Here is a 57671-nt window from a genome sequence, read left to right on the forward strand (position 1 = left end):
CGTAATGGTTTCTCCCTCTTCCACAGGAAGAGGGAGAAACCATTACGCGGTCAGCTTCACCGCTTCGCTGGAAAAGTCATCCGCTGGCTCGAACTTAAGGTCCAGGGTGGCCAGCAGCGCGCTCGCTTTGTCGTGGAACTCTTTCAGGGTGTATTCCAGGCGATCGATCACTTCCTGATCTTTGATGGTCGTGGCCTGCCAGTTGCCGTCTTTGTTAAACAGGCCAAACTGGTAGCTATACGTAAAACGTTTCTCCTCTGCTTCCATTTCCATCCACCAGCCCCAGAATTCACGTTTTTCGGGTGCAGGCTTCACGTTGACGCAAACAGCCAGGCAGTCGAAAAAAAAGCGATTCTCTTCACACTGCTCTTCTCGAATATACGGGCCGAGAGCCATAAATTTCTTAATCAGCCTACTTTTCGGGTGTCCACTCGGTAACGTCATTGCGATCTCCTTTTGTGAAGCCACTGTTTTACCAAACCAGCGAAATTTAGCAATCTATTAACACACTCTCTGGGCGATCCAGCGCGTGATCTCTTTCAAGGCTTTGTCAAAATTCTGATACACCGGGCTGAACGGCACCTCAAGCAATTTGCCATCCGCAGATGACGAAGTGATTAAGCGTGACTCTTCCTCCGGGCTGAACGGATCGTTTTTCCAGAAACCGGACAGCATCGGCGTCGGGCAGCGGCGTCCCAGCAACCCTTGCGTTTTTAACGAGTAGCGATTGAGCTCAACGCGCAGCGCTTCGTCTGAGGCATCATGCATGCCAAGGCGACTGGCAAGGACGTCCAGATACATCTCCGGCACGCTGCCCTGACGGGCAGGATCGCTGAGCAGGGCGTGAACCACCGGGCCCAGGCAGGCGACGGCCTTCAGACGTGAAGATTCAAGGTAAGCCAGACGCACCGCAACGTTGGCACCAAAACGGAAGCCGAACGCCGCGACGCGGGTGTGGTCAACCCACGGAACATTTTCCAGCGCTTTAAGCGCATGCTGGTGCAGCAGGCTCGAATCCTGCGTTAACTTCCACTTCGATGAGAATCCAATAGAAGGCATATCGAGCGTCAGCATCGCGATCCCTTTTGGTGCGAAGTAGCGCTCATACAGGCTGTAATAGTCGATTTGCAGGGAATCCAGCCCGCCGCACATTAGCACGGTCGGGAACGGGCCGTCGCCTTCAGGCATGTGCAGGAACCCGGTGACGGGCGCACCGCCCGGAACGGCGAACTCAAGCTCGCGCATCTGACCCGGCAGACGTTGAGCAGCTTCCTCATAGGCACGATTCGCCAGCGCCTGAGCCTGCTCGGCCAGCTCATCCCCTTTCAAATGCGGATAGGCGGCGATGGCGTAGAGGTTGGCCGCATGCAGCCAGTGCTTGCCGCTTCGCGTGGCATCCTCTTCCTGGCTGGCTTTTTGCTGCCAGAGCATCGCCTGTTTAGACCATTCGTAGATCCAGTTCCCGCCCCGGTAGCCCACCACCGTGTCGTAGAGCTCGCTGTCGGTACGCTCCGACTCGCTCATTACGATACGCGCCTGCACGTCGAGGATTTCACGGGGATCGATACCGCGCCAGATCCACATCAGGCGGTTAATCATGCGATACCAGTGGGGCACGTTTTTACCGTCTAACGCGGACTGGACGGCAGGCATGGTTCCCGGATTAAACCGACGGACCAGCGTCGACGTTTCAGGGTGTTTGAAACGGGGTTTGAAGAGAGTCTCGGTGAGATTCGCCTGCGTCATTGCGTTGCCTCCATGGATACGTCATATAGTGCCCATTGTAACGCGTGGCGGGATAAAAAGAACAACGCCCGGCATAGCCGGGCGTGTAAAGTTACGTACTGAAATTAACGGCCTGAAATAGGCGGTACGAAGACCACGCCCATATCCCACGGCTGTTCAATCCAGGTATCCTGCGGGATATCAATCACGTAATCGTCGACCAGCGGACGGCCAGCAGGCTTCGCAAAGATCGTCACGAAGTGCGCTTTTGGATACATTTCGCGAATAGCGACCGCAGTACCGCCGGTGTCCACCAGATCGTCGATAACGATGAAGCCTTCACCGTCGCCTTCAGCGCGTTTCAGCACTTTCAGCTCACGCTGGTTATCATGGTCATAGCTGGAGATGCAGACGGTATCGACATGACGAATACCCAGCTCACGTGCCAGCAGCGCCCCCGGTACCAGACCGCCACGGCTGACGGCAATAATGCCTTTCCACTGTTCGGAAGGCATCAGACGCGCAGCCAGTTTGCGTGCGTGAATCTGCAACATGTCCCAGGTGACGACGTATTTTTCGCTCATGTGAAGTGTCCCAGCCTGTTTTTATACGGCTTAAAAAGTGTTCGAGGGGGAAATAGGTTGCGCGAGATTATAGAGATCTGGCGCACTAAAAACCAGTGTTTAGCGCTCCCTGCCTGAGTTTTTACATGCTTTATGCTACCAGCCAGCAGAGAAAGTGGTATTCTCAGTTGCATCTCGCAAGCCTGTCTTGTGGTAACTATTAACCTGCTAACCCTGTGGCCTGCAACCCTGTTTGCAGCGCCTCGACAAGGAGACTTATCGTGTCTGAACTGTCTCAATTATCTCCGCAGCCGCTGTGGGATATTTTTGCCAAAATTTGCTCCATTCCACACCCTTCCTACCATGAAGAACAGCTTGCCGAACATATTATGGGTTGGGCGAAGGAAAAAGGTCTGCACGCAGAGCGCGACCAGGTTGGCAACATTCTGATCCGCAAACCAGCTACCGCAGGCATGGAAAACCGTAAACCGGTTGTACTGCAGGCGCACCTGGACATGGTGCCACAGAAAAACAACGACACCGTTCACGACTTCACTAAAGACCCAATACAGCCGTACATCGATGGCGACTGGGTAAAAGCGCGCGGCACCACCCTGGGCGCGGACAACGGCATCGGTATGGCCTCTGCGCTGGCGGTGCTGGCTGACGACAGCGTTGAACACGGTCCGCTGGAAGTGCTGCTGACCATGACCGAAGAAGCGGGCATGGACGGCGCGTTCGGTCTGCAGGCGAACTGGCTGCAGGCAGATATCCTGATCAACACCGACTCCGAAGAAGAAGGTGAGATCTACATGGGCTGCGCGGGCGGGATTGATTTCATCTCTACCCTGCCGCTGTCACGCGAAGCGATCCCTGCTGGCTTCCAGACCTTCAAGCTGACGCTGAAAGGGCTGAAAGGCGGCCACTCTGGCGGCGACATTCATCTGGGTCTCGGCAACGCCAACAAACTGCTGGCACGCTTCCTGGCGGGCCACGCGGCCGAGCTGGACCTGCGTCTGGTGGACTTCAACGGCGGCACCCTGCGCAACGCGATCCCACGCGAAGCCTTTGCCACCGTGGCGGTGTCAGCGGCGAAAGCGGACGAGCTGAAAAAACTCTCCAGCGTCTACCTGGATATCCTGAAAAACGAACTGTCGGCGAAAGAGAAGAACCTGACCGTGGTGCTGGAATCCGTGTCTACGGATAAAGCCGCCCTGACCGCGCAGTCTCGCGACAGCTTCGTTCAGCTGCTGAACGCGACGCCAAACGGCGTGATTCGCAATTCTGACGTGGCGAAAGGCGTGGTGGAAACCTCTCTGAACGTGGGCGTGGTGACCATGAGCGACGACAGCGCGGAAATTATCTGCCTGATCCGCTCTCTGATCGATAGCGGTAAAGAGTATGTAGTAAGCATGCTGGAATCCCTGGGTGCGCTGGCGGGCGCGAAAACCTCCGCCAAAGGCAGCTACCCTGGCTGGCAGCCGGATGCAAGCTCTCCGGTGATGGCGCTGGTGCGTGAAACTTATCAGCGTCTGTTCAACAGCACCCCGAACATCCAGGTGATCCACGCGGGTCTGGAATGTGGTCTGTTTAAGAAGCCGTATCCGGACATGGACATGGTTTCCATCGGGCCAACCATTACCGGTCCACACTCGCCGGATGAGCAGGTTCATATTGAAAGCGTCGGTCATTACTGGACGCTGTTGACGGAACTGCTGAAGGCGATCCCTGCGAAGTAATTTGTCGTCTGTTGCCCGGCGGCGCTACGCTTGCCGGGCCTACGATGAGTGTAATCTACAATCCCAAAACCAGCTGACGCTCCAGCTGCGGATCCAGCAGCGTGACGTGCAGTCCCACCAGCCTCACCCCTCGTCCGCCTCGTCGTTCTTCCCACGCCTTTTTCGCCGTTGCGATAAGATCTTCTTTGTTCAGGCGCGGCCAGACGTGCTCCTGCGTCGTCTGCTGAAAGTCGTTAAATTTCAGCTTGATGCCCTGTCGGGCAATCAGTAAATCAGGCTTTACTTTGATCAGGCGTCGCTCCAGCTCCGGATAGAGCTGTTCCGTAATAATGGTTTCGCATTCCGACCAGTCATGGATGTCTTCGCTCAGCGTGCGCTCAACCCCGACCGATTTACGAAGCCGTTCGTTGTTTACATCGCGGTCGTCAATGCCCTGACTGCGCTCCCACAGCACGCGGCCAAACTTCCCAAAGCGCTTGAGCAGCATAGCCAGGTCGCTTCGCTGCACGTCTTCGCAGGTGCGTAACCCCATACTTTCCAGCTTCGCGGCGGAGACTTTGCCTACGCCGGGGATTTTGCCAAGCGGCAGCGTTTTTAAAAACGCCGGGACCTCTTCAGGGGTGATGACGTACTGGCCGTTGGGTTTATTTAAATCGGAAGCAATTTTGGCGAGAAATTTTACCGGCGCGACGCCTGCCGACGCGGTGAGATTCAGCTCGTTGAAAATGGTCTGGCGGATCTCCTGCGCCATCAGGGTAGCGGAGCCGTGACAGTGCAGGCTGTCGGTGACGTCCAGATAGGCTTCGTCCAGCGAAAGCGGTTCAATCAGTGAGGTATAGCGGGAGAAGATTTCGCGTATATGGTTTGAGGCTTCTTTATAGGCGTCAAAGCGCCCTGGCAAAAGAGTAAGGTGCGGACACAGTTTCAGCGCCATCGCCGTCGGCATGGCGCTGCGCACGCCAAATTTGCGTGCAGGATAGTTGGCGGTGCTGATCACACCGCGCTGAACGCGGCTGCCGCCAATGGCGATGGGAATATCCCGCAGCGCCGGGTTGTCACGCATCTCCACTGCGGCAAAAAAGCAGTCCATATCGACATGGATTATTTTGCGCATCGGTCATACCACACATGTATTTATATACAGTATAACAAAAGGCAAAAAATGCGTCAGCTATTTTCCTTACTCACGGTTGTCATATAAACGTGTTACAAACATTCGTAATAAAACCTTTATATACATACACTTAGAAAATCAATGGAGCGTAATTATTCATGAAAAAAATTCTCTCGATTTCGTTACTGTTTCTGGCGAGTGCTGCATCTGCTAGCCCTGCGATCGTTGCCCACCGGGGCGGAACTGCGGATGCACCTGAAAATACCCTGCCAGCCATTAAGCTCGCCCTCGAAAACAAAACAGATATCGTCTGGATAACCGTGCAGCTCAGTCGGGATGGCGTACCGGTTCTCTATCGACCTGCCGATCTGAAAGCGTTAACCAATCTGCAGGGAAAGGTGTCACAGTATACCGCTGAAGAACTGGCAAAAGCGGATGCCAGCGTGAAGTGGAAAGATAAGGGCCTGCCGGAAAACCTGCTTAATTCCCCGATACCGACGCTGAAGTCGGTGCTGAGCGCCTGGCCAAATACGCGTTTTTTCATTGACATCAAATCGCCGGATGCCGATCCGGCGACCATGGGCAACGCGCTGCTTAACGTACTGAAAGAGACCAACAGCCTGAATCGCGTTCGCGTTTATTCAACCGAAGATCGCTATATGGAAGCATTGCCTGTCGAAATCCCCCGCTTTGTCACGCGCAGCGAAACCCGCACGCGTCTGGCCACGATTTCGTTGAGCCATGAATGTCTGCCTCCTTCACAAAAAATGGACGATTACTGGTATGGGCTTGAGTTAAACCGAAAAGTAGAAGTGGTCGAGAAATTCACCTTAGGCGAAGGTGTCTCTCCTGCAACATTAACGTGGGACAAAGAGGCCGTTGACTGCTTCCGCTCTCAGGGCAATGCCCATCTGATTTTTATCGGCGTGAACTCAGAAGAGGATTACCAGAAGGCGAAAACACTGGGTGCCGAAGGGGTTCTTGTAGACTCACCAGCCAAAGCCAAAAGCTGGGCAAAATAAATGATAAAGGCCGCACGAAGCGGCCTTTTCCTAGATGATCCTCTGCTGATCCCGAGCCATCCGTTTTTTACGGGCATCACAGGGCTCCGGGCAGTCGCACACCTTTTCCATTCCGATGGAAGAGATACCTCCACAGCTGCCCTGAATGCTTTTACGCTTGATGATCCAGCCTAAAGACATACCGAACACCACCAGCAAAAATACCGCAAAGGTTGCCAGAAAGGTCAACATAATCAGCCCCCGAAATCATCAAGGAGGATGTTTTCATCTTCCACGCCGAGATCTTTGAGCATCTTGATCACGGCGGCGTTCATCATTGGCGGACCACACATATAGAACTCGCAGTCTTCCGGTGCCGGGTGCTGTTTGAGGTAGTTTTCATACAGCACGTTGTGAATGAATCCCGTATAGCCCGTCCAGTTATCTTCCGGCTGCGGATCGGAGAGCGCCACGTGGAAGGTAAAGTTCGGATTCTCACGCGCCAGTTGTTCAAACTCATCGTCGTAGAACATTTCGCGCAGCGAGCGCGCACCGTACCAGAAGCTGATTTTACGCTTGCTGCCGAGACGCTTGAGCTGGTCAAAGATGTGCGAGCGCATAGGGGCCATACCCGCACCGCCGCCGATAAAGACCATTTCCGCGTCGGTATCTTTAGCAAAAAACTCGCCGAACGGACCGGAGATCGTCACCTTGTCGCCTGGCTTAAGGGACCAGATATACGACGACATCACGCCCGGCGGCGCGTCAGGCACGTTTGGCGGCGGCGTGGCGATACGCACGTTGAGCATGATAATGCCCTTCTCTTCCGGGTAGTTAGCCATGGAATAGGCGCGCAGCGCGGGCTCTTTTACCTCGGAAACAAAGCGGAAGAGATTAAATTTATCCCAGTCGGCCCGGTACTCATCGGGCACGTCGAAGTCCGCATACGCCACGGTGTGCGCCGGACAATCAATCTGGATATACCCGCCTGCACGGAACGGGACGCTCTCCCCTTCAGGGACACGCAGCTTAAGCTCTTTAATAAACGTGGCTTTGTTATCGTTCGAGATAACCTCGCACTCCCATTTTTTCACGCCGAAAATCTCTTCCGGCAGCTCAATCTTCATGTTCTGACGCACCGCGACCTGGCACGCCAGGCGGCACCCCTCTTTCGCTTCACGCTTCGTAATATGCGACAGTTCAGTAGGCAGAATATCACCGCCCCCCTCTTTCACCGTCACACGGCACTGCCCGCATGAGCCGCCTCCACCGCAGGCTGACGAGACAAAAATCCCGTTGCCCGAGAGCGTATTAAGCAACTTGTCCCCTGCCGGAGTGCGGATCTGGTTCTGCGGATCGTCATTGATATCAATGATCACATCCCCGGAATTAACCAGCTTTGCGCGCGCCGCCAGAATCAGCCCTGACAGCACCAGTACTATCAGCGTGAACATCACCACGCCAAGAATAATTTCCATCTGTTAGCCCTTATAGCTGCACACCGGAGAAGGACATAAAGCCCAACGCCATCAGGCCGGTGGTGATAAAGGTGATCCCTAAGCCACGCAGCCCCGCAGGCACGTTGGCATATTTCATTTTTTCACGGATCCCCGCCATGGTGACAATCGCCAGCATCCAGCCGATACCGGAACCGAAGCCGTACACCACCGATTCACTGAAGTTGTAATCGCGCTGAACCATAAACGAGACGCCACCGAAGATGGCGCAGTTCACCGCGATCAACGGCAGGAAGATCCCCAGCGCGTTGTACAGCGACGGGAAATACTTATCGAGGATCATCTCCAGGATTTGTACCAGCGCCGCAATCACCCCGATGAAGGTGATGAAGTTCAGGAAGCTAAGATCGACGCCTTCCACCAGCGCGCCGTCCCGCAGCACGAAGTTGAACACCAGGTTGTTAATCGGAACCGAAAGCCCCAGCACAACGGTGACCGCCACGCCCAGGCCAAATGCCGTCGAGACCTTTTTAGAGACAGCAAGGAACGTACACATGCCCAGGAAGAAGGCGAGCGCCATGTTTTCAACAAACACCGCGCGCACAAATAAACTCAGGTAATGAGCCATTGTCGGTTACTCCTTTTCCTGCTGCTCAGGCTTCAGCGTACGAATCAGCCAGATCAGCAAACCGATAATGAAAAATGCGCTTGGGGCCAGCAGGAACAGGCCGTTCGGCAGATACCAGCCGCCGTTCTGTACCGTATCCAGCACCTGAACGCCAAACAGCTTGCCGCTGCCAATCAGCTCGCGCAGGAAACCGACCGTCAGGAGGATCACGCCGTAGCCCAGGCCGTTGCCGATACCGTCCATAAAGCTCGCCAGCGGCGGCATTTTCATGGCGTAGGCTTCAGCGCGCCCCATCACGATGCAGTTGGTGATAATCAGGCCGACAAACACCGAAAGCTGCTTCGAGGTTTCGTAGGCGAAAGCGCGCAGCAGCTGATCGACCACGATCACCAGCGAGGCGATGATCGCCATCTGCACGATGATCCTCACGCTGTTGGGGATGTGGTGGCGGATCATCGAGATAAACATGCTGGAAAACGCCGTCACCAGCGTTACCGCCAGCGTCATCACCACCGCCGTTTCCAGCTTGGTCGTTACCGCCAGAGCCGAGCACACACCCAGCACCTGCAGGGTTATCGGGTTATTGGCTAAAAGTGGGCCAATCAGCACCTTTTTAACTTCTTTCAGTTCACCCGTATCAGCCATTGTTCAGCGCTCCTTCACGTACGTTCTTCAGGAAGGGACCAAAGCCCAGTTCACCCATCCAGAAATCAAAACTGTGCTGCACCCCGTTAGAGGTGAGTGTGGCGCCGGAAAGACCGTCAACGGCGAATTCATCCCCAGGACGCGCGCCTCCTTTCACCACCTTCAGCGCAGGTTGACCGTTATCATTGAGCACTTTTTTACCGATAAACTGCGCACGCCAGTTAGGATTTTCCACTTCGCCACCCAGCCCCGGCGTTTCGCCCTGATCGTAATAAGTAATACCTTTGACCGTGCGGCCATCGGTATCCAGTGCCACAAACGCATACATCATTGACCATAAGCCGTTGCCGTAGATGGGCAACACGATTTCCTGTATGCGCTTCTGCTCGTCACGAACGAGGTAAATCTCCGCCACATTGCTGCGGCGCTTAATGCCAGCCGGATCCTGCGAGGCGTCAAGCACGGTGCTCATCTGCGGATCCTTTAATGCCAGCGCCTGGTTATATTTCGCCGGGTCTTTATCCATCAGCTCGCCGGTTTTTAAATCCACCAGCCGTGCGGTAATGCGTTCAGCAAACACGGCAGCGACGTCGTCCTTCGTCATGCCTTCCTGCATCAGCCCGGCAACGGCCAGGATGTTACGCTGTTTATCCAGCGCGCGCTGTTCCTGCTGCAGCGGTTTCAACCCTACGGCGGAACCGGCAACCACGATGGAACAGACCAGACACAGTACCAAAACCACCAGCAGCGTTTTGCTGATGCTGTCGTTATTTTTAACCTCAGCCACGCGCCTTCCTCCGCTTAATGTTGGCGCGCACGACCAGGTAGTCGAACAGCGGCGCAAACAGGTTGGCAAACAGAATGGCCAACATCATCCCTTCCGGATAGGCCGGGTTGACCACGCGAATCAGTACACACATCACGCCAATGAGCGCGCCGTAACACCATTTCCCCCTGTCGGTAAAGGAGGCCGAGACGGGATCGGTGGCCATGAACATCATGCCAAACGCAAAGCCTCCCAGCACCAGGTGCCAGTACCACGGCATGGAGAACATCGGGTTCGTGTCTGAACCAATGAGGTTGAACAGCGTGGCGGTAAGCACCATGCCGAGCATAACGCCCGCGACGATGCGCCAGGAGGCCACGCGGCCAAAGAGGATGATGGCCCCGCCGATCAAAATCATCAGGGTAGATACTTCGCCAATGGAGCCCGGAATGTTGCCAAGAAACGCGTCGAACCAGGTTACGGGCTGGCCGGTAGCATTGTTGACCAGCGTTTCACCGCCGCCTGCCGCCCACTGTGAAAGTGGCGTCGCGCCGGAGAATCCGTCTGCTGCCGTCCACACCAGGTCGCCCGAAATCTGCGCCGGGTAAGCAAAGAACAGGAACGCACGCCCCGCCAGCGCCGGGTTGAGGAAGTTACGTCCGGTGCCGCCGAAAATCTCTTTGGCAATCACCACGCCAAAGCTGATCCCCATCGCCGCCTGCCAGAGCGGCAGAGTCGGCGGAACAATCAGCGCAAACAGAATGGAGGTAACAAAGAAGCCTTCGTTGATCTCGTGTTTGCGGATGATGGCGAACAGCACTTCCCAGAAGCCGCCCACGATAAAGACGGTCATGTAGATCGGCAGGAAGAAGACGGCCCCCAGCGTCATCATGCTGACCCAGCCTGCATCAGCCGCAAAGCTGACGCCCAGTGACTGCGCCAGACGATAGTGCCAGTCAGACTGGATCACCTGCGCCAGCTGCTGAGCGTCGTACATATGATGCAGCGCCGGAATGGTTTGCAGACCAACGTTGTACATGCCCCAGAACATGGCCGGGAAAACCGCAAACCACACCAGGATCATCATGCGTTTCAGGTCGATGGCATCGCGAACGTGCGCTGCACCTTTCGTCACCAGACCCGGAGTGTAGAAAATAGTCGTCGTCGCTTCATACAGCGGGTAGTACTTCTTCAGTTTACCCTCGGTAAAATGCGGCTCAATTTTTTCGAAGAGGTGTTTTAAGCCCATGGTTATCCTTCCTGCTCAATGCGGGTTAACACCTCGCGCAATACGGGTCCATATTCGTATTTACCCGGACACACATAGGTACAGAGCGCCAGATCTTCTTCATCCAGTTCCAGGCAACCGAGCGCCTGCGCGCCGTCGGTATCGCCTGCCAGAAGATCGCGCAGCAGCACGGTAGGCAGAATATCCAGCGGCATTACACGTTCGTAGTTGCCAATCGGAACCATCGCGCGCTCGCCGCCGTTTGTGCTGGTAGAGAAGTTAAAGAGCTTATGACGCAGAAAGTGGCCAAGCGTGGTGCGGGTGACGGAGTATTTTTCTGCGCCAGGCAGAACCCAGCCGAACAGCTCTTTCTCACGCCCTTCAAGAACGACGCTCACCTGAAGATGGAAACGTCCCAGGTACGCGTGCGCATTGACAGCGCGGCGGCCGCTGAGTACCGAACCGGAAATGAGGCGGTTTTCACCCTCTTTCTGTTCCCCTGCCAGCAGTTCATTAATGTCTGCTCCCAGAAGCGTCTTAACCAGACGCGGGTTTGCGGCCTGCGGCCCGCCGATAGCGATAATCCGTTCAGCGCAGAGTTCACCCGTAGTAAAGAGTTTACCGATGGCAATGACATCCTGATAATTAAGGTGCCAAACCTGTTTTTTAAGGCTTACCGGCTCAAGGAAGTGGATATGGGTCCCGACCAGACCCGCCGGATGCGGGCCGGAAAATTCATTAAACGTAACCTGCCCCTGCGGATGGCCGCCAAGCTTGCCGCCGCTGGCCTGGCAAACGTGCACTTTTCCGGGCGTCAGGCGAGTCAGAACGGTCAGCCCGGCATCAAAGGCTTTACGCTGCTCCAAAATAATGGGCTGCGGGTCTGCGCTGAGCGGGTTGGTGTCGATGGCCGTCACGAAAATGGCAGCCGGGGCGGTATCAGGAACGGGGGATTTGCTGAAAGGACGCGTACGCAGCGCCGTCCACAGGCCGGACGCGAGCAGCTGAGCCTGCACATCTTCGCGGCTAAGCGTCGCGAGGTCTGCCGCATCATAACGAGCAAACTCACGCTGTTCATCGCCTTCAATGCGAATTACCACCGACTGCAGCACGCGACGCTCGCCGCGGTTGATCGCTACCACGGTGCCGCTGGCGGGGGCCGTGAACATGACGCCAGGATTTTTTTTGTCTTCAAAGAGCGCCTGCCCTTTGATCACGCGATCGCCCTCCTGCACCAGCATTGAAGGACGCATTCCCAGATAATCGTCACCTAAAATTGCGACATGACGGACGCTTGCGCCACACGAGACGTGCTGCTCAGGCACGCCTGCAATCGGCAAATTAAGTCCTTTTTTTATTTTAAACATGTGGTTAGCAGGTTTCCATAAACAACAATCCAGTGGGCGCAAAGTGTAACATTTTCCCCTTCTCTCGGGCAGGGGATCCACCGTCGGGCGCGCCAAAATGCGAGCTATTACGCAAAGTTCCTGGAGCCAGCGCGTTTTTGATGGTTTATAAAGTAAAACTAATTTGTAAACTCACCGCCCGGCTCTTGCGAAAATCTATAGCGGTGCTAATGTGAGCGCACCTAACAGAATAATCTGATTTCGGGTCTCTTTTGCCGTCCTGGCAAGTTAGTCCAGGTTTTATCAAGGAATTTGTAGTATGCGTAAAATCGCATTGTTCATTGCGATGCTTCTGATTCCGTGCATGTCGTTTGCCGGGCTGCTCAGCAGCAACAGCTCCACCACGCCGATCAGCAAAGAATATAAACAGCAGTTAATGGGATCCCCGGTTTATATTCAAATCTTCAAGGAAGAGCGCACGCTCGATCTGTTTGTAAAAATGGGCGAAACATATCAGCTGCTTGATAGCTACAAAATTTGTAACTATTCCGGCGGGCTGGGCCCGAAACAGCGTCAGGGCGATTTCAAAAGCCCGGAAGGTTTTTACAACGTTCAGCGTAACCAGTTAAAGCCGGATAGCCGCTTCTATAAAGCCATCAACATCGGTTTCCCGAACGCCTATGACCGTGCTCACGGTTATGAAGGGAAATACCTGATGATCCACGGTGCCTGCGTGTCTGTCGGCTGCTACGCGATGACCGACTCCGGCATTGATGAGATTTTCCAGTTCGTAACCGGCGCACTGGTCTTTGGGCAGCCTAACGTTCAGGTCAGCATCTATCCGTTCCGCATGACCGATGCCAATATGGCGCGCCATAAGTACTCTTACTACGCCGATTTCTGGAAACAGCTGAAGCCGGGTTATGACTACTTTGAGCAGACCCACAAGCCGCCGGTAGTCTCTATCGTCGATGGCCGTTACGTGGTCAGCAAACCGCTGAGCCACGAAGTCGTCCACCCGCAGCTGGCCTCAAATTACACGGTCCCCGAGACAAAATAGCACCCACTCGCCTGGCATAATCTTTTGCCAGGTTTCGTTGCCCGTCAGCGGCTGCGTTGCAATAACGGTGACCACATCGTTCGGTGTGGTCTCTTTCTGAAAATCTATCTCCACATCCTGATCGAGCAGCGTAGCGACGCCAAACGGCGCACGGCGCGTGATCCAGAAGAGATTCGTCGAGCAGAACGCCATCACGTAGCGTCCGTCAGACAACAGCATGTTAAACACGCCTTTTTCACGCAATTCGGCTGCCAGCGTCGCGATGTATTTGAATACGGCGGCCATATTGCCGGGCGTGCGCGGATAACGTTCCGTCAGCTTATGCAGCAGCCAGCAGAAGGCCTTCTCGCTGTCCGTTTCGCCCACCGGGCGGAAGTTGCCCGTTTCCAGAGATTTATAGCCCGTAAGCTGCCCGTTGTGCGCGTAGGTCCAGTTACGGCCCCACAGCTCGCGGGTAAAGGGATGGGTATTTTCCAGCGCAACTTCGCCGCGGTTTGCCTGGCGAATATGCGCGATCACCGAACAGGATTTAATGGGATAGTCCTGCACCAGTTTGGCAATCGGTGAGTTAAAGCTGGGCTGTGGATCTTTGAACGTGCGACACCCTTTGCCTTCGTAGAAGGTGATGCCCCAGCCGTCTTTATGCGGCCCGGTTCCCCCACCGCGCTGAACCAGCCCGGTGAAGCTAAAGCAGATATCGGTTGGCACATTGGCGCTCATCCCGAGCAGTTCGCACATACATCACCTCCACAACAGCGGGGGGCAGCCCCCTCGTCTTTCAAGCTGCACTTTTGTTGGCTGCCTTCGCTCACCCCAGTCACTTACTTATGTAAGCTCCTGGGGATTCACTCAGTTGCCGCCGCAGTGCAACTCGAAATCCATTGGGGATATGCCCCCAGCGAAGTCTTACTTAACCATCTCTTTTTCGATCAGCTGGATCAGGATGTGGATCACTTTGATGTGAATTTCCTGAACGCGATCAGCATAGCCGAAGTGCGGAACGCGAATTTCGATATCCGCCGTACCGTCCATCTTACCGCCATCTTTCCCGGTCAGGGTGATGACCTTCATCCCTTTTTCGCGCGCGGCGGCGATCGCTTTGATCACGTTGGCGGAGTTACCGGAGGTAGAGATACCCAGCAGCACGTCGCCTTCACGGCCTACTGCCTCAACGTAGCGGGAAAAGATGTGGTCGTAACCGAAGTCGTTGCCTACGCAGGAGATGTGGCTCACGTCGGAAATCGCAATCGCCGGGTAGCCCGGACGGTTTTCGCGATAGCGTCCGGTCAGCTCTTCGGCGAAGTGCATGGCGTCACAGTGGGAACCGCCGTTACCGCAGGAGAGCACTTTGCCACCGGCCTTAAAACTGTCGGCCAGCAGGACCGCCGCGCGCTGAATAGCGTGAATATTGGCATCATCTTTCAGAAAGTTCGCCAGCGTTTCCGCCGCTTCGTTCAGTTCGTTACGAATAAGATCCTGGTACATGAGGATAATCCTTCAGTATTGATGAAATAACACAGTGGAGTGTACCGGATAGCGGGAAAAGCGAGAAGCTAAAGCCATGCGAATCGTCCGGCGTTTTGATTTTTTGTGCCGACGAAAACGCGAACAATGTGAACCAGGTTGTAATTATTTTGTAAACACATTGCTAAAGGAATTCACATCAACTACAACCATATCATCACAAGTGGTCAGACCTCCTACAAGCAAGGGAGCTTTTCTTTATGATGATTTTGAGCATTCTCGCAACCGTTGTACTGCTCGGTGTGTTGTTCTATCACCGCGTCAGTTTATTCCTGAGCAGCCTGATTCTTCTGGCCTGGACGGCTGCGCTTGGCGTCGCAGGTCTCTGGAATATCTGGATTTTGGTCCCTCTTGCCATCATTCTGCTGCCGTTTAACCTGGCCCCGATGCGTAAGTCGATGATCTCCGCGCCGGTATTTAAAGGCTTCCGCAAAGTGATGCCGCCGATGTCGCGCACCGAGAAAGAAGCGATTGATGCGGGCACCACCTGGTGGGAAGGCGACCTGTTCCAGGGTAACCCGGACTGGAAAAAGCTGCACAACTATCCGCAGCCGCGCCTGACCGCCGAAGAACAGGCCTTTATTGACGGCCCGGTGGAAGAAGCGTGCCGCATGGCGAACGACTTTGCTATCACCCACGAAATGGCCGACCTGCCGCCGGAGCTGTGGGCGTACCTGAAAGAGCATCGCTTCTTCGCGATGATCATTAAGAAAGAGTACGGCGGTCTTGAGTTCTCCGCTTACGCGCAGGCTCGCGTGCTGCAAAAGCTGGCGGGTGTTTCCGGGATCCTGGCGATTACCGTCGGCGTACCGAACTCCTTAGGCCCGGGCGAACTGCTGCAGCATTACGGTACGGAAGAGCAGAAAGATCACTATCTGCCGCGACTGGCGCGCGGTCAGGAAATCCCGTGCTTCGCGCTGACCAGCCCGGAAGCAGGCTCCGATGCAGGCGCAATCCCGGATACCGGCGTGGTCTGTATGGGCGAGTGGCAGGGCCAGCAGGTGCTGGGCATGCGCCTGACCTGGAACAAACGCTATATCACCCTGGCGCCTATCGCCACCGTGCTGGGCCTGGCCTTTAAGCTCTCCGACCCGGAAAAACTGCTGGGCGGTGAAGAGGATCTGGGCATTACCTGCGCGCTGATCCCAACCTCGACGCCGGGCGTTGAAATTGGCCGTCGTCACTTCCCGCTGAACGTGCCGTTCCAGAACGGCCCGACCCGCGGCCAGGATATCTTCGTGCCGATTGACTACATCATCGGCGGCCCGAAAATGGCCGGTCAGGGCTGGCGCATGCTGGTGGAATGTCTGTCGGTGGGTCGCGGTATTACCCTGCCGTCGAACTCAACCGGTGGCCTGAAGTCCGTCGCGATGGGAATTGGCGCTTATGCCCACATTCGCCGTCAGTTCAAAATCTCCATTGGCAAGATGGAAGGTATCGAAGAGCCGCTGGCGCGCATCGCGGGCAACGCCTACGTGATGGACGCCGCTGCATCCCTGATTACCTATGGCATCATGCTGGGCGAAAAACCGGCCGTGCTGTCCGCGATTGTGAAGTACCACTGTACCCACCGCGCGCAGCAGTCGATCATTGACGCGATGGATATCGCGGGCGGTAAAGGTATTATGCTCGGCGAAGGCAACTTCCTGGCGCGCGGCTATCAGGGCGCCCCGATTGCCATCACCGTGGAAGGGGCCAACATCCTGACCCGCAGCATGATGATCTTCGGCCAGGGTGCGATTCGCTGCCATCCGTACGTGCTGGAAGAGATGGCCGCTGCGCAGAATAACGACGTGGACGCCTTCGACAAACTGCTGTTCAAACATATCGGTCACGTGGGCAGCAACAAGGTGCGGAGCTTCTGGCTGGGCCTGACGCGCGGCCTGACCAGCGCGACGCCAACCGGCGATGCGACCAAACGTTACTACCAGCATCTGAACCGTCTGAGCGCCAACCTGGCTCTGCTGTCTGATGTTTCCATGGCGGTGCTGGGCGGTAGCCTGAAGCGTCGCGAGCGTATCTCCGCCCGTCTGGGCGACGTGCTGAGCCAGATCTTCCTGGCCTCTGCGGTGCTGAAACGCTACGACGACGAAGGCCGTCAGGAAGCGGATCTGCCGCTGGTGCACTGGGGCGTGCAGGATGCGATGTATCAGGCGGAACAGGCGATTGACGACCTGCTGGCGAACTTCCCGAACCGCTTCGTGGCTGGCGCTCTGCGCGTGGTGATCTTCCCGACCGGTCGTCATCATCTGGCGCCGTCCGACAAGCTGGACCACAAAGTGGCGAAGATCCTGCAGGTTCCGAGCGCCACCCGCTCCCGCATTGGCCGCGGTCAGTATCTGGCGCCAACGCCGCATAACCCGGTGGGCCTGCTGGAAGAGGCGCTGCTGGACGTGATGGCCGCCGACCCGATTCACCAGAAAATCTGCAAACAGCTGGGTAAAAACCTGCCGTTTACCCGTCTGGACGAACTGGCGAAACAGGCGCTGGCCGGTGGCATTATCAATAACGACGAAGCTGCGCTGCTGGTGAAAGCCGAAGAGAGCCGTCTGCGCAGTATTAACGTGGATGATTTCGAACCGGAAGAGCTGGCGACGCAGCCGGTAAAGCTGCCGGAGAAGCACCGCAAACCTGAAGCGGCATAACCCGCTTCGCTCTGACAAACCCCGCCCGGTGCGGGGTTTTTTATTGCCACATTTTCTCGTAATGACGTGCTACAGTGTCAAAAAGGGGTCGTTTGAGGAGTCTGTATCGTGCCTGGTTTGAAGATTTCGATTTTGCAGCAGCCTTTAGTGTGGATGGATGGCCCTGCCAACCTGCGCCACTTTGATCGTCAACTGGAAGAGATTACCGGGCGAGATGTGATTGTCCTGCCGGAGATGTTTACCACCGGCTTTGCGATGGAAGCGGCGAAACAGTCGATGCCCCAGGAAGAGGTGGTCGCCTGGATGCATGCCAAAGCGCAGCAAACCAACGCGCTGATCGCCGGGAGCGCCGCACTGCAGACGGAACGCGGCCCGGTGAACCGCTTCCTGCTGGTTGAGCCGGAAGGAAAGGTGCATTTTTACGATAAACGCCACCTGTTCCGCATGGCCGATGAACATCATCATTATGAAGCCGGTAACGAACGCGTGGTGTTCGAGTGGCGCGGCTGGCGCATCCTGCCGCTGGTCTGCTACGACCTGCGCTTCCCGGTATGGTCGCGCAACCGCAACGATTACGACCTGGCGCTGTACGTCGCCAACTGGCCCGCGCCGCGCTCGCTGCACTGGCAGGCGCTGCTGGTGGCTCGCGCGATTGAGAACCAGGCGTACGTGGTGGGCTGTAACCGCGTGGGGACGGACGGCAACGGCCACCACTATCGCGGCGACAGCCGGGTGGTGAACCCGCAGGGCGAGATTATTGCCACCGCCGAGCCGCATCAGGCGACGCGCATTGATGCGGAGCTGTCGTTGACGGCGCTGAAGGAGTATCGGGAGAAGTTTCCGGCCTGGCAGGATGCGGATCCGTTTAGCATTGGGTGAAAAAATGCCGGGTGGCGGCTACGCCTTACCCGGCCTACCAATGTTGCTCGCTTCTTTTAACTCACTAACGCCTGCCCGTCCTTGCGGCTTTCCGTCGCGGCCACGTAGTGCCCTTCCGGCATACGATAGATCACCTGCGCACCGCCGAAGTTGTAATCCTGGAGCGGATCTTCCACCACGATCTTATGCCCGCGCTCGCGCAGCGCGGCAATGGTGTTGCGATCGAACGTCGATTCAACAATCACTTCCCTGCCCTGCACCACGCGCCAGCGCGGCGCGTCGATGGCCGCCTGCGGGTTTTGCCCGTGCAGCATAATGCGCAGCGCCATCTGCATATGCCCCTGCGCCTGCATCGGGCCGCCCATCACGCCGAAGGACATCAGCGGCTGGCCGTTGCCGTCCATCGCAAAGCCCGGAATGATGGTGTGGAAAGGACGCTTGCTGCCCGCCAGCGCGTTCGGGTGTTTGGGATCGAGCACAAAGCCGCAGCCGCGGTTTTGCAGGCTGATTCCGGTATCCGGCACCACAATGCCTGAACCGAAGCCCATAAAGTTGGACTGGATAAACGAAACCATCATCCCGCTGGCGTCCGCGGTGCTGATGTAGACCGTGCCGCTCTGCGTCGGTGATCCGTACACAAAGTCAGAGGCGTTATCGCGATCGATAAGCGCCGCACGCGACTTCAGATAGTGGTCGCTCAGCAGCTCTTTTGCTGCGAACTCCATATGTTCTTCATCCGCCACGTAGCGGTCGAGATCCGCCAGCGCCAGCTTCATGGCTTCAATGGATAAGTGCAGAGACTGCACGGAGTCCGGATGATGTTTCTCAATGCCGCACTGCTCCAGAATACCGAGCGCAATCAGCGTGGCGATCCCCTGCCCGTTTGGCGGCAGCTCCTGTACCGAGCCGCCCGCGAAGTCGCGCGACAGCAGGTCAACCCAGTCCACGCGATGGTTTGCCAGATCTTCCGCTGACAGGTGCGCGCCATGCTCCTGGGCGAAGGCGGCGATTTTCTGCGCCAGCTCACCACGGTAAAAGGCTTCACCGTTGGTTTTGGCAATCAGCTCCAGCGAATGAGCCTGCGCTGGATTACGGAAGATCTCCCCCACGCGCGGGGCGCGGCCTTCCGGCGCGAAGCAGGCGCTAAAGCCCGGCTGATCTTTCAGCTTGTTATAGCCGCGCTGCCAGAGATGACCAATCAGCGGCGAGACCGGGAAGCCGTTGCGCGCGTAGTCAATCGCAGGCTGCGCCAGCGTGGTCAGCGGTAGCGTGCCGAAGCGTTCTGCCAGGGCCACCCAGCCCGACACCGCACCCGGCACCGTCACCGCGTCCCAGCCGATTTCCGGCACTGCGCTTTTACCGGCAAACAGATCCGCATGCCAGCTGGCCGGCGAGCGCCCGGACGCGTTCAGGCCGTGAAGTTTTTCACCGTCCCAGACGATGGCAAAGGCGTCGCTGCCGATGCCGTTGCCGGTCGGCTCAACAACGGTCAGCGCCATGGCGGTGGCAATGGCCGCATCGACGGCGTTGCCACCCAGCTGCAGCATTTTCATTCCCGCCTGCGCCGCCAGCGGCTGCGAAGTGGCAACGGCGTTGTGGCCCATCATCGGCGGGCGGCGTGAAGCGTAACCGGATGTAAAATCAAGCGCTTTGGTCATCATGACTCCTTAGTCGTGGCGCGGATCGAGCGCATCGCGCAGCCCGTCGCCAAGTAAATTAAAGCCCTGCACGGCAAGGAAAATCGCCACGCCGGGGAAAACGGACATCCACGGCGCCTGCTCAAGGAAACCTTTCGCGGTATTGAGCATGGACCCCCAGGACGGATTGGGCGGCTGCTGCCCCAGCCCTAAAAACGACAGGCTGGCTTCGGCAATAATCGCCGAGGCAATGGCCAGCGTGGCCTGAACCAGGATCGGCGACATCACGTTTGGCAGAACGTATTTAATGATGATCCAGAGATCCGGCAGGCCTATCGCCCGCGCGCCGTCGATGTACTCTTCGTTGCGAATGGCGATCACCTGCCCGCGCGTCAGGCGGGCGAAGATCGGCATCGCCGAAAGACCGATGGCGATCATCGCATTGGTCAGGCTCGGGCCTAAAAATGCCCCCAGCGCGATCGCCATGATCAGGAACGGACAGGCCAGCAGCGCCTCGATAAAGCGCGAGATGACGCCGTCCCACATCTTCTGGAAGTAGCCCGCCACCAGCCCCAGCGGCACGCCGATGACCACCGCGATAACCACCGACATACAGCCCGCCATCAGCGAGGTTCGCGCTCCCCAGATAATGCGGGACAAAATGTCGCGCCCCAGCTCGTCGGTGCCGAACCAGTACATCGCTGACGGCGCTTTGCGCACCGCAAGGAAGTTGGCTTTAACCGGATCAAACGGGGCGATCCACGGCGCCAGCAGCGCCACCAGCACAAAGAAACCCACCACAAGCGCGCCAATCACCGCGCTTTTATTGCCGAGGAATTTCTTCAGCACCCGGTTCTGCGCGCGCGGCAGCGCGGGGGCTACGGTTTGCGTCGTCAGTTCCGCCATCGTTAACCTCGCATTTTCGGGTTGATAAGGACGTAAAGCACGTCGGCCAGCAGGTTGAGCAGCAGGAAGCCGATCGCCACGATCAGCACCACGCCCTGCACCACCGCGTAGTCACGGTTGAACACCGAGTCGACGATCATCTTGCCAAAGCCCGGAATGGTGAACACCTGCTCGGTCAGCACCGCGCCGCCCAGCAGCTCGCCGAACAGCAGCGTGGTGAGGGTGATCACCGGCACCAGCGCGTTGCGAAACGCGTGCTTTAGAATGACCGCCTTCGGCAGCAGCCCCTTGGCGCGTGCGGTACGGATATAATCCGCTTTCAGCACCGCAATCATCGACGCGCGGGTATGGCGCATCAGCGTCGCCGCCAGCCCGGTTCCGAGCACGGACGCGGGCAGCAGCAGCGTGCGCAGGTTCTGAAGCGGATCTTCACTGAACGGCACGTAGCCGGACGCGGGCAGCCACTGCAGGTTCACCGAGAAGACCAGAATCAGCAGGATCCCCAGCCAGAAGTGGGGAATAGAGATCCCTGAGATCGCCACGAAGTTCGCCCCGTGATCGACCCAGCTGTTTTTGTTCACCGCCGCAAGGATCCCCATGCTGATGCCAAACACCAGCGCAATAATCATCGCCAGCAGCGACAGCTCCAGCGTAACCGGCAGCTTGCTGGCGATAAGCTCGGTCACCGGCTCGTGCGTGCGCAAGGAGACGCCCAAATCGCCCTGCAGCGCCCGCGTCAGCCAGTGGAAATACTGAACCGGGATTGGTGCATCCAGGTTCAGCTCCGCGCGCAGCTGGGCGATCACCGCCGGATCGCGTTCCTCACCGGCCATCGCAATCAGCGGGTCGCCGGGCAGCAGCTTTTGCAGCCCGAACACCATCATGCTCACCAGCAGTAGCGTCGGGACGGCCAGCAGCAGACGTTTGCAAATCAGTTCCAGCATGGGTTCTCCTCAGGACGTTTATTTCGCCAGCGTCAAACCCGCCAGACGCACGATGCCGTCCGGGTAAGGCTTAAAGCCCTGCACGCGCTTGTTCAGGCCAAAAATGCGCGGCTCGAAGTAGAGGTAGGCAATCGGCATATCGGTTTGCAGCTGCTTCACCACCTTGTCATACAGCGGCTGGCGGGCGGCCTGGTCGGTGCTCTGGCGCGCCTGCGTCAGCCACTCATCGACCTGCGCGTTGCTGTAACGGCCATCGTTAAGCGTGCCGTTGCTGTGGATAAAGCCGTAGATGCTGCCGTCCGGATCCGGGCGACCCGACCAGCCGGAGAAGCTCAGCTGATAATCACCGCTCTGCTGGCGATCCAGCAGCGTGGCAAATTCGGTCATCTGCAGGTTCAGCGTGAAGCCGGCCTCGGCGACCATCGCCTGCAATACCTGACCCACCTGCTGCGAGGTTGGGTTGTTCGGCACCAGCAGGTTGACGGTCAGCGGCGCGGTGACGCCTGCCGCTTTGAGCAGTGCTTTGGCTTTATCAACGTCGCGCGGCGGAACCGGCAGATTCACGTGATACGGGCTCACCGTCGAAAACGCCTGGTTGGCTGGCGTATACAGCCCTTCGAAGACCACCTGGTTTAACGCATCGCGGTCGATGGCCTGAGAAAACGCCTCGCGCACGCGGGCATCTTTGAACGGATCGTTCGCCGGGACCTTGCCGTTGTTAATATTGAAGGTGATCCCCTGATAGCCCAGGCCGGTGACCTTCGCCAGCGCCAGCTTGCTGTCGGCTTCGACGGTTTTGACGTCGCTGGCGGCGATGCCTTCGGTCAGATCCAGATCGCCCGCGCGCAGGTTCGCGAGGCGCACGGAGGCATCCGGGATCGGCAGATAGATAATTTTGTCGAAGTGGTAGGCGCCTTTGTTCCAGTAGTTGTCGAAGCGGGTCAGAACGATGCGGTCCTGCGACACGCGGCTGTCGAACTTGTACGGGCCGGAACAGACAGGATGGGCGGCAAAGTCAGGCTTTTTCGCGGCCTCGGGCGCCATCATCGCGCCCGCGCGGTCGGTAAGCTGCATCAGCAGCGCGGCGTCCGGCGTTTTAAGGTGCAGCGCTATCTGCATCGGGCCGGTGACCTCTACCGATTCCACGGAGGAGATCTCGCTTTTCCGCAGGGAGCCTTTGAGGGTCAGGGCGCGGTCCAGGTTGTATTTCGCGGCGGCGGCATCGAATTTCTCTCCGTCATGGAAGGTCACGCCTTCGCGCAGATCCATGGTCAGCGTTTTGCCGTCGGCGCTCCAGGCCCACGATTTCGCGAGACCTGGCACGACCTTCAGATGCTCGTCGACGTCCACCAGCCTGTCGCACAGGGAGGCAAACACGAAGCGGCCATAGTAGGTGCGCGCCAGGTGCGGGTCGAGCATGTCCGGGTCTGCTCCCAGGCCGATTCGCAGCACGCTTTCAGAATGGGCGGGCAGCGCCGCGCCAAGCAACATAACACTTCCCAGTACGGTCAAAAGAGAATTACGCATTGTCATTATCATGAGTTCCTTGAAGGAAGGGAGGAGTGAGTGGCCGCGTGTTCAAACAGCGCGCGGCGGCGCAGAAAGGCTGCGGATGGCGGTGCGATCTGGATAACGCTGCGATCGCGGTTAATTTCCTGCCAGCGGTGGCAGGCAACCTGACGCCCGCCGTCGAGCACCTGATTAATCGGCTCGACCTGGCGGCATTCGTCGGTGACGTACGGGCAGCGGGTGTGGAAGCGACAGCCCGACGGCGGGTTAGCCGGGTTCGGCAGATCCCCCTGCAGCAGCGGCGCGTCGCGCTCAACGCCCGGCTGCATCTGCGGCGCCGATGCGATCAGCGCCTGGGTGTAAGGGTGCAGCGGTGCGTCAAAGATCTCGTCGACGGTGGCAAGCTCAACGATTTGCCCAAGGTACATCACCGCCACGCGGTCGCTCATGTGGCGGATCACCGCCAGACCGTGGGCGACGATCACCATCGTCAGCCCCAGCTGGTGCTTCAGGCTCTCCAGCAGATTTACCACCTGCGCCTGCACCGACACATCCAGCGCGGAAACCGGCTCGTCGCCCAGCAGCAGCTTTGGCCCCGAAGCCAGCGCGCGCGCAATGCCGATACGCTGGCGCTGCCCGCCGGAAAACTCGTGCGGATAGCGCCCGGCCCAGGCGGCAGGCAGGCCAACGATCTTGAGCAGCTCCGCGACGCGGTACTGACGATCCGCTTTCTTCATGTTCTGGTGCAGCCACAGCGGCTCACCGACGATCTGCTCCACCGTCATGCGCGGATTCAGCGAGGCAAAAGGATCCTGAAAAATAATCTGCAGTTCGCGCCGGAGCTGATTAAGGCGCGCGCCAGTCGCGTGAGTGATCTCCTCGCCCTGATAAAACACGCGCCCTTCGCTGGCTGCCAGAAGGCGCAGCAGCAAGCGGCCCAGCGTGGATTTCCCGGAGCCAGATTCGCCTACGATAGCGAGCGTTTCCCCTGGCATAACGGAAAGGGAAACGCGATCAACAGCGGTGACAAAACGCGCCGGAGTAAACAGTTTTTTCGTGCCAGGGAACATCTTGCTGAGGTCGCGAGCTTCAAGAATGGGCGTGGTCATGCGGTCTCTCCCAGGGCGATGTGGTGTTCGAGCGGCACGCGGAAGCAGGCAACCTGATGGCCCGCGCCGAGCGTGGTGAGCTGCGGTTTTTCATCATGACAGCGCGACTGTGCAAACGGGCAGCGCGTCGCGAAACGGCAGCCTTGCGGCATGGATTCCGGCAGCGGGACCGTTCCGGGAATGGTGGAGAGCTGGCCTTTGCGTGCGCCCAGCGAAGGGATCGAGCCCATCAGGCCGATGGTGTACGGGTGCTGCGGATCAGCGAATATTGCCTCAACGCTTCCCTGCTCTACCACCTGCCCGGCATACATTACCGCCACCTGCTGCGCCACTTCAGCCACCACGCCCAAATCGTGAGTGATCATCAGCACCGCCGTGCCGGTTTCCTCTTTTAGGGTGTTCAGCAGGGTCAGGATTTGCGCCTGGATGGTGACGTCGAGCGCGGTGGTCGGCTCATCGGCAATCAGCAGTTTAGGGTGGTTGATCAGGGCCATGGCAATCATCACGCGCTGGCGCATGCCGCCGGAAAGCTGGTGCGGATACGCCTTGAGGCGCATCTCTGCCGCCGGGATCTGCACCTTCTCAAGGATCTGCAGCGCGACCTTCATCGCCTCCGGGCGCGTAACGTTCTGGTGACGCATGACCGCTTCACTGAGCTGATCGCCTAACGTGAAGGCCGGATTAAGCGAGGTCATCGGCTCCTGGAAAATCATCGCCAGCTCGCTCCCACGCAGATCGGCATACTCCCGCTGGGAGAGCTTGCGCAGGTCGTGGCGGCGAAACTGCATCTCGCCGCTGACAATCTGCGCGCTGGCGGGCAGTAAACCCATCAGCGCCAGTGAGGTGATACTTTTCCCGCAGCCGGACTCCCCCACCAGCGCCAGCGTTTCGCCCGCTTTGACCGTCAGGGAAATGCCGTCCAGGACGCTGACCGGCGAGCCGGAAAACTTAACGTTGAGATTATTCAGCCGGAGTACAGGCGTGGAGTCCTTAAACGGGATCGTCGTCATAGCGTGAAATCGTCCTCAAGGTGGATCGCCTGAATCAGGGCGTTTTGCAGGCTGAGCAGGTGTTCGCGCATGGCGGCCGCTGCTTCATTAGGCTGGCGATGGATAATCGCGGACATGATCTTGTGATGGTGGTCGTTGTAGCTGTCGACACGTTCGGGCGTGCGGGCTAATTCACGCAGATGCTGCCAGCCGGGTTCGCGCCGCACGGCGTCAATGGCGTCAAACAGGCCAAGCATCAGGCGATTACCCGCGGCCTCCGCAATGGCGCGGTGAAAGGCGCTATCCCAGAGTTCATTGAGATCGCGGTCATCCGGGCTGACCTTGTCGATGCGTTCAAGCATGCGCTGCATGAGCGCGAGGTTTTCCCTGGTGGCACGCAGTGCCGCAAGCCGGGCTAAGCCGGGTTCGATCTGTATACGAGCTTCCATCACTTCCAGCAGATTGGTCTGCTGAACCAATCCCTGAAGGGCCAGCGGTTCAACAGGGGCAGCCGGACCAATAAAGGTGCCTTTGCCCTGTTTACGCCAGATCCGCCCTTGTTCTTCCAGCACGTCCAGCGCGCGACGCACTTCGCGTCGTCCTACGCCGAGTGTTTCCGATAGCTCACGTTCCGTGGGCAGCGGAGTGCCTGGTGTTGACTCATGCTGGTTGATTAGCCCGCGCAGTTGCTCAAGCGCGGTGCTGGAATTGGCCAGAAACCGTGACGGTTTTTCCATATTGGTTCGCTCACTATCATCGTTATTTTCTTTTTATGAACGATAAGTTATTGATATGGCGTGCTACTTATCGTGCTAATGATTAAGCAATAAACGAACCAATTTTCTAATGGTTCAAAAGAGATTTAAAAAAGCGGTAGTAAATGAAGGGGTTACAGCAACGTATTGTTACAGATGCAAGCGGCATCCTGAGACGATAAAGGCCGGAAAAGAACATGAAACGCACAAAAACAGTGCAAATATTGCACTACAATAGTGCCATTGTTAATTTTTTGCACTATAAATGATAACAATAAGTTAACAAAAAGTAATAAATAAGGCGCGCTTACGCCTGAAAATGGCCCCCTTGCGAGGGCCGCGAAAGATTAAGGAACAGGCTGCCAAAGCGTCGCAGCCGCAGTCGGCGCCCAGTCGGACTGAGACGTATGCCCTTGCACGCAGCGATACTGTGTGCCGTTATACGTGACAATTTCTCCAGTCTTATAGCGCGTACCGACTTTCCACTCGCCTTCCGGCTCAGGCGTCACAGACCCCTCTTTCGTCGTGGCTTTAAGCGGTGTACTGGCGAGAGACTGATGACCTTTGGCATTTTCGGCGATCACCTGGTAGCTGTAGGTTGTTCCCGCGCGCAGGCCGCTGTCGAAGATCTGCGTTCCGCTTACGGTGAGTAACTCCGCCCCATCGCGTAGTACATGGTATTTCACCGCGTTGTCTACCGCATTCCATTTCACCGTCAGGCTGTTTTCCGTCGAAGAAACCAGGGCCAGGCCGCCTGGCGCGTCAGGACGTCCCTCTTCGACCTGTACGGTTTCTACCTTAACCACGTTGCTGCTTTCAGAGATATTGTTCGCTGCATCACGTGCTTTCACGCTGTAGTGGTACACCACACCGCCGGTCTCTACCGCATTATCGGTCCACTGGGTGTCCGTTGAAGACCCGACTTTGATGTCATTACGGTAGATGTCATATCCCACTACGCCACGGTCATCGGTGGAGGGCTGCCAGGCAAGGGTGATAGTCAAGCCATTGTTCAGCACCTTCAGTCCTGCTGGCGCAGTTGGCGCGACGGTGTCCTGCGGGCGTTCAGGCGACATCAGGTCCGCGCGCTCTTTCATTTCATTGAAATAGTCAACCTGCTGCGAGATGGACAGCTGCTGATCGTTTGAACCCAACGTCCAGATAAAGAACCCACCATAGCCGTTTTCCGCCTGCCAGCCCGCACGGTTTACGTTGTTCTGTCGGTTTTCAACAAAGCGACCTTCTGGCCCCCACTGGGAGTTGATGGTCTGACCGAGAACGATTTTGCTCTTATCACCCACTGCCCGGGCGTAGTTAGCCATCGCCACGTCATACTTAAAGCGTGGGCCGGCGTCATAGGCCATGACGTTGAAGAAATCGAAAACGTTTTTCCCCTGCGTCAGCAGCGGCAGAACTTCGCCATGGTGTGAAGAGCGAGCCGCCTCAACGAAGGAACAATTCTCGGTTACCGCGCTGTTGCGGCAGTTCTCCGGGTCAGCACCAACGTGATAGGTGGTCAGGCTCAGCAGCTTTTTGCTGCCGGACGCATTGAGCTTGCTACGAACCCGTTCAGCCAGATCCAGCAGGTTTGCGTTTTCCTCTGGCGTGACGCGATCGGGCTTTTCAAAGTCAAAATCGATGCCGTCAAGCTGAACGGTACCCGCCTTCTGGTAGTTCGCCATATTACATTTGCCTTGCCAGTCGGCGCTCAGGCATTCGCCAACCATCTCTTCCGGCTTCAGGTTCTTTTTATATACCGGGAAGTTGGTATTCAGCAGATTCACCAGATTCTGCGCCAGCGTTTCTCGCGTTTGCGCGTTATTCAGATAAGACCACATCGCGGAATACGTCTCGCCGCCGAGCGCCAGCATCATTTTTTTCTCCGGGTGCGCCAGCTTCAGCTGACTCCACACGACATAGGCTGGCGCATTAATGTACCAGGGATCATATTGTGGTACTGCAACAATATTATCGGAACTGGACAGCTTACCGCTTGCATCCCAGCCACCAAATGAAAGCAGGAACGTATCCGCTTTCACCTCTTTCATATCCTCAACGGACTCGACCGGAACGCCCCAGGAGGTCAGATAGGTGACCGCTCGCGGTGCCTGCGCCGCGAAAGCCGACTGCGCCATTAGTGCGCTACCAATTAACAGAGATAATGTAAGTTTTTTCATCAAAGTTCCTTATTGCTTTGTGATGATAGTCCTGTGGATTACCTCGCAAATTGTCTTTTTTTTTAGCGCCGAGATCGTTGGGGATAATAGAGTGGTGAATCAGGAAACCCTCCGCGTTAAATAAGAAATATCTCTCGCATTTATAATAAATACTTCAACGACAGCGCGGGATAATTCTCGCATCCTGTAAGACGCTTCTTTATTTAATTTTCCCATCTTCACCAATTAAAAAAGATGGCATACCTGTGTTCCCGCTCTTTTATCAGGGAAAATTCAGGAATTAATCACAACTATTATCCAACCAGGAACTCTCTCAATGAAATATGCAACAAACGTGATGCGAAAACAGGGTGGTTTCACCCTGCTTGAACTGCTGGTCGTGCTGATGATTATTGCGCTGCTGGCAGGATTTGTCGGGCCAAAAGTCTTCTCAAATGTCGACTCGGCTAAGGAGAAAACCGCCATGCGCCAGATGCGCTCGCTTGCTGAGGCACTCGGGCAATATCGCCTCGATACCGGCAGTTATCCAACTGAAACACAAGGTCTGAAAGCGCTGACTGAAAAGCCTTCCAACGCGCAAAACTGGAATGGCCCTTATCTTAGCCAGCATGTGCCGTTAGACCCGTGGGGCAATCCGTACCAGTGGCATAACCCCGCCCGGACAAAAGACGCCATTAATGAAGTCGAAATAACCTCCGGCGGTAAAGACGGTAAGCCTGTCACTTACGGGTTCTGAATATGTTGCGCCTGTCCATATATTCGCTGTTTATCTTCAGCGTATTTTCCTGCCGGGCCGATTGCTGGCAGCTGGCGGGAGAACGTTACGGCATTGAGCCAGAGCTATTACAGGCGATAGCGATAGTGGAATCCAACGGTAATACCCGGGCCATCAACAAAAATCGTGATGGCTCAATGGATGTCGGTCTGATGCAGATCAATAGCATTCACTTCGATGCGCTGCGTAAATTTCGTATTAGTCAAAAAGATCTGCTAACCGACCCTTGCCAAAGTGTCATGACCGGCGCCTGGATCCTGGCAGGTCAAATCCAGCGCTTTGGTTATACCTGGGACGCGGTGGGGGCGTATAACGCCGGAACGGCAAATACCCCCCAGCGCCGCGCGCTTCGTCAACAATACATAAAAAAAGTGGCTCCGCATTATGCCCGCCTTAAAAGGCAGAGCCATACACTGTCGCCAAAATGAAACCATATACCGTCACCATCCTCCAGGGGGGGAAACGCGTCAATCAGACCGTACTTGCCGCGTCGCCTGATGATGCCAGCGCCCGCATTATTGCCGGCGGCGGCATCGTTTTGCAGGTACAGGAACGCCCCGCCCGCAAGGAGAAACGCTTTCCACTGAATCTGTTCTTGCAGGAGCTTATCGCTCTGCTGGAAGCCGGGCTGGTCGTGGTCGAGGCCGTCGAAGCGCTGCGCGAAAGCAGCCGCGATGGTGGCACCTCGCTGGTTCTGGATACGCTGGTTAAAAAGCTCTACGAAGGAGCGCAACTCTCCCAGGCGATGATGGCGCTACCAGCACTGTTTCCGCCTCTGCTGATTAACACCGTTGCCTCTTCTGAGCAAACCGGACACTTACCCGAGGCGCTAAAGCGTTTTCAGTTTTACGAATCAAGAATGGAAATTCTGCGCAAGCGGATTAAATCAACCCTGCTCTATCCGACGATTGTCATTGCCGCCGGCGGGATAATTCTGTTCTTTCTGCTCGGCTTTATTATTCCGCGTTTTTCCGTGGTGTTTGACGGGATGAAGAACCCGTCCGCCAGCGCACAGCTTATCCTCTGGTGGGGACGCCTGACGCAAACCCATGGCTCGCTGCTGCTGGCCGGTTGCGCGGCAGCGGTCGCAGGCATCGTGATGGCGGTACGTAGCCCGCGCCTGCGCCAGCGCGCGCTCGGTTTGTTGCTGCGCATTCCCGCCTTACGCCAGCAGCATCAGCTTTCTGTGCTGGTGCGTTTTTACCGCACGCTGGGCCTGCTGTTACAGGGCGGCCTTCCCGCGCCAGATGCGTTAATGCTGAGCCGGGAGATCCTGCCCGCCACGCATCGTCAGCAGGTTGAACAGGTTATCCGCGACGTCGCCGCCGGCGAGTCGCTCTCCCGCATGCTGGAAGCGCAACGGATGACGACCCCTGTCGCCAGCCGCCTGCTGCAGGTCGGCGAACGCAGCGGCGAACTGCCTGCCATGTGCGAGCGGATCGCCGCTTTTTATGACGAATCGCTGGAACGCGCGATTGAAACCTTTAGCAAAATTTTTGAACCGATTCTGATGATGGTCGTTGGCGGCATCGTTGGACTCGTCGTGTTTTTACTGTACATGCCCATTTTTGAACTGGCAGGAGGATTGCAATAATGTCTCACTCACCGTCTGTAGAACCCCTTTTCGACCTGCCAGACGAGCAGCGCTGTCAGGCGCTGGCGGAACTGCTGGACAGTTTCCCCGGCGCGTTAGAAGAAGCCGCCGGTTCCCTGGGGCTCACGCCGCTCTCACCCACACAGCTCGCCGACAGCGAAGAGGATTTCGAAGCCGTACCGTTGACCGAATCGCTCAGCCAGCGGGCATTGCCGCTGCGCGTGAACGGTCAGCTCCACGTTGCGCTGGGCGATCCGTTTTCACTGGCGCTGCGCCAGTGGGCCTATAACGTGAATGCGCTCCCCGCGCTCGCCCCGCTCTCTCAGCTTAATGCCCGCCTTGATGAACTGGCAAAACAGCAGCGCACGCTCGACCAGCTGGAGCAGCAGCAGAGTGAAGAGAATAAAGAGGCCCGGTGGCTGGAGATCACCCCAGCAGCCATCGCCAGTGAACCCCACGCCGTCATTAAGCTGGTTAACGCCACGCTGTTTGATGCCCTGCAGAGCCGCGCCAGCGATATTCATCTTTGCGCCGTCGCGGATGGGTTGATGGTGAAGTACCGCATCGATGGCGTTCTGCACAGCATTCGCCACTGCGCCGGACTTCAGCAGGCGGAACAGGTGATCTCCCGTCTCAAGGTATTAAGCTGCATGGACATTTCCGAACGACGCACGCCTCAGGACGGGCGCTTTAAGGCGTTGATTCTCCAGCGTCCCGTCGATTTTCGCGTGTCCATCATGCCGGGCGTCTATGGCGAGGACGCCGTACTGCGCGTGCTGGATAAATCTCACGATCAAAACCTGCGCCTGGAGACGCTCGGCTTTGATGAGCACACGCTGGGCGCGATTCGCCAGTTAACCCATCTGCCCCACGGTATGGTGCTCGTCACCGGGCCAACGGGGAGCGGGAAATCCACCACTCTCTATTCAGCACTCAGCGAACTCAACAGCGGTGAATGCAAAATTATCACCATTGAAGATCCCGTGGAGTACCAGCTCAACAGCGTGCTGCAAATTCCGGTCAACGATAAAAAAGGGCTCACCTTCGCCCGCGGCCTGCGCGCCATTTTGCGTCACGACCCGGACATCATCCTGGTGGGTGAGATCCGCGACGGTGAAACCGCCGGCATTGCCGTGCAGGCGGCGCTCACCGGCCACGTGGTGCTCTCCTCGGTTCACGCCAATGACGTCTTTAGCGTACTGGAACGTTTTTTATATATGCAGGTGGAGCCCGCCAGCCTGATCACCGCCCTTAACGGCGTCGTGGCGCAACGGCTGGTGCGCCAGATTTGCCCGGACTGTATTGATGACACCACGCCCACAGATGACCTTCTCGCGGCGTGGCAATCCGGACCGCTGCAGCAGCTCACGCCCCGCTGGCGTCGAGGGCGAGGCTGCGATACCTGCCGCGACAGCGGTTTTCGCGGCAGGCTGGCGCTGGCGGAAGTGCTGCATTTCAGCGATGCGATGAAAGAGGCAATGCTGGCGCGATCGCCCCGGCGCAAGCTAAAGGAAGTGGCGCTGAATGACGGTTTTGTTCCGCTCTCGACCATCGCGCTGCGCGCCGTGGTCGAAGGCAAAACCACCTGGGAGGAGGTGAACCGTGTTATCACTCACTAACACCTGGCAGTGCGATATCTGGCCTCATGCCGTGCGGTTGCGCCGCAACAACGTGGTTCTCGCCACCCATGAACGCCGGCCAGATGAGTCTCTTGAAGCCGCGCTCGAAACGCTGCTGCGCCTGCGCCCTTCCGTCTTACCGTGGCGTGACGCGGTGGAGTTTCACCTCGATACCGACGATCTGACGTTTTTAATTCAGCCCTGGCATGACGGCGTGACCACACCGCAGGAACTGCTCCAGCTCGCCCGACAGCAGGCGGTTCTTCGCGCGAGTCCGCCCGTCGACTGGCAGGTGCGCTTCGAGACCCTTAACTGGCAGCAGTCAGCGCTGGCCGCGTGCCTGAAACAACCTTGCTGGCACCTGCTTGTCGCGCTGGCGCGTCGGGAGCGGCTGCGTTTTCGCGGTGTTGTCACGCCGTTTCAAAAGCTGTTTAGCCACTTCGCCGCCGCACTGCCGGAAAACGGCCTGTTTGTGGCGATGAGCCCCCACCATAGCCGGATTGCCAGCCGTCAGCACCACAGCTGGCGCGACGTCTGGACTCTCACCCTGCCACAGCAGGAGATGGACGCCCAGCTGCGGGTTATCGCCCGGCTAAGCGGAATGCAGGACTGTCCTGGCTACGTCATTCATACCGACGGTGAGCATCACCAGGAAGTCGCGCTACAGGAGAGTCCTCATGACGCCGCTGTTTACGCGTAGTTCCCCGTGGGCCGCACGCACACTGCTGTTAACCGGACTCCTCTGTTTACCGCTCACCGGTGCCGTGATGTATGGCCTGTTTGAGCACCAGCGCCTTGAGCTGGAGACGTCGCAGGTACAGCAGCAGCTCGCCCAACGGCAGCAGGTGCTGCGCAAGCTGCGTGAAGCGGAGCAGCGCCGGTTGCGCCAGGCTCAGCAACTGCAGGCCGTCCCGCCTGCCATCAAGCTGCTGGACAACATCGGCAGCGTACTGACGCCTGATATTGCGCTCCTGAGCATTGACGTCATTGCCAGTAAAGGCGATGCGCGGCTTACGGTGAATGCAGGCAATCTTGACGCCCTGCTCGCCTTTAGCGAGCGGCTACAGCAGTTGCCGGCGCATGTGGTGCTTGAGAACCATCGCCAGTCGGCGCAGGGCGATCCTGCCTGGCCGATTAACGCGGTACTCGACGTCAAGGTGACGACGGAGGCGCACCATGCGGCTTCAGAATAAACCTGCCGTGCTGCGCTGGCAGGCGGCGTTATTTGCCGGGCGCATCGGAACGGTTCCGCTCGTGCTCGCCGGTCTGCCCGCAGGACTGCTGCTGTTATGGCTTGGCGGCGTGCGGCCGCACACCATCCATTTGCAGGAGAACCTTGCCCGGATCCAGGCGCAGCTACAAACCGCGCTGCCGCTGGATAAACAGCAGCCGGAACTGCAAAGCCGCATCAGCCTCGGAGAATATCAGCAGGTCAGGCTCATTTTTGAGCAGTTCAGGAGCCGAGGGATGAAGGTCGACGCCAGCCGCTATCAGCTGGAAAACGACGACGGCAAAACCGCGCTACGGCTGGATATTCCGCTGCGCGGTGAATATCTGCCGCTGATGGACGCCCTGGAAACGCTAAGCCGCACTTTGCCGTTACGCATTGAGCAGCTAAGCCTGCGGCGCACCGGGCCATCGGAAAGCCAGCTCAGCGCCACCGTGCAGCTTCGCCTGTTGAAGGAGTCGCCATGAAACTGCCGCGCTATTTACAGCTGGCGCTGGTGCTGACCGCCGGTGCTGTTTTCTGGAGCCAGTTTGCCGATGACGAGATATCGCAAGCGCCGCTTGAGGCGCAGCCGGTCTCACGCCCGCGCCCCGCGCCAGCAAAGCCGGAGACGGCTCACGCAACGCGCATCGATCTCTTTTCAACGCCACATAGCAGGGCGCAAGACGCAGCAGAACAGCCGCCGGAAAACGATCGGCCTGAAGAGGCGACACCAACCGCACCGCCGCTACCGCTTCAGCTCCTCGGTGCCTGGTGGGAAAACCGTCAGAGGATCGTTGTGCTGACGGATGGCAAAGAGACCTGGCCGGTCTGCGAGCGCTGCAGGGCGGACGGCAGGATCTGGATCGGCAGTTCGCCGGTCAACAACTGGATTTTAAAAGCGGTGGCGAACGACCACCTCCTGTTTGAATGGCAGCCCACCCATAGCCAGCAGCGGCTGGAACTGGATGAGCTGCAATCGGAACCGACACATTAATCATGAAAAAAACAATTGCTCTCACTTTTTTGTTGTCATGCGCGCTACTGAGCGGCTGTGCACAACGTGCGGCGCCTCCGGTCCGGGGATCCGTGACCGCCTCGCCGCAGGTGCTGGTTAAGCGGCTTAAGGAGATAGACCAACAGCGCATCGCCAGCCCACAGGATATTGCGCTTCGCGCCGAGCAGGCTGACATCAGCAAAAAGCTGGTCAATGACTACCTGAAAAATGCCGATCTCGCGGTGCGTCAGAACAACTACACCCTGGCGACGCAAATGTGGCGCGATGCGCTTACCTATGAGCCCGGCAACCTGCGCGCCCTGCAGGGCTTACGCAAACTCGATGCCCGTAGAGCGCTGGACGCATTGTATAAGGAGGCGGTGGCTAACAGCACCCGCGACCCGGCACGCGCGCTGCACAAAATCCAGCAGGTACTGGAAGAAGATCCCAACTGGCCCCAGGCGCGCGCGCTGCGCGATCACCTGATGCGTGAGGTGTCGCGGATCAACCAGCCGGAGCAGCGTCTGAACCGGGAACTGCAAAAAACGATAGCGCTTAATTTTCGCGAGCACAGCCTGATGGCCATCTTTAACACCATCAGCCAGATGACCGGGGTCAATATCATTTTTGACAAAGATATTTCCTCCAGCACTACCGGCAGCCTGATAGCCAAACGCACCACTGCGGAAGATGCTATCAACGTGCTGCTGTTGTCGAATAACCTGCGGAAGAAGGTGCTGAACAGCAATACGTTGCTGATCTACCCCGCCACCGCGCAAAAAGAGAAGATCTATCGCGACGTGGTCGTCAAAACCATCTTCCTGGGCTACGCGAAAGCGAAAGATGTCAATGTCGCCCTGCGCAACATGGTCAAGCTGAAGGATGTGCACGTTGATGAGCGAACCAACTCTGTCACCCTGCGCGGGCCAAAAGAGAGCGTGGAAAAAGCGGAGCGCCTGTTAGTGACGCTCGACCGGCCTGAAGCGGAGGTCACGCTGGCCGTTGAGGTGCTGGAAGTAAATACCAACGATCTTGAAGCGCTTGGCGTGAAGCTGCCGCAAACCATCAGTGCGGGTTTTGCGAAAAGTAAAGAAGGTGATTTAAAGGGAAGCGGGATCCCGCTGGGCGACCTGAGCGCCAAAAATATCATGGTCGATATCGACAATATGACCATTGACATGAAAAAGGTGTTAAGCAACGCCAGAGTGCTGGCCAACCCGCGGATCCGGGTAAAAAACAATAAAAAAGCGCTGGTTGATATTGGTCAAACGATCCCGGTACTGACCACAACCGTCAATGACGGGATTTCGCAACAGAAAGTGGATTATCAGGACGTCGGCCTGAAGCTGGAAGTCACCCCGGAAGTCAGTATGGATGACAATATCTCAATGGAGGTGAAGTTCACGCTCAGTGCCCTGGGCGCCGAAGAACCCGGTGAGAACGGAGCAAAGTATTACCGCACCACGAAACGCGAAGCCAATACCACGCTCAGCAGTATGAACGGCGAGACCCAGATGCTGGCAGGGCTGATCAAGCAGGATGAAACCACGACCCAAAAAGGAACGCCGTTATTAAGTGACATCCCGGGGCTGGGCCGCCTGTTTAGCAGCAATTCCGACAACAAAGAGCGCACGGAGGTGGTGCTGTTAATTACGCCGACCATTGAGCGCAACCTCGATTTACCGGGAAGCCACGTCAGTACCATTGAGATGGGCAGCGACGATTTAACGGGCGACAGCATTCAACTGCGCGACCTGCAGCACGACGAGCCGGGGAGCGGGTTTACCGCACCGGCGCTAGCGCCGCCGGCCCATTTCCCTGACCGGGCGGCCACGCTGCCGCCACCGATCCTCGATGAGTCAGAGACGGAAAACGGAGCATCGTAATGCAGCGCCAGCGCGGTTTTACCTTGATTGAAATGATCGTCACGCTGACGCTACTCGCCACGCTTGCCGCTGCCGCTGCGCCGCTGATGCGTAACTACCATCAGCGGCAGCAGGAGACGCAGCTACGTGAGTCGCTGCGCACGCTACGCGATGCCATTGACCGTTATCACCAGGCAAGCGTGGACGGCATCATTGAGAAAAAAACCAGCGAATCGGGATATCCGCCGACACTAAAAAGCCTGGTGGAAGGCGTCCGGGATAAGACATCGCCCACTGGCGCGATGATCTACTTCCTGCGCCATATACCGCGCGATCCGATGTGCGATTGCGAGGGAAAAAATGATGAAGAGACCTGGCGGTTACGCGCATCCACGCAGCCACCCGGCGATTTCAGCGGCGGCGGGAAAGACGTGTTTGATGTCAGTAGTACCAGTACGGCCAGCGGTCTGAATGGAGTGCCCTATGCGCAATGGTGAAAAAGGTTTTACGCTCATCGAGCTGCTGGTGGTGATGGCGATCATCGCGACATTGATGACCCTGGTCGCTCCACGTTTTTTCCAGCACGCGGACAGAGCCAAAGAGGTGGTGCGCGAGCATAATCTGCATGCGCTGCGCAGCGCGATCGATCACTACCGCCGCGATCGCCTGGCGGGGCCATACAGCCTGGAGGATCTGATCGAGGCCGGTTATCTGCGCCAGATGCCGCTGGATCCCATCACCAACCGCCGCGATATCTGGGAGGCGAAGAAGGATGACGAAGGGCAAATTATTGACGTCGAGACGCCACCTAAACCCGGGCAGGATCATCGCGATGCGTTCGATTAAACAACAGGGAGGTTTTACCTATCTGCTGCTGCTGATTGCGCTCTCCACGCTGGCGTTGTCGCTGCTGAAAAGCCGCGATGAGGTGCAGATGCGTTATCAGGCGCAACAGGAGGCTGAGCTTTTATTTCGCGGCGATCAAATCCGCGCGGCGATACAGGCCTACCGCGGCAACGGTGATGGCTGTTTTCCCGTGCGTTTCGAACAGCTGCTTATTGATAAACGCGGGCGAAAACCGCTTTATCACCTGCGCCAGCACTACGCCGACCCGCTAACCGGGAGTAAAAACTGGGGGATGATCCTCGATCCTCAGGGGCGCTGGATTGGCGTGCGCAGTCTCGGAAAAGGTACGCCACGGAAAAAAGTCGGCTTTCGTCACGATCCAAAACAGTTTGCCAAAGCGAAAACGTATTACGACTGGAAATTTCAGGTAGAGAGCGATCCGCAGGCCCCGCTGCCTGCGGCTTGTGGTCGCTAATGGAATATTAAGGTATTAGCCGCAATATCATAAAAATATGTCTTTTTCTTACCAGCGGGGCCATGGCGGGCATGTTATTGATCGCCACTCTGGAAGTGCAGAAATACACAAACTGGAGAGTGCGTATATGCAAAAAAAAAGACTGGCTTATTTTTTCATCTCGCTGGCTGCTGTGTCTCAAAACATAAGCCCTGTATTTGCTGGTGAGCTGGCAATTAAGGCAAAAAATCACGTAACGGCTATTCCACTGGAGGAAGTTGATCATTATCTGAATCAAAATAAAACGCAGGAGACGATTGTTATAGAAGATGCGGCGCTGCTTGATGTTCATATCTCGTATGCTAACCTGCCCGCCGAGGCGATAGTGGAAATTGCGGGTAAAAATAACAACGAAGTTTACCGCTATGCGGCTGAGAAAATCCTGAGCGGCTCGGATGATCACCATGTCAGTTTCGATGCATTATCCATCTTTGGTGATAGCGTAACGGTACGCTTGTTATCTGCCGATGGCTCTGCACTTCCCTCTTCCCGACAGGCCGAAATTGCCTTCCAGGTCAGGGGCGAGGCAAAGCTTCAGGATGTGTCATTGTTTAATATCATCCCGGGTGACAAAAACCCGCCCCCGCACTCCTGCTTTAAAGAGTCACCTTTTATCTATAACTATACAAAACCCGTCGCGGTGATCCGCGATACCTATGACCGGGAAAAACCGCATTACAATACCGGATGGCGCATCGGCGAAAAAGGGGTTGATGGCGATCTGCTGGTATTAAGCAGTTTCCCTTTAAAAGAAGATAAAAAGGTAAGAACCACAGAGGTCTGGTTTGTTCAGGAGGTTGAGGTTAATCCGAACGATTGCACCAGTTATCAGATAAAGAAAACGGCCAAAGTGAAAGCCTTTGGCAAGTCATCCAGCAGAGACGGTAAATATCGCTTATTGTCGTTAGATTTTGCGGGCGATAAAGCGCAAGAAGATTTCGTCAAATCACTGGGTTATTTAGGGATTGATCCAAGAGATGAGACGAAGGCTAACGACATTGCCACTCAAAAAACCGAATTTTATCTGCCGCAGGCGCAGTTTAAAAAAGATAATGCGCGTTTGTATGCTGCAGTGAATAAGTCAGATGGCACCCACTGTGCTATTGAGCTATATGACCGCGAAGCGGGTCAATTCCGGCATCGTTGTAGCACATACAACAACGATATGAGTAATAAAAACAACCCCATGAAGCCGGGCGTAGGTGCGCCGCTGATCGATAACGACACGCAGCGCGTTCTGGCGCTCAGTACCAGCGGTGAGCTGGTGAATGGTTATAATCAGGCAATGCCGATTGCCCGGATCTGGCCGAAAATTAAAGAATTCTTTCCTGATGGCGCGATCCCCGATACGTCTTTTATCGTTAACGATCGGGTGGCTGCCGCCCAGAAATCATTGAAAGGCTATGCGAGCGTTAATGTGGCACAGGTCATTCCAGAGCCGGGCTCCACGCCCGATGTTTCCCAGTTTGCCTGCAAATGGTGGCTGCCTGCAGGGGTTAAAGCATCCGAACCCAATCCTGACAGCAGTACAATGTTACTTTATGAAAAAACAGGTACCGTTGCCGACCCGCTTATTGCCTGGTGTGATATCAAAGGTGGAGAGCAAAAATATCGGCCACAATGGGTGATGACCGCTATTCCCTAAAACTCTGGCGCGTCAGGCAACATGCTCCTTGAGATGTTGCCTGACGGCTTGTTAGCTTTTCGCTAATGTATTGCCGATTTTTACTGCGCGATGGGAATGGTCCCTTTGATAACCACTAATGTGATTGTCGCCTTTGCGTCCCCTGCTTTCAGCGGGATTTTATATTCATCCGGCTGGGTAAAGAGCGCCATGTATTTGTCATCTGGCATATCTATGATGACGTCATCGTCTGCGGCGGTGGCTTCGATCCGTTGCAGCAGCTCTGCTTTGGTCAGAGGTTTGTTCCATCCGGCAACAATACGATCGTTTTTAATGTGAATCTCATTACTCTCAAGGACGCAGAGCGCATTTTGCTCACCGCCCTGAAGGCGATAAAGTCGGTTTTCCGTTAAGGTGTCAAGAAACGGGCAGACGACCTCTTTTTGCGAACCCGACTCTGCCAGCGTGTAGCTAAACTTCACTTTCAGGTTATCCCCATGGCGAACGCCCTGTTTTTTCCAGTCGCCACTGTCCCCGGTGAACATGCGGATCCCGTTGGGGATGATCGCGCCGGCGGCAGCAAAAAAATCATTCCCGTTAACGGAAAAATAGGGCCGAAGCGTTAAAGATGAATCATTAATAATGGTGATCACCGGAGAGTTAATGGAACGGTAACTCTTTTTCTTATAACGACAGTTTTTCCCGTTTGCCTGTAAGTTGACGCCGTTGTCTTTACTGACAATCATGGCATAGTTGCAGTTAAGGCCGTTTTCAATAGATTCGTTCAGCACCGCACCATTATCGACAATGATATTCATCACGCCGTTATCTTCGTTACCAAACCAGACATGAGGAATAAAATCGCTATCGTAACCCTCTTCATAAATAGCATTCTGAACCCTGATTTTCAGATGGTCAGGGTTTTCAATATTAATCATACGCGCATAATCACTGGCACATACTGATGCCGTTGAAAAAGCGCTAAGTATGGCTAATGCTACGACGGTCTTTGTCATGAAAATGTCCTCTTTGAGAAAAATAAAAACAACAAGTTTACGCAACAGTGACCATATCTTAAAGCGTCAGGCCGTAAAACATACCGCCAGATAAAATCATCGTTTATTTATTTTTAACTCATAGATACAGAGTAGATTCTTATTAATCAGAAGACCAGCTCCGTCTTATTTTATTCTGAGGAATGAATATAATGCCTTGCCACTATTCAGGCTGGAATAGTAGGCTTAATAGCCATCTCATATATTTTACCCTGATGAGCGAGACATAAGATGGAACCATCAATTAAACAGACTCATGAAAAAATTCGGGTTTGCGTGCGAACAAACTCTTTTTTATTCGAAAAAGGGCTTGAAGAAATAGCGCGATTTTATTTTATCGCCAGAGATAAAATACTGTGCATTATCGATGCTGACACGTTTGGCACGAAGACGCATCTGGTGAAGTATCTGGAGTTCATCAGAAGAATTAAACCCGACATGCTTGTTTTGATCACGGGTCATCACACCCGAAGCGAGCAGCACGCATGGTATGTAAAAGCAAATGAATCCCTGTCGGGCTGGTGCGAAACCATTGATGCCATGAACTTTATGCGACCCAATCTCGACAGCGTTATCGATTTTTACAGAAGGCAACATGACTGAAAATCTTTTGCAAACGGAGGACTAGACGTGAAGTTAAGTTTTTGTATCAGGACGAATGTTTTGGCGAAAATGGCCGATGTCACCGAGGCTGAATTAGTGTATGCGCTCATGACGACGGGTGAGCTGTTCGGGGTGAAAATACCGGCACCGTTACCGGGCAGGCATAATGCCAAAACGCGTAGCTTTGATTACAAAGAAGCACTGGATTTTGCTGAAGAAGTGAAAATCGCCCGAGACAGTAAAAGGCAGATCTGAAAACGTAATAAGTCCATCCCTTAATCAAGTGATATCTCAATCCATTCCTTATATTTACAGCAGCACTGCCCGGATGACTTAGCGTTTTCCTTCAACATTGATAGCGCAATACATATGACTTCAGCGTACAAGCAATCATTAATACTCCGGGCATACTCAAGTTTTTTACCAAGATAATAACTAAGCGAAACATGATCAATATTAATCCCCTGCAAGGATAATTGCGTGGCGGCATCGCCAATGAGTATTGATGCTTGCTTTTCAGGATAGACATTATTCATGAATTTTAGCCCTGCACTTTGTAAAATATTCGACAGGTAGAGTTCAGGGGGCTTATGCCCCCTTGTTTACAAAAACACCTCAGAATGAATTAACGTGTTTACCAATCACAGCTACTTAAGCCCGTATTTTTAAACGTTTTTGATTCCGTCTTTCCTCTGATACCGTCCTTATTAACTGGCGTCACATAAAGCGTGACTTCCCCCCAATAGCCTAAAGTAACGCTTTTTATGTTGGAAACGACGGTGCTTCCCCACTTCCACTGAAATATCGTGTTGCCTTCAGATGCACCGCCATTAGCGTTGTAGGTGTAGGTTGCCGTTATTCTGTTACAGGCTCCGGTACTGCCACTGTAACCCAGGTTTGTAACGAAAGGCGCAGGCTTAGATCTTATGGTAACAGCACCACTAAAGGCCTCAGTGCCAGATAACGGCTGCCCTGAACCTTTAGGCGTCACGGCCACCCGCACGTCATAACCCGCATAGCTGTCCGGCAGCGTGAACGTTTTTGCCGTGCCGCCTGCGACATTCCTCCACGTCTGGCCATCCTTCCACTGCCACTGGAAGCTGGAGACGTCCGTACCGGCCCCGTTTGCCGTGAAGGTATATTCCGCCCTCAGGGTCTGCCCCACCTCCGGCGTGCCGGAGATCCTTAGCCCCGTCACAGACGGCATACCATACACCGCTACCGCCGGGCTGTTCTGTACCGTACCGGTCAGCGACGGCTGGCTGCTGCCCTTCGGCGTTACCATTACCCGCACGTTGTAACCCGCATAGCTGTCCGGCAGCGTAAACGTGCTTGCCGTGCCGCCTGCGGCATTCTTCCATGTTGCACCATCCTGCCATTGCCACTGGAAGCTGGAGGCGTCCGTACCGGCCCCGTTTGCCGTGAAGGTGTATTCCGCCCTCAGGGTCTGCCCCACCTTCGGCGTGCCGGAGATCCTCAGGCCCGTTACCGACGGCGCGTCATAGGCTGCCATCGTCGGACTATCCTGTACCACACCGGTCAGCGACGGCTGGCTGCTGCCTTTCGGCGTTACCACCACCCGCACGCTGTAGCCCGCATAGCTGTCCGGCAGCGTAAACGTTCTTGCCGTGCCGCCTGCAGCATTCTTCCATGTTGCACCATCCTGCCATTGCCACTGGAAGCTGGAGGCGTCCGTCCCGGACCCGTTTGCCGTGAAGGTGTATTCCGCACTCAGGGTCTGCCCCACCTTCGGCGTGCCGGAGATATGCAGATTGGTTATTGACGGCGCACCATAGGCATCCACCGCCGGGCTGTGCTGTGTATCGCCCTGCAGCTGAGGCTGGCTGCTGCCCTCCGGAATTACCGTCACTTTAATGCTGTAACCCGCATCCTCGGCCCGGAGGGTGTATTCCCGACCCGTGGCCCCCTCGATCGGCATCCAACTGGTTCTCTCATATCTCCCCCAGATAAAGGTGGATTTATCCGTACCGCTTCCATTTGACGTGAAGGTGTATTCTGCCCTCAGCGTCTGCCCTACCTTCGGCGTGCCGGAGATGTGCAGATTGGTTACCGACGGCGCCCCATAAGCGTCTACTGACGGGCTGCTCTGTACCGCTCCGGCCAGTGCTGGCTGGCTGCTGCCCGTCGGCGTCACCACCGCCTTAATGCTGTAACCCGCGTCTCCCGCCTGAAGAGTGTATTCCCGGCCGTTGGCCCCCTCGATCGGCATCCAGCTGGTTTTCTCATATCTCGCCCAGATATAGGTTGAAGCATCCGCACCGCTTCCGTTCGCCTTGAAGGTGTATTCCGCCCTCAGGGTCTGCCCTACCTTCGGCGTGCCGGAAATCTTCAGGCCCGACACCGCCGGCGCACCATATACCTCGACCGCTGAACTTTCCTGCGCCACTCCGGCCAGAGCCGGGTGACTGCTGCCCTTCGGCGTCACCACCACCCGCACGCTGTAGCCCGCATAGCTGTCCGACAACGTGAACGTGCGTGCCGTATTGCCAGCGGCGGCTGCATTCTTCCAGGTCTCACCGTCCTTCCACTGCCACTGGTAGGTGGACGCATCCGCACCGCTCCCGTTTGCCGTTAAGGTGTATTCCGCATTCAGGGTCTGCCCCACCCTCGGCGTGCCGGAGATGTGAAGATTGGTTACCGACGGCGCCCCATAAGCGTCTACCGACGGGCTGCTCTGTACCGCTCCGGCCAGTGCTGGCTGGCTGCTGCCCGTCGGCGTCACCACCGCCTTAATGCTGTAACCCGCGTCTCCCGCCTGAAGGGTGTATTCCCGGCCGTTGGCCCCCTCGATCGGCATCCAGCTGGTTTTCTCATATCTCGCCCAGATATAGGTTGAGGCATCGGCACCGCTTCCGTTCGCCGTGAAGGTATATTCCGCCCTCAGGGTCTGCCCCACCTCCGGCGTGCCGGAAATGTGCAGATCTGTCACCGATGGCGCACCGTAAACATCTAATGCCGGGCTGTGCTGCACCGCCCCGACCAGCGACGGCTGACTGCTGCCCTCCGGTACTATCGTTACTTTAATGCTGTAACCCGCGTCTCCCGCCTGGAGGGTGTATTCCCGGCCGTTGGCCCCCTCGATCGGCATCCAGCTGGTTTTCTCATACCTCGCCCAGATATAGGTTGAAGCATCCGCACCGGTTCCGTTCGCCTTGAAGGTGTATTCCGCCCTCAGGGTCTGTCCCACCTCCGGCGTGCCGGATGTACGCACGTCCTCCACCGCTGGCGTGCCGTAAGCCGTCACCGCCTGGCTCTCCTGAAGCGTTCCGGTCAGCGACGGGTGACTGCTGCCCTTCGGCGTTACCACCACCCGCACGCTGTAGCCCGCATAGCTGTCCGGCAGCGTGAACGTTCTTGCCGTATTGCCAGCGGCTGCCGCATTCTTCCATGTCTCTCCGTCCTTCCACTGCCACTGGTAGGTGGACGTATCCGCACCGCTCCCGTTTGCCGAGAAGGTGTATTCCGCACTCAGGGTCTGCCCCACCTTCGGCGTGCCGGAGATATGCAGGTCTGTCACCAACGGCGCGCCGTAAATCTCCACGCCGGATTCGCCTTTTTTGCCATTGACCGTGGCGCTCACCGTGATGGTTCCACCGGTATTTTTCGTGGTGACGGTCATTATCCCCACGCCTCCGGTTCCGGTGATGGTGCTGGTCTCCCCCTGGGCCACCAGCTCCGGTTTGTCGATATCCCAGACAATCGCCTCGCCCACTACCGCACGGCCAAAGCGGTCCTTCACCGTGGCGGTGTAGGTAATGGTGTTCAGCCCGTTAGCTTCCACGCTGGCCGCACTGGCAGTGACCGTCACGGCTGACGCTTTCCCGGTGACCGGCTCCGTTTTTGACGACGCCTTATAGCCCTCATTTTTGGCCGCGTTGGTAGCGGTTACCGCGACAAACAGCGTTGCCCCTGTGTCCTGCTCTGTCAGGTGATAACTGTCCGACGTGGCGCCGTCGATCGCGCCACCGTCACGGTGCCACTGGTAGCTCAGCTTCACCTCACCGCCGCCGTTCTGTTCCACGTCCACCTTCTCAACGCTTACCGTGTCACCCACCTTCAGTCCGGCGGTTTGGTTCAGCGTGATGCTTTTGATCGTCGGAATCCCCTGCAGCGCCACGCCGGACTCGCCCTTCTTGCCGTTGACCGTGGCGCTCACCGTGATGTTTCCGCCGGTATTTTTCGCGGTGACGATCATCGTTCCCGTGCCTTCTGTACCGGTGACGGCGCTGGCCTCTCCCCGGCTCACCAGCTCCGGCTTGTCGATGTCCCAGACAATCGCCTCGCCCACCACCGCACGGCCGAAGCGATCCTTCGCCGTGGCGGTATAGGTAATGGTGTTGAGCCCGTTCGCATCCACGCTGTCCGCGCTGGCGGTTACCGTAACATCTGACGCCTTCCCGACCACCGGCTCCGTTTTCAACGACGCCTTATCGCCTTCATTTTTAGCATCGTTGGTCGCGGTCACCACCACAAAGAGAGTCGCCCCCGTATCCTGCTCCGTCAGGTGATAACTGTCTGACGTGGCGGCATCGATCGCGCCACCGTCACGGTGCCACTGGTAGCTCAGCGTCACCTCGCCGCCGCCGTTCTGCTCCACGTCCACCTTTTCCACGCTTACCGTATCGCCCACCTTCAGCCCGGCGGTTTTGTTCAGCGTGATGCTGCGGATAATCGGGTAACCATTGAGCGTCAGTTGCGTCGCTTGTTTTTTGCCGCCAATATCGACCTCTATTTGCGCATTGCCTCCCGCGGATGCGGTCGTAAACGTGGCCGTCGCTTTGCCTTCTGCATCGGTTTTTTCGATCGCGTTGCTCAGCGCGCCAAACTGCTGCGTGATTAACGACCACGTTACGGGTGCGTCCGGTACGCTATTGTTGTGCTCATCCAGCGCGATGGCGGTCAGCGTCGAAGTGCTGCTCCCATTGGCATTCAGCGTATCAGGGGTACCTTTAAGCTCAACATGATTCACCTTCCCGACAGTCACATTGACGATCTTCTGCTCATCACCGGCGGAGACTTTCACCTGAGATGGCGCTTTTTCAGGTACTACGACGGTTGCACTGACAATACCGTGCTCATCGCTGTCTCCGGTAGGCGCTTCCCGGAACTGACTCCCTTCTATCCGCCAGGTGATGGCCTGCTTACGGCTGATAACCGCGTTATCAAACCGGTCATACAGCTGCGCGCTAACGGCTTTATCCTCACTGCCTGCGACCACGTTTTCCGGGACGTCCAGCACCACTTTTGCCACCGGCCCTGGCTCAAGGCTTACGGGCGCTGACGGGCTACTCACGGTATCTACCGTGGCGTTTACCACCCACTTCTCTGCTGCTTTTTGCGGCGCGATAAGTGCGATGGATGCCCTTCCCTCGCTATCCGTTTTGCCGCTCAGGGTTTCACCGTTACTGCTCCACGTGACGTTCTTCTCAACTGTCAGAGGCTTACCATCCTGATCGGTAACTTCAATAGTGAACGTCTTTTCCGTGGCAACTTCTGCGCGCTCGGGAGAGGCCACGAAGCGGATGGCAAGCGGGTGGGCAAAATCGACCACCAGCGCCATCTTCTCCTGCTGAACATTGTTATCACTGGCGGTGCTCTGGGTCTGGATCCCGCCTGGCGGGATCAGCGAGGCCGTGATTTCATCTTCACCATCCGCCATGATGTTTTCTATTTTTACCAGCGCCTGACCGTGCTCATCGGTACGTACGCTGTTTTGCGACAACGAGCCAAGCGAGTTCCTGCTCTGCCAGTACACCATCTGATCGGTCAGAGGGGAGCCCTGACCGTCTTTCACCTCGGCTAACACCAGCAACGCACCGTGACTCTCTTCGAAGAACTTCACGCTGCCGTCACGGCGGATCTCACCGGGTGAAAGCAGATGATCGATACGCAGGGTGGTTATCGTTGCGCTCCCGGTAATTTTTGCCGTTCCGCTCTCCCCTGGTATCCCTTTTTTGTTGAACGGTGTGACTTCAAAGACCACGCTTCGGGCCATATCACGCGTTTGCACCTCATACGTAGCACTCCCTTCCTTGAGCAGTTCGCCTGAATCTGCGTCATACCAACGCATCCGGGTTTGCTCGGGATCTTCATCCTCCCCTTCATTGCTTTTATAGAGATAACTCCCCTCCAGGATCTGGCCCGGGGACATGTCCCCCTTAATGGCAACGCCCTCGACGGAAGGGGCAAAATCGCCCGGCGTCACGGTCAGGTGATAGCTGGCGGAACTTAATACGTGCTCCGGATCGACAGGTGACGTTTCCGTCGCTGTGATGGTGACATCGCCCCGATGCGTTGGGTTCACCAGACCGCTGCCCGGCTCCACGGTCGCGATCGCCGTGCTGGAGGAGGTGTAGCGAATGACGCCCCCCTGCCCACCTTTCACCGCGTGCAGCAAAGGCACGCCAGCCTGCGTGGTTTTTTCCGTCGGGCTGAAATAGAGACGTCTGTCTTTTTCTTCCTGCTTATAGGCGAGAACGATGTTGTTATTACGGGTAACGAACTCCGTGCGGGACTGCATGAGTGAGGGCAAAGCCGCCGCATTTTCACTTGCCAGCATCTCGGAAAGTTTTCGGCCAAACTCCCAGTGGAAATTCAGCCCCACAGAGAAGTTATCCCGCTGCCCGCTAATCATGCTCTGCTCCGCGCTGACCCCTACCAGCGGCACAGGTTGCCACTTAAGCCCGAGGTTAAGCCCGTGAGGATTGTGGCTGGCCTCGCTGCGGCTGCCGTTAACGTCCACTTTATCGCCATACCACTGGAACCAGCCCAATTTAAGCGCGACGTGCTGTGAAAGGGCCGTCACCAGATTGAGATCCCAGCCGCGGGCGGCACGTTCATACAGTTCATAGCGGTCGGGATCGTCATTAAACATGCTGTCGTCAGAATGACGCCAGCCGCTCAGGGGCAGGTAGTAGTTCGCGGACGCACGAATCCCATCGCTCCACAGCTCGGCGCCTGCCCCCATTCTGTTATGGTGGCGCGTGACATCCTGATCGAAGAAGAGGTTTCCACCCGCCATCAGATGCGGGTTAAAGGTATGCCGCCAGCCCAGGCCAACGTTAAGGATATCGCGCTCGTTCCAGCGGTGTGCGCTCATCTGAGTGAACAGAATGTCGTGTTGCCAGATTTTAACCGGCCACAGATAGTCCAGCCCGAAATCACGGCTATCGCTCCCGCCAATACCGACATCTGCCGTAACGCGAGCTTTCCCGCCGATATTGTTTAACCACGCTTCCACTTCCTGGGTTAACGCGGCATTCACCTCGCTATTTGCCGCACCGCGCAGGGCATCACCCGCGCCGTTTTGTTGGGCGCGTCCCCACATGCCGGCCATTTTATCCCGCAGGGGCTGATTGCTTTCGCTTTCAATGGTTGCGTGAGTTTCAGTTTGCGCCCGCGCGACGGGGGGAACAGTGAGCAAAAAGATGGAAAATAAATAATGTAAAAGGATTATCCACACGGATAATTTTTGACGTAAAGAACAGTACGAAACACTGGGCATTGTGACGCATCCCTTATTAATTAAACTCCCTGGTTAGCGATATTAAGATCCAGATAATTCCCAAACTCCATACAGCACTCAGGAGATGTTCATGAGATTTTCCGCCCCTCATTAAATTCAATACTTAGGCATTGATGTTTAACAACTCTTTCAGCCTGCTTCATAAATTTCTCAGCCCAATTTCAGCCGTATATTTTCCGGAGCAGGTAATTCTTAACATGGAACAGACACCTCGCAATTTTATTGCTGACCTTCTTCTTATGCAGGTTTTCCCCTAATGGCAGGATGATCCCAGCAATACTCTGGATGTCATTTAATAAGGAAGATCGTTGACATGAATAAAACTGGACTGGCCCTGCTTATTTGTGCACTTTTGAGTGCCCCCGCTTTTGCGCAAAATTCCGTCGCGCACGAGCAAGCCTGGGAAGGCACTTCGTATCTCTCCGTTATCGTGAAATTAAAACCCGGTACAACGCTTAATAAGTCTTCACCCTTTTCATTACGCGACAGTACCCTCGCCGTGAGTCCGTTATTTACGGCAAATCATTTGCGCAGCAGTGAATTAAGCGAGATGGATGCGCTTAATGAACGCTACGGCTTTAACCGTTATTTACGTATAGCCCTGCCAGCCGATAAGCAACATGACGCGGCATATATCAATGACGTAATTAATGAACTGGCGGCGCGACAAGATATTGAGCTGGCTTACCCGGAATCTATGCCGGTATCGCTGGAAAAGGGGGTCACTGTTCCCGACCTGCCGCCCTATTCCGGGCTGAGCTATGCCCTGAACAGTACCAGCCAGGCCACCGTCCCGGATTTTCGTGGATTGCAGGATTACACCAAATCGCCAGATGAAAAACGGCCCGGCTACTATATGGGTGGCGTTAATCGCGACAGCGTAAATCAGTATTCAGGGCACGATGGTAGCGGCATTTCGCTGGTCTCAATGGAAAACAACGCATGGAATACCAGCCATGTGAATTTGCCGCCGATCGATTTCCATGAAGGTGATAAGCGCTATACGCCAGGCGAAGATCACGACACCAGCTCCGTCGGGATTATGGCGGCGAAAGATATCAATGCGGGCATCAAAGGTCTGACGTGGAACGCCCGTATGGGATACGTCAAATGGCAGGCCAATAATCTCTACAATATGATCCCCAGACTCCAGGCAGGAGATGTGGTGCAAATTGGTATGCAGACCGGCGGAGGAGATGTGACAGGTTGCACCTCCTCTTGCTATGTCCCCCAGGAAAACGCTCCAGCCTATTATGACGTGATAAAAGCGCTGACGGATAAGGGCGTGCACGTGATTCAGGCGGCAGGCAATGGCAATATCAACCTCGATCACGCAGGATTTAATGGAAAATTTGACGTTAAAAAGCGGGATTCCGGCGCAATCATTGCTGGCGCGTTTTGTGCAAACAATGGCAAAAAAGCCTCTTTCAGCACCTATGGCTCACGTGTGACCAGCGCCAGCTGGGGCTGCTGGGATGTGGTTACTACGGGTTACGGCGGTTTGCATAGCATAAAAAATGCGGAATACACCTCAAGTTTCTCCGGCACGTCCTCCGCGAACCCGATTATCGCAGGCGTGGTCGCCAGCCTGTCGGCCATTGCAAAAGCGCACAATATCACCGTCACGCCTCAACAGATGCGCTCCATTCTCCAGGAAACCGGAACACCTTTAGCTGCGGGGGATTCAGCGAAAGTAGGTACTCACCCCAATATGGCAAAAGCGGTAGCCAGGATTCTGGAACTCAAAGAGGAAGAACAGGAGGAAGTAAAGGCAGTGCCGGGAGAAAGCTTTACCGTTACCGGCACGACCGATTCTTCCCGTGCGTATCAGTTAGACGGGAGCGCAAGCAAGAATGCCGTCTCCTGGAAATGGACTATCGACAAAAACAGTACTGGCACATTCTGGCTACAGGAGAAACATGCCGGAGGCTGGGTACGTGAAGTTTCAGGGCCTACCGCCCGGGCACTCATTCCCGCCAATACAGACGGAGAAGCAACCTACTGGTTAACCGTCACGGGCAAAGACGGAAGCGTGAGCGCTGAGAAGATCACCGTAACGGTGAAAAAACCACAGTTACCTGATATTCCTGATGACAGCTCAGAAGCGTATAACCCGCGGATCGCCTACCCGGTGAAATGTACCCGCGTATCGCATAACGGCAAAATCTGGCTGAATCAGTGGTATGTCAACGCAGGACAAGAAGAGCCAGGAAGCGGCGGTGAGTGGGGGGCATGGCGAACGTCGGATGCAGCTAATAATAGCTGCCCTTAAAAAGCCTTTTGGTTAACATAATAGTAAAGCCTGGATATAAGCCAGGCTTTATTTTATTAATTCAACACTCAGGACAACCGTAAAAACGTCATTTCGTAAACTCCGTACTCGCTCAGATTTTATTAATATGCGTCAAGGACTGAAATTGGCAGTACTATTTCATACTCTGTCGCGCTCCGCCCTCTTTACAGCACGAACGGTCGCTCTTCTCTGCCGAAACTCCCCGACTCTTAATTGCTCAGAGAAGTCTCTTATTCAAGCCGGTTGTCTCCTCCCGTTACTATTTGTCCCTGTTATCACACGGTAATAACGCCTTTTTACCTGCGCCGCAGGTGAGATTAACTTTTCGTTATTGTTCAGTAATAAATAAGGGAACTTATGAAATTAACAGGATCTGCTTTTGTCCTTGCCGCTTTACTGGCAGGGGCGGGCGTCAGCGTTTCAGCTAACGCCGCCACGACCTCGCCATCGGCAAACTGCGAACAGGGTCACCAGAACTGCATGAAAGAACTAGGCACGCTGGAACGCGCCGTCAACGGTGAGAAAGTGAAGGTCGTTGAAGGGCAAACGATTCGTGCACGCTTCTTTAACGACGGAACCGAACTGCCAAATCTGGAAACGCGCGTCACCATTCTTGCTGGCGAAGAGGCCCACTGGTCCTACGCCCTCGCCCAGGCTATCAATCAGCAGCACCCCGAACTGCGTGCCGGTTTCAGGCACAGCAACGGCGAGATTACACCTGATGAGTCAGAGCCAAATAAGGTGTATGCCAAACAGAACAACCCTCTCAGTCACGTAGAAGTGTCCTTCAATTAATTCAGGGAAGATTATTTTGAAACTACTCAAGATGAATAATATTACGTCGGCGTTAGCCGTGGCATTGATTGGTATGTATTCCACGGGCGCACTGGCGCATGGCTATGTTTTTGAACCAAAATCCCGTTCGGTGATTCATTTCCCGCCGATGAACGATAAAGGTGAGCATAGTAACGTCTGGCCTGCTGACGCCGTGGAAGCGCCGAAGCTCCCGGCTGGCAACGATATGAGCCCAACCCCGATCGCCAACGAACAGCTGTTCCAGTTCCCGCCGGATGGAAAACTGGCAAGCGGTGGTTCAACGGCAACTCCCGCCTTCAGCAAGCTTGATGACGAAAAGCAGAATACCTACAACAACCCGATGTCTGCGGGTCCGCACCAGTTTAAATGGCATTTACCGGCTAAGCACCGCACCACCTATTTTACCTACTACATCACTAAGCCGGACTGGCAGTCTGTTCCGGGTGCGGATTCGCGCCTGACCAGGGCGATGTTTGAAGATAAGCCATTCTGCCATAAGGTTTATACCTATGCGCCAGGCAACCCGTCGGCCGATATTTCGCTCCCGACAGGCTTCGAAACCCACACCTGCGACGTACCGGAGCGTGAAGGTAAGCAGAAAATTTATGCCGTCTGGCGCGTGCGCGATACCGATAACGCATTTTATCAGATGATTGACGTCGATTTTGGCGGTGAAGTCATTACCAAACCGGTGGCCAACGTCACGCCATCCAGTCATAACCTGTCAACCAGCACGCTGTCGCTGGACGGTAGCGCCTCAACGGGGAAAGAGCTGAAGTACAGCTGGGCCGTCACCAGCAATGCCGATAAGGTCATTCTGGAAAACAGTACCAGTGCTAAAGCCAGCATTCGCCTGAAGGCTAAACCTGAGAGCGATTTTACCGTCAACGTGAAGCTGACCGTCACCAATGATAAAAACGTGAGTGATTCAAAAACCGTCACCCTGAATGCCAAAGCTGAAGCGGATAGCACGGCACCGGAGGCGAAGGCAGGCAGTGACTTCACCGTTTACAGCAACAGTGAATCACGTGGTTATGACCTTAACGGTTCCGCAAGCGTCAATGCTGAAAAATACCAATGGACTATCGTTTCAGGGCAGGACATTGGTGCGTTGCAGGTTGCTAACGGTGGCGAATGGGTTTCAACCGTCCACGCGGCAAAAGCCCGTGCGCTGATTAAACCCGGCAAAATCGGTAAAGTGACCTATCGCCTGACGGTGACGGCCAAAAATGGCAAAACCAGCACCGACGATATCACCGTGACCGTGAAGGAAGCGCAGCAGGCTTCAGATGTGCAGATCAATACGGGCAACAACCAGGACACCATTGTTGGCAGTGACGTTATTGCTGCCGCCGTCGTGTCCAAAAATAATGACTCGTTAAAAGGGGCAAAAATTGAATGGTCCGCACTGAATCACGCCGATAAGATTCAGATCTCGTCACCAAATAACTTCAGCACCAACCTCATGGGTAAACATCCGTATACCGACAATGTGGACGTGACGCTGCAGGTGAAAGTGACGGCGCCTGACACCGGTAAAGTCTCCACGGCAACGAAGGTGATCAAGCTGCGCCCGGCGCAAACCGATGTAAAAGCCTGGGATCACAGCAAGACTTACAAGACACCTTGTGAAAAAGTGAGCTATGAGGGCAACATCTGGCTGAACAGCTGGGAAACCCGAGGCGTTAAGCCTGGTTCCGATGGCGAGTGGGGCGTCTGGAAGAAAGAAGGTGCTGCCAACATGCCTAAAGAGTGCAAATAATACTGTAAGTTAACTCTGGCCGGGTCTTCACTGACCCGCGCCTCACATTATCATTCCCTGCCTACACTTTCGTTATCATTTTTGCGCCGGAAATCGCCCCTTCGTTCCGGCGCTTTTTTATCGGTATAAGATCACCCACCCTATCGCGGCAATAATCGGATACGGTCCGAAGGGAAACGGTTGACCGGGCTTGATCCGCAACAGAATCAGCGCCGTGATCAGCGCCAGCAGGGTCGAGGCAACAAAAACATCCAGCAGCGCCAGCGGGCCAAGCCACGCCCCGATCGCCGCCAGCAGTTTCATATCCCCCATCCCCATCCCTTCATGGCCGCGCAATAAACGGAACAGCAAAGAGAGCGTCCAGGGCACGCCAAATCCCAGCAGAGCGGCGATTAATGCCTGCGTTGGCTCCACCCGGCTATAGCCGCTGACTGCAAACGCTAGCGACATCACTAGCAGCGGGAGCGTCAGACGGTCGGGCAGGAGCATGGTGCGCAGGTCAATAAACAGCAGCGGCAGCAAAAACGTCACCGCCAGCAGGTCGAACAGGCTCTGCGGCGTGATGCCCTGCTGCCAGATAATCACTCCGTACAGCAGCGCCATAAGCCCTTCAACCAGCGGATAGCGCCACGATATCGCCTGACCACAGCTGGCGCAGCGCCCGCGCAGCAGCAGCCAGCCCATCAGAGGAACATTGTGGCGAAATTTAATGGGGTGTTTACAGCGTGGGCAGTGGGAAGCAGGCCACGATAAAGAGAGTGCTTCACCGTGGAGAATCAAGGGGAGCCGATAAATGATGACATTGCAAAAACTGCCGATAATGGCGCCCAGAAAAACGCTAAAAACGAGTATTACACTCTCAACCATGGTTCCACACTCTGAGGGACATGCATTCTCCGATAATAGCAGAGACTACTCGTTATATTTAGGCAGCCTGTTTGCACGTAAAGTACAAAAGTCTCCGCGCAAGTTCGCCCATTCAATATTCAGATGCGCTTTTGCATATTGTGCCGCTTCTTTCCACAATAATGCCGCGATATGCCACTCCTTTCCCTGTTCATGTTCTGCCGCTCGTGAAGAAAGTGAAAACCACAGGGTAGCAGGATCGCGTTTGTCGCTTTGCCAGTCCATCGTTAAGCCCTTTAGAAAAAATCCCAGCGTATCAATAGCGACGATAAAATAATTGAGCTTAAAATGATAAATACCTGAATAACGCTGAATGCCTCAGTGGGAGAACAACGCTGATTACCAATATTATCCGCTGGCTGGCCTTTTCGGGTCTCTATATCCTGCTGGCATTGCTGAGCTTTCATACGCGGGATAGCTGGAGCCTCTCCACCACGCTCTGGCTCCCGGCGCCGCTGCTTTTCGCCGCGTTATGGCTGACGGCCCCGCGAGAGTGGCCGCTGTGGCTGGCTACCGCGGGCTTGCTGCATGTGTTTGCTGGCGTCTGGATAGGCCGCCCGCTCACGCTGGCGTGCCTGTTCGCCCTCTTCGACGTCGCGATATTTCCACTGTGCGTCGCCGTCTTTCGTCTGAATGCGCAACTGCCTGCGCTGCGTTTTGCGCGCAGGCCGATTATTGGTGAACTGATCTACCCCCTGCAGTTAATCTTCAGCATTTTTTGCGGCAGCCTGCTGCTTAATCTGGCGCTGTTACTCTCAGGGTATCCGATTGCGCCTCTGCATTTTTTTTCCTGGGTGCTGGCGGCATTAACCGGCATTCTCGCCATTCTGCCGCTGCTGCGTGAGAGCAAAATGCTGTCGCACCCGCGGTTTAACGGGCGGGAAGCTCTGCTTCTTGCCGCGAATACCCTGGTGCTGATGACGGGGTACTTTTTCCTGCCACCGCTCTGGCAGGGGCTAAACCTGCTGCTGGTGCAAACGACGGTGGTTTTACTGAGCGTGTTTGCGCTCTCCGGACGCGGCGTTGGCGCTCTGCTGCTTATTCAATACCTGATTGTGGTGCTGGCGACCCAGCAGCGGGAAGGGATTTTTTACACGCTAACGCCCGATCTCATCCCCGCAATCTGGCAGGCGCAGTGGTACCTGGTATTTTCGGCGATTTTTGCCAACTGTTTATATCAGTACCGCCGCTGGATCCAACAGCAACAGGCGCTCGCGGCCAGCACCAGTGCCATCATTATTCGCCTGTCGCAGACGGGTTCTTGCGTCGTGTTTCGCCTCTCGATGCCAGAGGAGGAGATCCACTGGCAAGGCAGTACGGAAGCGCTGTTCCCTGATGAGGAAAAGACGCTGAGCACCCTGATGCTACTGGACGCACACTGCGATACGCCGTTCCTGCCCGGTTTTCGCGCCTGGTACTCACAGCAACGTGAAAGCAGCTTTGCCCGGGAAGTTGTTCTGCAAACGCTGCACGGAAGGCAGATGCGCGGGATGGTGATGTTTCACAGGATTGGCAACACCGCGCATCTGATGGGAGGAGTGAGCCTCTTTCTCACAGCATCCGCTGCAGAATCTCCCGCTGCCCGCTAAAGGCGTATTTCAACACCGCCGCGACATGCCCAAGCAGAATCACACCCAGCAGAATGCAGCTATAGCGATGCACCTGGAAGAAAAACGCATTCACTTCGGCGATGGCAATCGGGCGGGAAACCGGCACCAGACCAAACAGGTTGTAGTCTTTTTGCAGCATCAGAAAACCGCTAACCAGCACCACCATAATGGTCAGATAAAACAGCTCATGAATAAATACCACCAGCTGTTTTTTACGTCCGGCTACCGTTGCCGGATAGGGCACCGAAGGGCGGAAGAAACGCCAGACGAAGCGCACCATCATGACAGGCGTGGCGATGGTACCCAGCGACATATTCAGCACGGAGAAGAAGGTAAACCAGCGGGTTCCTTCCAGCGCGTGCAGAATATAGCCCATGCACATCGCGTAGATAATGACGGCTGCGACCACCCAGTGCAGAAGGCGAGAAAACCGATCGTAACGTTTGGCAATAACCAGAGAAGTTTGCATAGTCGTTGTCCTGTAAAACAAACAGCACGGCTCCCTGCGAAGCCATGCTGTTTAAGAAATAGGTTATTCAGCTACCCACAAGTTGCGGGCCCGATCCGGCGACCAATGGCTGGCACCTGTATGGCCAATCTGACAGCGATAAACGTTGCCCTCATAGAGCACTTTATCCCCTACGGCATAGAGTTTACCCGGCGTGAATGGGGTAACGTCGCCGCCCTGGCCGCCCTCTTCGCCTCCGCCATCGTCATTATCGGGCACGGTAACATTGACCGGCTGGCTCGGCGTAGCGAAGTTGTTGGCTGCATCATAGGCGATGACCGTATAGCGATAGCTCATGCCAGGCTGGGTTTGGGTGTCAGTAAAGTTGAGTTCATGGGTATCACCGATCTTTTCCAGACCGCGCCAGATGGCATACCCCGCCACGCCAGCATTATCCTTAGCTGGCAGCCAGCTGAGCGAAACATCCTGCCCCTTCAGCGTGGCCTGCACGCCCTGCACCTGTGTTGGCGCCTGAGTATCTGTTTCGTCGCCCCCATCCGGTAGACTGCCGTCAAGGATGCTCTGGTAGCGGTTCAGAAATTCATAGCCGTAATGTTGACCATTTTTAGTGTTGCCATTGTCCCAGTTCACTGACCAGGTCATGAGCCCTTTTACCGCTTCATTTTTCTCTTCCAGTCGCGAAAGTGCGTTAAAGACACTCTGCGCGTCTCGCACATAGCCGGTTCCTGCCGCATCCGGGTTGGCCGGAAGACCAATCACCAGCTTGTTCGCCGGGATCTTCACATAACCGCGCGTCCCGTTTGCCAGGCTGTCGGTGAGATAGTAAAGGAAAAGCTCTTTTTGACGGTCGCTATAGCCCTTCCCCCATTCCTGCGGCAGCCACCATTCACCGACTTCGTCCTTCTCCTCCTGCGTCATCATATTCACGCCGTCGCCCGCCTGGTTGTAATACTGTGGAGCGATAAAGTCATACACGCCCTCAAGATTTTGCAGGTAGGCTTTGTAGTTCACCCCGCGATCGGCCTGGAGATAGGGGAACTCTGGCGCCATGCTGATGATGAAGTGTTTGCCCTGCTGCTGATAATGGTCGCGCACCATTTTCAGCGCCGCCGGGATCACCGTACTGTTGTCAGCCGCGGTAATGGCCGTCTGCTCCAGGTCGATATCAAGACCATCAAAACCATAGCGATCGGTCAGGCGAATAATCTCCGCCGCAAGCGCTTC

Annotated in this window: 52 protein-coding genes (1 of these 52 running past the window's edge); 24 read left to right on the top strand and 28 right to left on the bottom strand. The window is 56.0% G+C overall.

The window, feature by feature from the left end; genetic code table 11:
* Positions 1–42 precede the first annotated feature (42 nt).
* The 3 genes from crl to gpt form a co-directional block, all read right to left on the bottom strand.
* Positions 43–444, bottom strand: coding sequence for a sigma factor-binding protein Crl (crl, locus tag IM314_RS19085; protein WP_008500249.1), 402 nt, complete (start codon positions 442–444; stop codon positions 43–45).
* A gap of 57 nt (positions 445–501) precedes the next feature.
* Positions 502–1746: an esterase FrsA gene (frsA, locus tag IM314_RS19090; RefSeq protein WP_028012084.1), complete on the bottom strand. Its 1245-nt coding sequence runs from the start codon at positions 1744–1746 to the stop codon at positions 502–504.
* 104 nt (positions 1747–1850) lie between these two features.
* The gene (gpt, locus tag IM314_RS19095; RefSeq protein ID WP_003863205.1) at positions 1851–2309 is read right to left on the bottom strand and encodes a xanthine phosphoribosyltransferase; all 459 of its coding nucleotides are present in this window, start codon (positions 2307–2309) and stop codon (positions 1851–1853) included.
* A 260-nt stretch (positions 2310–2569) separates the two neighbouring features.
* On the opposite strand from gpt, the gene pepD reads away from it, so the two are divergent.
* Positions 2570–4027, top strand: coding sequence for a cytosol nonspecific dipeptidase (gene pepD, locus IM314_RS19100; RefSeq protein WP_041911132.1), 1458 nt, complete (start codon positions 2570–2572; stop codon positions 4025–4027).
* Between the two features lie 55 nt (positions 4028–4082).
* On the opposite strand, the gene dinB is transcribed toward pepD, so the two are convergent.
* On the bottom strand, positions 4083–5141 hold the full coding sequence (gene dinB, locus IM314_RS19105) for a DNA polymerase IV (RefSeq protein WP_041911133.1): 1059 nt from the start codon (positions 5139–5141) through the stop codon (positions 4083–4085).
* Positions 5142–5299: 158 nt separating this feature from the next.
* Between dinB and IM314_RS19110 the strand changes: the two genes are divergently transcribed.
* Complete coding sequence (locus IM314_RS19110) at positions 5300–6163, top strand: glycerophosphodiester phosphodiesterase family protein (protein ID WP_193358851.1); 864 nt, start codon at positions 5300–5302, stop codon at positions 6161–6163.
* 30 nt (positions 6164–6193) lie between these two features.
* Here the strand turns inward: IM314_RS19110 and nqrM are convergent, their stop codons facing one another.
* Genes nqrM through IM314_RS19145 form a run of 7 tightly spaced genes read right to left on the bottom strand, consistent with a single transcriptional unit; the run spans position 6194 to position 12233 of the window.
* The gene (gene nqrM / locus IM314_RS19115) at positions 6194–6394 is read right to left on the bottom strand and encodes a (Na+)-NQR maturation NqrM (protein WP_041911135.1); all 201 of its coding nucleotides are present in this window, start codon (positions 6392–6394) and stop codon (positions 6194–6196) included.
* A 2-nt stretch (positions 6395–6396) separates the two neighbouring features.
* Positions 6397–7620, bottom strand: coding sequence for an NADH:ubiquinone reductase (Na(+)-transporting) subunit F (nqrF, locus tag IM314_RS19120; protein WP_045630674.1), 1224 nt, complete (start codon positions 7618–7620; stop codon positions 6397–6399).
* A gap of 10 nt (positions 7621–7630) precedes the next feature.
* Positions 7631–8227: an NADH:ubiquinone reductase (Na(+)-transporting) subunit E gene (gene nqrE / locus IM314_RS19125; RefSeq protein WP_003863217.1), complete on the bottom strand. Its 597-nt coding sequence runs from the start codon at positions 8225–8227 to the stop codon at positions 7631–7633.
* A 6-nt stretch (positions 8228–8233) separates the two neighbouring features.
* Positions 8234–8872, bottom strand: coding sequence for an NADH:ubiquinone reductase (Na(+)-transporting) subunit D (locus IM314_RS19130; protein ID WP_028012078.1), 639 nt, complete (start codon positions 8870–8872; stop codon positions 8234–8236).
* On the bottom strand, positions 8865–9659 hold the full coding sequence (locus IM314_RS19135; RefSeq protein ID WP_041911137.1) for a Na(+)-translocating NADH-quinone reductase subunit C: 795 nt from the start codon (positions 9657–9659) through the stop codon (positions 8865–8867). The genes IM314_RS19130 and IM314_RS19135 overlap by 8 nt, the downstream gene beginning before the upstream one ends.
* The gene (locus IM314_RS19140; RefSeq protein ID WP_028012076.1) at positions 9652–10887 is read right to left on the bottom strand and encodes an NADH:ubiquinone reductase (Na(+)-transporting) subunit B; all 1236 of its coding nucleotides are present in this window, start codon (positions 10885–10887) and stop codon (positions 9652–9654) included. The genes IM314_RS19135 and IM314_RS19140 overlap by 8 nt, the downstream gene beginning before the upstream one ends.
* A 2-nt stretch (positions 10888–10889) precedes the next feature.
* The gene (locus IM314_RS19145; protein ID WP_193358850.1) at positions 10890–12233 is read right to left on the bottom strand and encodes a Na(+)-translocating NADH-quinone reductase subunit A; all 1344 of its coding nucleotides are present in this window, start codon (positions 12231–12233) and stop codon (positions 10890–10892) included.
* A gap of 298 nt (positions 12234–12531) precedes the next feature.
* Here IM314_RS19145 and dpaA point away from each other — a divergent pair, with 298 nt between their 5' ends.
* Positions 12532–13272: a peptidoglycan meso-diaminopimelic acid protein amidase gene (gene dpaA / locus IM314_RS19150; protein ID WP_041911140.1), complete on the top strand. Its 741-nt coding sequence runs from the start codon at positions 12532–12534 to the stop codon at positions 13270–13272.
* On the opposite strand, the gene IM314_RS19155 is transcribed toward dpaA, so the two are convergent.
* Positions 13243–14010 (bottom strand): class II glutamine amidotransferase, encoded by a 768-nt coding sequence (locus IM314_RS19155; RefSeq protein WP_028012073.1) that lies wholly within the window; start codon positions 14008–14010, stop codon positions 13243–13245. The two genes, dpaA and IM314_RS19155, sit on opposite strands and share 30 nt — an antisense overlap.
* Positions 14011–14178: 168 nt before the next feature.
* A complete protein-coding gene (gene lpcA / locus IM314_RS19160; protein ID WP_003863232.1) occupies positions 14179–14757 on the bottom strand; it encodes a D-sedoheptulose 7-phosphate isomerase in 579 nt (192 codons plus the stop codon).
* 239 nt (positions 14758–14996) lie between these two features.
* Between lpcA and fadE the strand changes: the two genes are divergently transcribed.
* Together fadE and IM314_RS19170 are read left to right on the top strand one after the other, a co-directional pair.
* Positions 14997–17441, top strand: a complete 2445-nt coding sequence (gene fadE, locus IM314_RS19165; protein ID WP_028012072.1) for an acyl-CoA dehydrogenase FadE — start codon at positions 14997–14999, stop codon at positions 17439–17441.
* Positions 17442–17549: 108 nt separating this feature from the next.
* A complete protein-coding gene (locus IM314_RS19170) occupies positions 17550–18320 on the top strand; it encodes an amidohydrolase (RefSeq protein WP_041911141.1) in 771 nt (256 codons plus the stop codon).
* A 56-nt stretch (positions 18321–18376) separates the two neighbouring features.
* On the opposite strand, the gene IM314_RS19175 is transcribed toward IM314_RS19170, so the two are convergent.
* The 8 genes from IM314_RS19175 to IM314_RS19210 form a co-directional block, all read right to left on the bottom strand.
* On the bottom strand, positions 18377–19978 hold the full coding sequence (locus IM314_RS19175; RefSeq protein WP_193358889.1) for a gamma-glutamyltransferase family protein: 1602 nt from the start codon (positions 19976–19978) through the stop codon (positions 18377–18379).
* Positions 19979–19987: 9 nt separating this feature from the next.
* Positions 19988–20863 (bottom strand): ABC transporter permease, encoded by an 876-nt coding sequence (locus tag IM314_RS19180; protein WP_193358849.1) that lies wholly within the window; start codon positions 20861–20863, stop codon positions 19988–19990.
* Between the two features lie 2 nt (positions 20864–20865).
* Positions 20866–21807 (bottom strand): ABC transporter permease, encoded by a 942-nt coding sequence (locus IM314_RS19185; protein WP_028012068.1) that lies wholly within the window; start codon positions 21805–21807, stop codon positions 20866–20868.
* 18 nt (positions 21808–21825) lie between these two features.
* Positions 21826–23340: an ABC transporter substrate-binding protein gene (locus IM314_RS19190; RefSeq protein WP_028012067.1), complete on the bottom strand. Its 1515-nt coding sequence runs from the start codon at positions 23338–23340 to the stop codon at positions 21826–21828.
* A 2-nt stretch (positions 23341–23342) separates the two neighbouring features.
* Entirely contained in the window at positions 23343–24425 is a 1083-nt protein-coding gene (locus tag IM314_RS19195) for an ABC transporter ATP-binding protein (RefSeq protein ID WP_193358848.1), read from the bottom strand.
* Positions 24422–25435, bottom strand: coding sequence for an ABC transporter ATP-binding protein (locus tag IM314_RS19200; protein WP_193357437.1), 1014 nt, complete (start codon positions 25433–25435; stop codon positions 24422–24424). Before IM314_RS19200 ends, IM314_RS19195 begins: the two co-directional genes overlap by 4 nt.
* Entirely contained in the window at positions 25432–26151 is a 720-nt protein-coding gene (locus IM314_RS19205) for a FadR/GntR family transcriptional regulator (RefSeq protein WP_193358847.1), read from the bottom strand. The genes IM314_RS19200 and IM314_RS19205 overlap by 4 nt, the downstream gene beginning before the upstream one ends.
* Before the next feature lie 365 nt (positions 26152–26516).
* Positions 26517–28346: a glycosyl hydrolase family 18 protein gene (locus IM314_RS19210; protein WP_193358846.1), complete on the bottom strand. Its 1830-nt coding sequence runs from the start codon at positions 28344–28346 to the stop codon at positions 26517–26519.
* 316 nt (positions 28347–28662) lie between these two features.
* Here IM314_RS19210 and gspG point away from each other — a divergent pair, with 316 nt between their 5' ends.
* The 13 genes from gspG (at position 28663) to IM314_RS19275 (ending at position 39408) form a co-directional block, all read left to right on the top strand.
* On the top strand, positions 28663–29082 hold the full coding sequence (gspG, locus tag IM314_RS19215; RefSeq protein ID WP_045630682.1) for a type II secretion system major pseudopilin GspG: 420 nt from the start codon (positions 28663–28665) through the stop codon (positions 29080–29082).
* Positions 29083–29084: 2 nt separating this feature from the next.
* Positions 29085–29549 carry a lytic transglycosylase domain-containing protein gene (locus tag IM314_RS19220; RefSeq protein ID WP_032644836.1) on the top strand — a complete coding sequence of 155 codons (465 nt, stop codon included), beginning with the start codon at positions 29085–29087 and terminating at the stop codon, positions 29547–29549.
* Entirely contained in the window at positions 29546–30715 is a 1170-nt protein-coding gene (locus IM314_RS19225) for a type II secretion system F family protein (protein ID WP_045630683.1), read from the top strand. Before IM314_RS19220 ends, IM314_RS19225 begins: the two co-directional genes overlap by 4 nt.
* Complete coding sequence (locus IM314_RS19230; protein WP_028012059.1) at positions 30715–32334, top strand: GspE/PulE family protein; 1620 nt, start codon at positions 30715–30717, stop codon at positions 32332–32334. Before IM314_RS19225 ends, IM314_RS19230 begins: the two co-directional genes overlap by 1 nt.
* Positions 32318–33034: a hypothetical protein gene (locus IM314_RS19235; RefSeq protein WP_126326875.1), complete on the top strand. Its 717-nt coding sequence runs from the start codon at positions 32318–32320 to the stop codon at positions 33032–33034. The genes IM314_RS19230 and IM314_RS19235 overlap by 17 nt, the downstream gene beginning before the upstream one ends.
* Complete coding sequence (locus tag IM314_RS19240) at positions 33012–33527, top strand: hypothetical protein (protein ID WP_045630685.1); 516 nt, start codon at positions 33012–33014, stop codon at positions 33525–33527. The genes IM314_RS19235 and IM314_RS19240 overlap by 23 nt, the downstream gene beginning before the upstream one ends.
* Positions 33511–34029 (top strand): hypothetical protein, encoded by a 519-nt coding sequence (locus tag IM314_RS19245; protein WP_045630686.1) that lies wholly within the window; start codon positions 33511–33513, stop codon positions 34027–34029. The genes IM314_RS19240 and IM314_RS19245 overlap by 17 nt, the downstream gene beginning before the upstream one ends.
* Positions 34026–34538 (top strand): hypothetical protein, encoded by a 513-nt coding sequence (locus tag IM314_RS19250; protein ID WP_045630687.1) that lies wholly within the window; start codon positions 34026–34028, stop codon positions 34536–34538. The genes IM314_RS19245 and IM314_RS19250 overlap by 4 nt, the downstream gene beginning before the upstream one ends.
* 92 nt (positions 34539–34630) lie before the next feature.
* Entirely contained in the window at positions 34631–36424 is a 1794-nt protein-coding gene (locus tag IM314_RS19255) for a secretin N-terminal domain-containing protein (RefSeq protein ID WP_232927311.1), read from the top strand.
* The gene (locus tag IM314_RS19260; RefSeq protein ID WP_045630689.1) at positions 36424–36900 is read left to right on the top strand and encodes a type II secretion system protein; all 477 of its coding nucleotides are present in this window, start codon (positions 36424–36426) and stop codon (positions 36898–36900) included. Before IM314_RS19255 ends, IM314_RS19260 begins: the two co-directional genes overlap by 1 nt.
* A complete protein-coding gene (locus tag IM314_RS19265; RefSeq protein ID WP_193358845.1) occupies positions 36887–37249 on the top strand; it encodes a type II secretion system protein in 363 nt (120 codons plus the stop codon). The genes IM314_RS19260 and IM314_RS19265 overlap by 14 nt, the downstream gene beginning before the upstream one ends.
* Positions 37236–37724 carry a type II secretion system protein gene (locus tag IM314_RS19270; protein ID WP_045259774.1) on the top strand — a complete coding sequence of 163 codons (489 nt, stop codon included), beginning with the start codon at positions 37236–37238 and terminating at the stop codon, positions 37722–37724. Before IM314_RS19265 ends, IM314_RS19270 begins: the two co-directional genes overlap by 14 nt.
* 127 nt (positions 37725–37851) lie before the next feature.
* On the top strand, positions 37852–39408 hold the full coding sequence (locus IM314_RS19275; protein ID WP_193358844.1) for a hypothetical protein: 1557 nt from the start codon (positions 37852–37854) through the stop codon (positions 39406–39408).
* Between the two features lie 80 nt (positions 39409–39488).
* On the opposite strand, the gene IM314_RS19280 is transcribed toward IM314_RS19275, so the two are convergent.
* Positions 39489–40403, bottom strand: coding sequence for a hypothetical protein (locus IM314_RS19280; RefSeq protein WP_193358843.1), 915 nt, complete (start codon positions 40401–40403; stop codon positions 39489–39491).
* A gap of 270 nt (positions 40404–40673) precedes the next feature.
* Here IM314_RS19280 and IM314_RS19285 point away from each other — a divergent pair, with 270 nt between their 5' ends.
* Together IM314_RS19285 and IM314_RS19290 are read left to right on the top strand one after the other, a co-directional pair.
* Positions 40674–41045 carry a hypothetical protein gene (locus tag IM314_RS19285; protein WP_041911158.1) on the top strand — a complete coding sequence of 124 codons (372 nt, stop codon included), beginning with the start codon at positions 40674–40676 and terminating at the stop codon, positions 41043–41045.
* 69 nt (positions 41046–41114) lie between these two features.
* Complete coding sequence (locus IM314_RS19290; protein WP_045630703.1) at positions 41115–41300, top strand: hypothetical protein; 186 nt, start codon at positions 41115–41117, stop codon at positions 41298–41300.
* A gap of 20 nt (positions 41301–41320) precedes the next feature.
* Here the strand turns inward: IM314_RS19290 and IM314_RS19295 are convergent, their stop codons facing one another.
* Both IM314_RS19295 and IM314_RS19300 read right to left on the bottom strand, forming a co-directional pair.
* Positions 41321–41581, bottom strand: coding sequence for a hypothetical protein (locus IM314_RS19295; protein WP_041911160.1), 261 nt, complete (start codon positions 41579–41581; stop codon positions 41321–41323).
* Positions 41582–41679: 98 nt separating this feature from the next.
* Positions 41680–48402, bottom strand: a complete 6723-nt coding sequence (locus tag IM314_RS19300; RefSeq protein ID WP_193358842.1) for an inverse autotransporter beta domain-containing protein — start codon at positions 48400–48402, stop codon at positions 41680–41682.
* A 502-nt stretch (positions 48403–48904) separates the two neighbouring features.
* Between IM314_RS19300 and IM314_RS19305 the strand changes: the two genes are divergently transcribed.
* The 3 genes from IM314_RS19305 (at position 48905) to IM314_RS19315 (ending at position 53462) form a co-directional block, all read left to right on the top strand.
* Positions 48905–50863: a S8 family serine peptidase gene (locus tag IM314_RS19305; RefSeq protein ID WP_193358841.1), complete on the top strand. Its 1959-nt coding sequence runs from the start codon at positions 48905–48907 to the stop codon at positions 50861–50863.
* Between the two features lie 378 nt (positions 50864–51241).
* A complete protein-coding gene (locus tag IM314_RS19310) occupies positions 51242–51679 on the top strand; it encodes a hypothetical protein (protein WP_041911163.1) in 438 nt (145 codons plus the stop codon).
* Between the two features lie 16 nt (positions 51680–51695).
* On the top strand, positions 51696–53462 hold the full coding sequence (locus IM314_RS19315; protein WP_126296588.1) for a lytic polysaccharide monooxygenase: 1767 nt from the start codon (positions 51696–51698) through the stop codon (positions 53460–53462).
* Between the two features lie 117 nt (positions 53463–53579).
* Here the strand turns inward: IM314_RS19315 and IM314_RS19320 are convergent, their stop codons facing one another.
* Together IM314_RS19320 and IM314_RS19325 are read right to left on the bottom strand one after the other, a co-directional pair.
* Entirely contained in the window at positions 53580–54329 is a 750-nt protein-coding gene (locus IM314_RS19320; RefSeq protein ID WP_041911164.1) for an A24 family peptidase, read from the bottom strand.
* A 45-nt stretch (positions 54330–54374) separates the two neighbouring features.
* A complete protein-coding gene (locus tag IM314_RS19325) occupies positions 54375–54593 on the bottom strand; it encodes an ANR family transcriptional regulator (RefSeq protein WP_120247323.1) in 219 nt (72 codons plus the stop codon).
* Positions 54594–54760: 167 nt separating this feature from the next.
* Here IM314_RS19325 and IM314_RS19330 point away from each other — a divergent pair, with 167 nt between their 5' ends.
* Positions 54761–55957 carry a hypothetical protein gene (locus IM314_RS19330; protein ID WP_193358840.1) on the top strand — a complete coding sequence of 399 codons (1197 nt, stop codon included), beginning with the start codon at positions 54761–54763 and terminating at the stop codon, positions 55955–55957.
* On the opposite strand, the gene IM314_RS19335 is transcribed toward IM314_RS19330, so the two are convergent.
* Entirely contained in the window at positions 55920–56447 is a 528-nt protein-coding gene (locus IM314_RS19335; RefSeq protein ID WP_193358839.1) for a cytochrome b, read from the bottom strand. The genes IM314_RS19330 and IM314_RS19335 overlap by 38 nt on opposite strands.
* Before the next feature lie 63 nt (positions 56448–56510).
* On the bottom strand, positions 56511–57671 hold the 3' portion of the coding sequence (locus IM314_RS22080; RefSeq protein ID WP_305038589.1) for a glycosyl hydrolase family 18 protein. The gene runs 441 nt beyond the window's last position; 1161 of the gene's 1602 nt are visible here — the last part of the coding sequence; its start codon lies off the right edge, out of view — the gene reads right to left on this strand; its stop codon occupies positions 56511–56513.

The organism is Enterobacter cloacae complex sp. P42RS (assembly GCF_014930595.1).
Lineage (GTDB): Bacteria > Pseudomonadota > Gammaproteobacteria > Enterobacterales > Enterobacteriaceae > Enterobacter > Enterobacter bugandensis.

Excerpts from the sequence above, each read along its gene's own strand:
- dpaA (WP_041911140.1), top strand. The coding sequence starts at position 12,532 with ATGCGTAAAATCGCATTGTTCATTGCGATGCTTCTGATTCCGTGCATG.
- IM314_RS19295 (WP_041911160.1), bottom strand. The coding sequence starts at position 41,581 with ATGAATAATGTCTATCCTGAAAAGCAAGCATCAATACTCATTGGCGAT.
- IM314_RS19225 (WP_045630683.1), top strand. The coding sequence starts at position 29,546 with ATGAAACCATATACCGTCACCATCCTCCAGGGGGGGAAACGCGTCAAT.
- nqrF (WP_045630674.1), bottom strand. The coding sequence starts at position 7,620 with ATGGAAATTATTCTTGGCGTGGTGATGTTCACGCTGATAGTACTGGTG.
- IM314_RS19200 (WP_193357437.1), bottom strand. The coding sequence starts at position 25,435 with ATGACGACGATCCCGTTTAAGGACTCCACGCCTGTACTCCGGCTGAAT.
- IM314_RS19110 (WP_193358851.1), top strand. The coding sequence starts at position 5,300 with ATGAAAAAAATTCTCTCGATTTCGTTACTGTTTCTGGCGAGTGCTGCA.
- IM314_RS19320 (WP_041911164.1), bottom strand. The coding sequence starts at position 54,329 with ATGGTTGAGAGTGTAATACTCGTTTTTAGCGTTTTTCTGGGCGCCATT.
- IM314_RS19285 (WP_041911158.1), top strand. The coding sequence starts at position 40,674 with ATGGAACCATCAATTAAACAGACTCATGAAAAAATTCGGGTTTGCGTG.
- IM314_RS19270 (WP_045259774.1), top strand. The coding sequence starts at position 37,236 with ATGCGTTCGATTAAACAACAGGGAGGTTTTACCTATCTGCTGCTGCTG.
- IM314_RS19325 (WP_120247323.1), bottom strand. The coding sequence starts at position 54,593 with ATGGACTGGCAAAGCGACAAACGCGATCCTGCTACCCTGTGGTTTTCA.
- IM314_RS19265 (WP_193358845.1), top strand. The coding sequence starts at position 36,887 with ATGCGCAATGGTGAAAAAGGTTTTACGCTCATCGAGCTGCTGGTGGTG.
- IM314_RS19180 (WP_193358849.1), bottom strand. The coding sequence starts at position 20,863 with ATGGCGGAACTGACGACGCAAACCGTAGCCCCCGCGCTGCCGCGCGCG.
- gpt (WP_003863205.1), bottom strand. The coding sequence starts at position 2,309 with ATGAGCGAAAAATACGTCGTCACCTGGGACATGTTGCAGATTCACGCA.
- nqrM (WP_041911135.1), bottom strand. The coding sequence starts at position 6,394 with ATGTTGACCTTTCTGGCAACCTTTGCGGTATTTTTGCTGGTGGTGTTC.
- IM314_RS19300 (WP_193358842.1), bottom strand. The coding sequence starts at position 48,402 with ATGGCCGGCATGTGGGGACGCGCCCAACAAAACGGCGCGGGTGATGCC.
- nqrE (WP_003863217.1), bottom strand. The coding sequence starts at position 8,227 with ATGGCTCATTACCTGAGTTTATTTGTGCGCGCGGTGTTTGTTGAAAAC.
- IM314_RS19310 (WP_041911163.1), top strand. The coding sequence starts at position 51,242 with ATGAAATTAACAGGATCTGCTTTTGTCCTTGCCGCTTTACTGGCAGGG.
- IM314_RS19245 (WP_045630686.1), top strand. The coding sequence starts at position 33,511 with ATGCGGCTTCAGAATAAACCTGCCGTGCTGCGCTGGCAGGCGGCGTTA.
- gspG (WP_045630682.1), top strand. The coding sequence starts at position 28,663 with ATGAAATATGCAACAAACGTGATGCGAAAACAGGGTGGTTTCACCCTG.
- IM314_RS19195 (WP_193358848.1), bottom strand. The coding sequence starts at position 24,425 with ATGACCACGCCCATTCTTGAAGCTCGCGACCTCAGCAAGATGTTCCCT.
- IM314_RS19250 (WP_045630687.1), top strand. The coding sequence starts at position 34,026 with ATGAAACTGCCGCGCTATTTACAGCTGGCGCTGGTGCTGACCGCCGGT.
- IM314_RS19155 (WP_028012073.1), bottom strand. The coding sequence starts at position 14,010 with ATGTGCGAACTGCTCGGGATGAGCGCCAATGTGCCAACCGATATCTGC.
- IM314_RS19190 (WP_028012067.1), bottom strand. The coding sequence starts at position 23,340 with ATGACAATGCGTAATTCTCTTTTGACCGTACTGGGAAGTGTTATGTTG.
- IM314_RS19240 (WP_045630685.1), top strand. The coding sequence starts at position 33,012 with ATGACGCCGCTGTTTACGCGTAGTTCCCCGTGGGCCGCACGCACACTG.
- fadE (WP_028012072.1), top strand. The coding sequence starts at position 14,997 with ATGATGATTTTGAGCATTCTCGCAACCGTTGTACTGCTCGGTGTGTTG.
- crl (WP_008500249.1), bottom strand. The coding sequence starts at position 444 with ATGACGTTACCGAGTGGACACCCGAAAAGTAGGCTGATTAAGAAATTT.
- IM314_RS19140 (WP_028012076.1), bottom strand. The coding sequence starts at position 10,887 with ATGGGCTTAAAACACCTCTTCGAAAAAATTGAGCCGCATTTTACCGAG.
- IM314_RS19275 (WP_193358844.1), top strand. The coding sequence starts at position 37,852 with ATGCAAAAAAAAAGACTGGCTTATTTTTTCATCTCGCTGGCTGCTGTG.
- frsA (WP_028012084.1), bottom strand. The coding sequence starts at position 1,746 with ATGACGCAGGCGAATCTCACCGAGACTCTCTTCAAACCCCGTTTCAAA.
- dinB (WP_041911133.1), bottom strand. The coding sequence starts at position 5,141 with ATGCGCAAAATAATCCATGTCGATATGGACTGCTTTTTTGCCGCAGTG.
- IM314_RS19280 (WP_193358843.1), bottom strand. The coding sequence starts at position 40,403 with ATGACAAAGACCGTCGTAGCATTAGCCATACTTAGCGCTTTTTCAACG.
- IM314_RS19230 (WP_028012059.1), top strand. The coding sequence starts at position 30,715 with ATGTCTCACTCACCGTCTGTAGAACCCCTTTTCGACCTGCCAGACGAG.
- IM314_RS19145 (WP_193358850.1), bottom strand. The coding sequence starts at position 12,233 with ATGTTTAAAATAAAAAAAGGACTTAATTTGCCGATTGCAGGCGTGCCT.
- IM314_RS19305 (WP_193358841.1), top strand. The coding sequence starts at position 48,905 with ATGAATAAAACTGGACTGGCCCTGCTTATTTGTGCACTTTTGAGTGCC.
- IM314_RS19185 (WP_028012068.1), bottom strand. The coding sequence starts at position 21,807 with ATGCTGGAACTGATTTGCAAACGTCTGCTGCTGGCCGTCCCGACGCTA.
- IM314_RS19130 (WP_028012078.1), bottom strand. The coding sequence starts at position 8,872 with ATGGCTGATACGGGTGAACTGAAAGAAGTTAAAAAGGTGCTGATTGGC.
- IM314_RS19175 (WP_193358889.1), bottom strand. The coding sequence starts at position 19,978 with ATGACCAAAGCGCTTGATTTTACATCCGGTTACGCTTCACGCCGCCCG.
- IM314_RS19335 (WP_193358839.1), bottom strand. The coding sequence starts at position 56,447 with ATGCAAACTTCTCTGGTTATTGCCAAACGTTACGATCGGTTTTCTCGC.
- IM314_RS19290 (WP_045630703.1), top strand. The coding sequence starts at position 41,115 with ATGGCCGATGTCACCGAGGCTGAATTAGTGTATGCGCTCATGACGACG.
- lpcA (WP_003863232.1), bottom strand. The coding sequence starts at position 14,757 with ATGTACCAGGATCTTATTCGTAACGAACTGAACGAAGCGGCGGAAACG.
- IM314_RS19260 (WP_045630689.1), top strand. The coding sequence starts at position 36,424 with ATGCAGCGCCAGCGCGGTTTTACCTTGATTGAAATGATCGTCACGCTG.
- IM314_RS19220 (WP_032644836.1), top strand. The coding sequence starts at position 29,085 with ATGTTGCGCCTGTCCATATATTCGCTGTTTATCTTCAGCGTATTTTCC.
- IM314_RS19210 (WP_193358846.1), bottom strand. The coding sequence starts at position 28,346 with ATGAAAAAACTTACATTATCTCTGTTAATTGGTAGCGCACTAATGGCG.
- IM314_RS19205 (WP_193358847.1), bottom strand. The coding sequence starts at position 26,151 with ATGGAAAAACCGTCACGGTTTCTGGCCAATTCCAGCACCGCGCTTGAG.